Genomic DNA, 57,671 nt, shown 5'->3' with positions numbered 1-57,671 from the left:
TTATTTAATATTTAATCCGAAAGGAAGCATCGCCTGGACTCCTTTTTGTTTTTGAAGTCTTTTTACCTGCTCAATAAGCATATAATTTTCTTCACCAATTTCTTCTTTTATAAAAGCCTCTTTCGATTGTGCAAAAGGCAAACCGGAAAGAATATCGTTGAATGTTTTCTCGTATTCCGGATAATTTTGTGTGCTGTATGTTTTTACTTTAGCCATTTTTGCTGCTTCAGCAATAGCGTCATTCAATCCGCCTATTTTATCAACCAAACCAATTTTCAGAGCTTCAGTTCCTGACCAAACGCGTCCTTGTGCAATTGCATCAACCTGAGCAAAAGTCATTTTTCGGCCTTCGGCCACATGCGTTACAAAAGTGTTGTAAATATGCTCAACTCCTTCTAAAGTAAAAGCTTTAAACTTTTCGTCAACAGGTACAAACGGACTGTAGTTTGCTGAGTTTTCGTGTGTTTTTACTTGTTCTGTATTAATTCCTAGTTTATTGGCTAATGGTGTAAAGTTGGGTAAAATTCCAAAAACACCAATAGAACCGGTAATGGTATTGCTTTCTGCAAAAATTTTGTTGGCATTACAAGCAATATAATAGCCTCCTGAAGCCGCATAATTACCCATAGAAACGATAACAGGTTTTACCTTTTTGGTAATTTCGATTTCTCTCCAGATCAAATCAGAAGTTAAAGCACTTCCTCCCGGACTGTCGATTCTAAGCACAATTGCTTTTACATCTTCATTTTTACGGGCTTCTTGTAGTGAGCGACGCATAGAACCCTCTCCAATTACGGTAACATCTCCTTCGCCGCTTTGTATTTCGCCCTGAGCGTAAATAATAGCAATTTGATCTGTAGCTGAATTGGTCAAAGCTGTTGTAATATTATTTTGGGTATAATCTGAAATTGAAATTTTGTTGTAATCGTCATCTCCGGTTACTTTCAGCGCTTTTTTGATGGCATTGTGATATACATCTTCGTAGGCGACAATATCTACTAAATGCTGTGCCTTTGCCATTTCGGGAGTTCTGGCCAATAAACCGTTTGCGATTTCATTTAATTTATCAAGAGGAATATTTCTGCTTTTTGAAATATCAGTAGAAACAGTCGTCCAGAGAGAATTCAAAAGAGCCGTTACTTGTTCTCTGTTGGCATCACTCATTTTGTTTTCTAAAAATGGTTCAACAGCACTTTTGTATTTTCCGTGACGAATCACTTCCATATGGATACCTGATTTATCCTGAAAATCTTTAAAAAACATTACTTCAGACGAAAGACCTTTAAAATCTAAATCTCCTGCCGGATTGATATAAACCGTATTGGCAACAGAATTTAAATAATATTCTTTTTGAGAATACGTATTAGCATAAGCCCAAACGAATTTCCCTGATTTTTTGAAACTTTCAAGTGCATTTCTCAAATCTTTATATTGAGCCAGTCCCAAAGAAGATTCATCATTTAAAATAGAAATTCCTTTAATATTGTCATCTGTTTTTGCTGCTTCGATCGCATTGATCACATCTGTTAAACCGATACCTTTTTTGTCCGAAAAAACAGTTACCCAGGGATCTTTGTATTTTCCGGCATAATCATTTTGAATTTGTTTTAAATTTAATTCTATAACAGAATCACTTTTGACTGAAACAGTGCTGTCTCCTCCAAAAATAGCTCCAATAAGAATTATTCCAAAAAAGAAGAACATAATAAATACAAAAATACCAACAACTGTGGCAATTACATTTCCTAAAAACTTCATAAGTATATTTTTTTAATAAGTAGCGATAAGCGTTGCTTTGTTACAAATGTACTCTAAAAACAAATTATTTCGGATATACGATTCTGTGAAATATTTGTAGTTTATACATTTTAAAACTTCTAATTTAAAGATAAGTTTTTTTTGTAAGAAGTTGGAGGTTTTTTTTAAGAAGAAAAGAAAATAAAAATGAAGCAGGAGTTAGAAACTTCTGATTCTTGAGTCAAATAATGTAGGTAATTCTAAAATAGTTTTAGTTAATTTGCATTAATTATGAAGTCACAGCATCAAGTCGTTTTATCTATAGGAAGTAATCAGGGAAACAGGTTAGCAAACATCGAAAGTTGTATCGGGTTAATACATCAGGAGGTGGGAACTGTAATCAGGGTTTCAAAACTATACGAAACCCCTGCCTGGGGTTTTGAGAGTGATGCTTTTTATAATTGTGCCTTGGTTTTGCATACGAATTCATCTGCGCAAAAAATTCTGGCTCAGGTTTTAAAAGTTGAAAAACAGTTGGGAAGAATTCGATCTCATCAGGAAGGATATCAGTCCCGAATTATTGATGTCGATTTGATTGTTTTTGATGATGAAATTATTGATTCAGAAAAACTAAAAATTCCACATCCTTTAATGCAAAACAGAAATTTTGTTTTGTTGCCCATGCAGGATTTAAAATTGGACTGGGAACATCCTGTTTTTCACAAATCTATTGCAGAATTACTTGCAATTTCTCCAGACGATGGTATTTGTACAGTAGTTCAGGATCTAAAAAATCCTTTGCGTGAAATTGCCTTAGAGAATTTTAATTATATTGCTTTTGAAGGGAATATAGGAGCAGGTAAAACCACTTTGGTACAAAAAATTGCGGAAGACTTTAATGCGAAAACGGTTTTAGAACGTTTTGCTGATAATCCTTTTTTACCCAAATTTTATAAAGATCAAAATCGATATGCATTTCCGTTAGAAATGTCTTTTCTGGCAGATCGTTATCAGCAATTATCAGATGATTTGGCACAATTTGATTTGTTTAAAGATTTCATAGTAGCGGATTATCATATTTTTAAATCATTGATTTTTGCTAAAATTACCCTGGCCGAAGACGAATATCGTTTGTATCGAAACCTGTTCGATATTATTTATAAAGAAATGCCAAAGCCTGATCTGTATGTCTATTTGTATCAGAATTCAGAGCGTTTACTTCAAAACATCAAAAAGCGAGGAAGAAATTACGAACAGAATATTGAGGCCGAATATCTGGATAAAATCAATAACGGTTATTTAGATTATATAAAATCCCAAACCGATTTGAATGTTCTGATCATAGATGTCTCAGACCGTGATTTTGTAAAAAAACACGAAGATTATCTTTTTATCCTAAACGAAATCCAAAAGAAGATTGGCTAATTCTAATTAGATAATTGTTTTGCGTGTATGCTTAATGATCTAATTTACGCAACGTATTTTTAATTATCTCATTATCTAATTGCCATATTCTCTAATTAAACTATCTCTTCAAAGAAAAATGTCCTCTTAAGATTGGTGTGGTATTATCAATTTTTAATGCGTACCAATAATCGGATGCGGGCAAAGGTGTTTTGTTAAAAGTTCCGTCCCAACTCATTTTAGACGCGGTTAATTGCGCAATTAATTTTCCGTAGCGATCAAAAATAGTGACTTCTGCCTGCGGGTAATTTTCCATTCCGGTTACTTCCCATACATCATTATAAGAATCATTGTTTGGAGTGAAAAATGCTGGAAACACAAGAACTACAAAGTTTTGTGTAGCCTGACCGCAACCGCTTTTTTCTCTGACGTAAGCCGTTTGTAATCCTCCCTGAACATCAAAAAAGGTGTTAGAATTCTGGAAATTTATTCCGTCTACAGAATATTCAAAATAATCAGTTTCTTTTTTAAGGTAGATTACAGCTGTAGTTCCGTTTACGTCGATTCGGTCTATCTGAGGAATTTGATGTTCTTCAACTTTAATTGTTTTCCTGCTAGTGCAATTTTCAGGAGCAGGACTTGTAACATCTACGGTATAAATCCCTCCTGTAGTAGCCTCGATAGTTGGAGTTGTAGCACCAGTATTCCATAGATACTTCATTCCAATAATCCCTGCATCAAGTGTTATTTTTTGAAATTGACATAAAGGAACAGTTTCATTCGTGACAGCAGGAGGTGTGAAAATGACAATATTTACAGGTGTACGATCTGTATTGATGCAAGTTCCGTTTGAAGCTTGGGCATAATAGGTGGTATTAGCTGAAATTGACGGAGTTGGGAAACTTTTCCCCGTATAAACACTTGTTCCGCCCGTAGAAGTAGTAAACCAGTTAATGGTGCCAATGTTAGAATTTGCTTCAATGGTGACATTTCCGGGACCGCAATTATAAACGGTTGAAGAAGTTGCAACCGGTGTTGTGGGTGTTGCATTTATAGTGGCTACAACTGGTTTTCGGTTTGATTCACAACCGGCATCAACATAATAAGTGGTCGTATTGGTTATTGGTGGAGTAGTGTATGAGTTTCCTGTAGCCAGTAGTGTTCCTCCAATAGCAGAATCGTACCAACTAATTGTAGTTCCTGTTGTTGTGGTGGCATTCAATGTAAAGCTTCCGGAATCGCAAACAGGATTTGGATTTGAAGAGGGTATTGCAACCGGAATAGTGATTTTTGTACTTGCAGCTATTTCTAAAGGCAATTCTCCAGGCATTCCACCGTATTCTACCACATAACCTTTGGGTTGGTAACTGCCACTTGAATCTCCGGCATTTGCTAAATCATTCCATGATCCTTTTACTCCAACTCCGGGTTGGGTAATATGTGCGTAATCTTCATCTCCCTGATTATTAGGTTCGCCGGTATTCCAAAAAGCAAAATTGGGTGTTGAGCCGTTTGCAGCTCCATTCCAGAAAACAGTTCCGGCTTCAGGCCCTGTAACCCATTTCCAGACTCCTTCAGTTTCAGCATCGCTTCCGCCAATCCAACCCGTTCCGGAGGCTTGTTCTCCAATTAATTTGGCTTCGTCCGCAGATAAGATAGTAGCCAGATACCCTTTAAGTCCGTAATAAGTACTGGTTTCGGCAGCTGCTTTTGCAGCGGTCCAGGTGATGCCAATACTGGGAATATATAAATAATAGTGTTGAGTAGATGGTAAATAATTTGCCTGACCAATGGTGATTGAAAAAGTCTTAGTTCCTGAAACTGTAGCTGATGAATTTGTAAAAACAATATCTTTAATAGCGGCTTCTAAATCAGAATATGAAAGAATACCTCCGGTTGAGCTTGATAATGTTAATTTCCCGGCAGTAGCGTCCCAGCTACTTGTAATGGAAGGATGCGCAGCGGTATTTGAAAGCGATAATTGGTCTAAACCACTGGAATAACCGGAAGAAATTTGAATATATCCGGCTTGGGTTCCCAGTTCCAATGGATCATGTGTAATTGTAATAGTAGTTACAATATTAATGGTGCTTTGCGGACAGTATAATTGATCTCCGGTAGCTTTTATTACCGGAGGGGAGTTGGCAAAACTAACCTTTGTATTGTTTTTTTTGTTTGATTTAAGAGTGTCGTTTGTTATAGTTACACCTTCATTTAAAGCTTTAATTTTCTCATTTGCATGAGATGGATTAGAGTTTATGACAAAAAATAAAAAGATAATTTTTAAGAAATTGGTATTTTTCATTTTATAAAAGTATCAATTTTATAAGAACAAAAAAATATATTTCAATTTGTAACATTTAAAACCTGAATCTACTGTAAAATAACATTTTATCGCAGTACATTCTTTTTTAAATTGTATTTGGCCAGTTTAGTTTCTGGAATAAATCCCAAACTACGATTCCTGCACTCACTGCGATATTTAGAGAGTGTTTGGTGCCTAATTGAGGGATCTCGATACAGCCATCGCAAATTGCAACAGCCTCTTGCGCTACACCATGCACTTCATTGCCAAAGACAAGAGCATATTTTTGATTTTTTTCTACTTTAAAATCCTGAAGAAAAATGGCGCTTTCAACTTGTTCAATAGCGAGTGTCAGCACTTTTTCCTTTTTAAGATTTTCAATTACCTCCAAAACACTTTCGTGATGTTCCCATGCAACAGTTTCGGTCGCCCCAAGAGCAGTTTTATGAATCTCTTTGTTTGGAGGAGTCGCTGTAATACCACACAGAATTATTTTTTCAATCAAAAAAGCATCAGCGGTTCTAAACACAGATCCAATATTGTGTAAACTGCGAATGTCGTCTAATACTAAAATTAAAGGTGTTTTGTCTGATCTTTTAAAATCTTCAATTGATTTTCGGTCTAGTTCGCTATTTTCTAGTTTTCTCATTTGTGTTGTATTCAGGTCATAAAAAAAGCTTCCAAAGATAAGGAAGCTTTTTCAATTATTTTATTTTGTTTTCAGATTAGCTTTTAACCGGATCTGGTAAAACTGTACCTTTAATAGTAAGTACTTTTGTTGGTTGTCCTTCAGCATTAGAAGTTACCGTAACTGTTTTTGTAAAAGCACCAACTCTGTCAGTAGCATATTTTACACCAATGATACCTTTAGCACCAGGAGCGATTGGCTCTTTTGGAGTTGTTGGTACAGTACAACCACAAGATCCTTGTGTATTGGTAATGATTAATGGTTTAGTTCCGTTGTTTACAAAAACAAATTCACGTTTTCCATCAGCATTGTGTGCGATAGTTCCGTAATCAATAGTTTCTGTTTCGAAAGCCATTCCGGCTCCTTCAACTTTAGCAACTTTAGCTGTTGCTTTTTTAGCTTGAGCGTTAGAAGCAGTAATTCCAACTACAGCTAACATAGCGAATAAAATTATTTTTTTCATCTTTAAGAATCTTTGTTTTAATTATGAACAAATCTATATAAAATTCTTATATCTTGATATAAAAATTTCTTAAAATATTTTAATTTTTGATCCTCTTCGATATTCCTTTAAAATATTATAAATTCGCTGTCTTAATTTTTCATTTAAAACACAATAATTTGGCAGCGAAAGAGAAAGTGGTGAAAGAAACACCCTTAATGAAACAGTACAATGAAATCAAGAGAAAATATCCTGATGCGTGTTTGCTTTTTAGAGTGGGTGATTTTTACGAAACCTTTGGAGAAGACGCTATTAGGGCATCAAAAATACTTGGGATAACATTAACCAAAAGAGGTGCGGGTTCTGAAACGGAAACAGCGTTGGCTGGTTTTCCGCATCATTCTATTAATACGTACTTGCCAAAATTGGTTAAAGCCGGACTTCGTGTAGCGATCTGTGATCAGCTTGAAGATCCAAAAATGACCAAAACTATTGTGAAACGTGGTGTTACTGAATTGGTAACTCCCGGAGTTTCTTTAAATGATGAGGTTTTGCAGTCAAAAACCAATAACTTTTTAGCATCTGTTTATTTTGCGAATAAAAATATTGGAGTTTCTTTTTTAGATGTTTCAACAGGGGAATTTTTAACAGCCCAGGGAAATTCAGAATACATTGATAAATTGTTGCAGAATTTTAATCCGAGTGAAATTCTGGTTCCAAAAAATAATAAAGGAGATTTTAAAGCTGCTTTTGGAGAAGACTTCCATACTTTTTATCTGGAAGACTGGATTTATAAAGAAGATTATGCTTTAGAAACTCTGACGAAACATTTTCAGACGGTTTCTTTAAAAGGTTTTGGTATTGAAGAATTAAAAGAAGGGATTATTGCTTCCGGTGCAATCTTGTATTATTTGTCCGAAACGCAGCATAATCGTGTGCAACATATCACAGCAATTCAGCGCATTGCCGAAGATGCTTATGTCTGGATGGATCGTTTTACTATTAGAAACTTAGAATTATACCATAGCTATAACCCAAATGCAGTAACGCTTTTAGATGTTATCGACAGGACACTTTCGCCAATGGGAGGGCGTTTGTTGAAACGTTGGCTTGCTTTACCATTAAAAGATAGCGTCAGAATAAAAGGACGTCATGATGTGGTTTCGTATTTGAAATCAAATTCTGAGGTTTTATACAATATTCAATATCAAATTAAACAAATTTCAGATTTAGAGCGACTGATTTCTAAAATCGCAGCCGGAAAAGTTTCACCACGCGAAATTGTATATCTGAAAGAATCTCTGGATGCAATTATTCCAATAAAAACTTTGGCATTGGCAAGTCCGCAGGAAGCTGTGAAAGTTATTGGAGATAGTTTACATGCTTGTGATTTATTGAGAGAGAAAATCAAAACTACTTTGAATCAGGATGCGCCCGTTGCGATTGCAAAAGGAAATGCGATTGCAAGAGGTATTAGTGAGGAGTTAGACGATTTGCGTGATATTTCTACATCAGGAAAAGAATATCTGGAAGGAATTGAAAAAAGAGAATCAGAGAGAACCGGGATTTCATCTTTGAAAATATCCTTCAATAATGTTTTTGGATACTATATTGAAGTTAGGAATACGCATAAAGATAAAGTACCTGCAGAATGGATTCGTAAACAAACTCTTGTAAATGCGGAGCGTTATATTACAGAAGAATTAAAAGAATACGAAACGAAAATTCTAGGTGCCGAGGAGAAAATTCATAAAATAGAATCGGAGCTTTTTGAGCAATTGGTAGCTTGGATTTCGACTTATATTAAGCCGGTTCAGATGAATGCAAATTTGGTCGCACAATTGGATTGTTTATGTTCCTTTACGCAATTGGCTGTCGAAAATCAATATGTATGCCCTGAAATTGATGAAACTTTCGAACTTGAAATCAAAAACGGTAGGCATCCTGTTATCGAAAAACAATTACCGGTGGGAACGCCTTATATTGCTAATGATGTTTATTTAGACAGAGATACGCAGCAAATTATAATGATTACCGGTCCTAACATGTCCGGTAAGTCGGCTATTTTAAGACAAACTGCTTTAATTGTATTGTTGGCTCAGATGGGAAGTTTTGTTCCGGCTGATAGCGTAAGAATGGGAATCGTAGATAAAATCTTTACAAGGGTAGGAGCATCGGATAATATTTCGATGGGAGAATCTACTTTTATGGTAGAGATGAATGAAACGGCTTCGATCCTGAATAATATCTCTGATCGTAGTTTGGTTCTTTTAGACGAAATTGGAAGAGGGACGAGTACGTACGACGGAATCTCGATTGCCTGGGCTATTGCCGAGTTTTTACACGAACACCCGGGAAGGCCAAAAACGTTGTTTGCAACGCATTATCATGAGTTAAATGAAATGACGGAATCATTGCCTAGAATTCAAAATTATAATGTTGCGGTTAAAGAATTAAAAGATACTGTTCTTTTTATCAGAAAGCTGGTGAAAGGAGGAAGTGCCCATAGTTTTGGAATTCACGTAGCAAAAATGGCAGGAATGCCTCAAATCGTAATTTTGAAAGCACAGAAGTTGCTGAAGAAACTGGAGAAGAATCATTCAAACGAGGCGTTAAACGGGATTAAAGAAGCTGGTGATGAGATGCAAATGAGTTTCTTTAATTTGGATGATCCCTTGTTAGAAGAAATAAAAGAAGAGATCATGAGTCTTGATATAAATGCAATAACACCAGTTGAGGCATTAATGAAGCTTAACGAGATTAAAAGGATGTTGGTTAAAAAATAATTTCAGATTTAAAGTTTAGGTTATCAGAAAGTTATAAAATAAGCAAAATTTTTTTTCAAAAAACGCTTGTGTAATTGAATAAATGTCCTAAATTTGCACTCGCAATACGAAACAATTCAGGTATTGTAGTTCTTATCAGAATTTGAAATGCGAAAATAGCTCAGTTGGTAGAGCGCGACCTTGCCAAGGTCGAGGTCGCGGGTTCGAGCCCCGTTTTTCGCTCAATGCCATATAATGCTCGGATGGTGAAATTGGTAGACACGCTGGACTTAAAATCCAGTGAACAGCAATGTTCGTGCGGGTTCAAGTCCCGCTCTGAGTACTAAAGCCTCTTCTTTTGAAGAGGCTTTTTTTATGGTGTAAACTCATGCGTGCTTTCAAATAAATTTACATAGTAAATTTATTTGAAGAATCTAAGAATCTAAGAATCTAAGAATCTAAGAATCTAAGAATCTAAGAATCTAAGAATCTAAGAATCTGAAATCAATAATCTAAAATCTAAAATAATAAATGGGTGCTTTTGTAATAAGTAAGCGATTTAATGATGAGTATAAATTCGTGTTTACTTCCAGAAAAGGTAAAGTGATATTTACAAGTTTGAGTTATGAATTAAAATTTGAATGTGAAGAGGAAATTGAGAAGTTTAAGTTGAGTATGGATATTGCCCGGTTTTTGAAGTTTAAAGGTTCTGGGGGGAAGTATTTTTTTAAATTGATGTTAGGGGAGTTGCACTTTGCTACAAGTCGTAAATACACTACGGAGTTGCTTTTGCAGAAAGGGATTAAAGAGATTGTGACTTATGCTTCGAAGTCTGAGATTTTGGACTTCTCATCGAGTGAATCGATTTTTGAAGATGAGTTGGTTGAGGAAGAAGTTGGAGAGGAAATGGAAGAATAGAAAAAAAGCGATCACGGTAGTGATCGCTTTTTTTTGGTTTTGTGCTAAATGATTAAATTAAAATTAATCACAAAAAAAACCATCTCAAGGATGGTTTTAAAATTTTTAGAACTTAGGTTCTAATTATTTTTTTACTTCTTCTACTTTAGCAGCAGCAGAGTCAACTTTAGCAGCAGCAGAATCAACAGTTGCAGCAGCAGAATCAACTACAGCAGCAGCAGAATCAACAGCAACAGCAGTAGAATCTACAGACTCAGTAGCTGCAGCGTCAGCTTTTTTACAAGATACAACAGTTAAAACAGCAACAACAGCTAAACTTAAAAATACTTTTTTCATCTTACTTTATTATAAAAGGTTAATTATTAATTCGTGGCAAAGATATAAATTTTTTAATATGTAAAATATTTTTTTATTTTTTTTTTAAAATATTTTCATTGCTCACGATTATCTTAGTTATCAAATAATATGCCACAATGCTAAAATTATGTTATATTATTGTATTTTTTGAATAAATTATTTTTGATTGAATATTCAATAAGAGAATTGGCTATTTTATTCTCTTCCTTGCGGTTTGTTTTGTTTTTGATTCATTATTTACTAAGATAAGAAAAGCGAAAAAGAGCTCGATTTGGCTCTTTTGTAATTAATAACGCCATTAAATCTCGTATTGTTTGCATTAAATCGTTTAAGAAACAATATTCATAATGGTATTTGTTGCTCCTTTATTGTCCTGAATATACGCTTTACAAATTTGACTTTTTTCTTTTAAGAAAGTTGTATCGGTAAGCAAACGGTCTAGAGTTTGTTTTAATTCATTACTATTAGAAATCACCATACATCCTTCAAGCGCAACGAGTTGAGTGGCTTCTGCGAAATTAGAGTAATTAGGGCCTATTACAATCGGAATTCCAAATGTTGCAGGTTCCAGTATGTTATGTATTCCGGGATTTCCAAAGCCTCCACCTACATAAGCGATTGTTCCGTAGCTGTAAATTTTAGTTAATAAGCCTATTGTGTCTATGATGAAGACATTAAAGCGGGATAGGTCCAGGTCCTTTTTTTCTGAAAATAATACAGTCGATTTTGAGATTTGCGATCTAAGGCTGTTGATTTGGTCTGTTTTGATGTTGTGCGGTGCAATAATGAATTTTACATCCTCGGGCGCCTGATTGATATATTCGGCTAATAGGGCTTCGTCTTTTGGCCATGAGCTTCCTATTACTATAGTCGGGCTGTTGTTTTTGAAGTTTTCAATAAAATCAAGCCTGTTATCTCGTTCCAGAATAGCATTGACGCGATCAAAACGAGTGTCTCCTGAAACAATAACATTATGAAATCCGATGTTTTCAATTTTTTGTTTAGAACTTTCGTTTTGAACAAAGAAATATGTAAATGCTTTTAATGCTTTTCTGTAAAAGCCGCCGTACCATTTAAAAAACATTTGATTGTCTCTGAAAATTCCTGAAATCAGATAAGTAGGAGTTTTGCTTGTTTCCAGTTCTTTTAGATAGTTCAGCCAAAATTCATATTTAATAAAAAAAGCCAATTCAGGATGTGTCAATTTTAAAAATTTCTTTGCATTCTTTTTAGTGTCCAGGGGCAGGTAAATAGTTACGTCTGCAACTGTGTTGTTTTTACGCACTTCGTATCCTGAAGGAGAGAAAAAAGTAACGATAATTTTGTGTGAGGGATACTTTTCCTTGACTTTTTCGATTACCGGTAAGCCTTGTTCGTATTCGCCAAGTGAAGCAGAATGAAACCAGATCGTTTTGTCGGAAGGTTTTATTTTTTCTTCCAGAATAGCGAAAACATTTTTTCGGCCTTCTGTAAAAAGTTTAATTTTCGCATTAAAAAGTGCTATAATTTTCAGAAAAAACCCCGCAATCGAAATAACTAAATTGTATAGAAAAAGCATCTGTTTGTTTTTGTGGCTAAATTACGTTTCTTTCAATTATTTTCATTGGTTTAAAGGGATTAATAACTATTTTTGTTCCTCCTTTTAGAGATTCTGAATTCAAAACAGGTCTTTGATTTTAAAAATATATTGAAAATGAAAAAAATTCAAATGGTTGACTTAAAAAGTCAATACGAGAAAATAAAAACTACCGTTGATGCTTCTATTCAGGAGGTTTTAGATACAAATACTTATATAAACGGACCGTTAGTGCATCAATTCCAAAAAAATCTTGAAGATTATTTAGGAGCAAAACACGTAATTCCGTGTGCAAATGGTACAGATGCTTTGCAAATTGCCATGATGGGATTAGATTTAAAACCAGGTGATGAGGTAATTACGGCTGATTTTACTTTTGCAGCCACTGTTGAGGTTATTGCTTTGTTGCAATTAACGCCGGTTTTGGTGGATGTTGATATTACAAACATGAACATCGATATTGATGCAATCAAAAAAGCAATCACGCCAAAAACAAAAGCAATCGTTCCAGTACATTTATTTGGACGTGCCGCAAATATGGATGCGATTATGGAAATTGCAACAGAACATAATTTGTATGTAATTGAAGATAATGCACAAGCAATTGGAGCAGATTATATTTCAAAATCAGGAACAAAAAGCAAAGTAGGAGTAATTGGTCACGTTGCAGCAACGTCATTTTTTCCATCTAAAAACTTAGGTTGTTATGGAGATGGGGGAGCGATTTTCACCAACGACGATAAATTAGCACACATCATTCGCGGAATCGTAAATCACGGAATGTACGAGCGTTATCATCATGATGTTGTTGGGGTGAATTCACGTTTAGATAGTATTCAGGCTGGAGTTTTAAATGCAAAACTACCTTTGTTAGATGAATACAATAAAGCTCGTCGTCTGGCAGCTTCAAAATACAATGCTGCTTTTGCCGGGAATGCTCACATTGTTACACCGGAATTTGATGCAAACGAAAATGATCACGTTTTTCATCAATATGTATTGAGAATCATAGATGCGGATCGAAATGCTTTAATGCAACATTTGCTGGATAAAGCGATCCCTTGTGCTATTTATTACCCAATTCCGTTGCATTCGCAAAAAGCTTACGTTGATTCTCGTTATAAAGAAGAACAATTTCCGGTTACCAATCAATTGGTGAAAGAGGTTATTGCTTTACCTATGCATACAGAACTGGATGACGAGCAAATTAAATTTATTACAGATTCGGTTTTAGAATTTTTAAATAAATAATTATGAGAAGCCTGCGTGTTTTAATTTTTGTGATTCTTGTCTCGTCTTCCGTGTTTGCTCAAAAATCGCATACTAAAGATGAAACGGCTGTCAATAATCAGGTTGAAATTTTGCGTAAGGCAATGATTGATGCTGACGGAGATAAATTAAAGGCACTAACCTCTGAAAAGTTGACTTATGTCCATTCTAATGGCAATTTTCAAAATCAGGCAGAATTTATAGATGGAATCGTTAGTGGCAAATCTGATTTTGTTACTATAGATTTTCAAAACCAAACCATATCGGTTCAGAATGATGTGGCTATAGTAAGACATGTTTTATCTGCCCATACTAAAGATGATGGAATTGACAGAGATATTAAAATAGGAATAATGCTGGTCTGGCAAAAACAAAAGAACAATTGGGTTCTTATTGCAAGGCAGGCATACAAATTAACTACATAAAAATAACCACAAAATGAAAGTATTAGTAACAGGAGGATTGGGATTTATTGGTTCTCACACCGTAGTCGAATTGCAAAATGAAGGCTTTGAAGTAGTGATAATTGATAATCTTTCGAATTCTACAGAAGATGTTTTAAAACGAATTACGGCCATTACAGGAAAAACGCCTTTGTTCGAAAAATTAGATTTAAGAGAAAAAGCGTCAGTTCAGGATTTCTTTAAAAAACATAATGATGTTACTGGGATTATTCATTTTGCAGCTTCAAAAGCAGTGGGTGAGAGTGTGGAACAGCCTTTGTTGTATTATGAAAACAATATTGCTTCCTTAGTTTATTTGCTTCAGGAACTACAACAAAAACCAGAGGCAAGTTTTATTTTTAGTTCATCTTGTACCGTTTACGGGCAGGCCGAAAAAATGCCAATTACAGAAGATGCTCCGGTACAAACAGCAATGTCGCCTTATGGAAACACGAAGCAAATTGGGGAAGAGATCATTACAGATACAGCTAAAGTGACTAATATTAGTGCTATTTTATTGCGTTATTTCAATCCGGTTGGAGCACATGAAACAACTGAAATAGGGGAATTACCAATTGGAGTTCCTCAGAATTTGGTACCTTTTATTACACAAACCGGAGTAGGATTGCGTAAAGAATTATCTGTTTTTGGGGATGATTATCCAACTCCCGACGGAACTGCAGTTCGGGATTATATTCACGTGGTAGATTTGGCAAAAGCACACGTTATTGCGTTACAGCGTTTATTTAATAAAAAGAATTTAGAAAAAGTAGAAACCTTCAATTTAGGAACCGGAAAAGGAAGTTCAGTCCTGGAAGTAATTCACAGTTTCGAAAAAGTAAGTGATAAAAAATTACCATACAAAATAATGCCGCGTCGTGAAGGTGATATCACCGAAGCATACGCCAATACAGATAAAGCAAATGACGTTTTAGGCTGGAAAGCACAATTAAGCCTGGACGAAGCAATGGCAAGTGCCTGGAAATGGGAACAAAAAGTTCGTTCTTAATTTTAAGTGTTCAGTGATCAGTTTTTAGTGATCAGTTGCTAATAATGCTTAAAGAAATATATTTATAAAGATAAATTGTAGAGACGCACTGCATTGCGTCTAACGTCTGAAAAAATCCCAAATAATCAATTCTGTATTATTTGGGGTTTTTTATTTTGTTCCGATTTATTTTGTAAATTTGTAAGATTAAAAATGTAAGAATAATGGATTCGGAAAAAGAAAATAAAAAAATAATAAGGTTGAAGAACCCAGAGTGGAATACGAAGTTCAGAAGCCTAAATTTAAAGGCATAGATCGTGAGACTTTTGATTTTGACGCTGAGTTTGCGAAGGGTTTAACGCCAGAGGAATTTAAAGCTGAAATGTCTAAAAGAATAAAAGCATATCCTTGGAAAAAGTAATTTTTGGAAACCTAAAAAATCCTCATAAACAAGCTGTTCATGAGGATTTTATTTATATCGTCAATAACTGAAAACTGTCACTGAGACTGATTGCTAAAATTTAAGCATTCGCCGTAACTGCTTCTTTATCGATTTTATTGATCAAACCTGCTAATACTTTACCAGGGCCAACTTCAGTAAATAAAGTAGCACCATCAGCGATCATTTGTTGTACAGATTGAGTCCATTTTACAGGAGCAGTCAATTGTATGATTAAGTTCTTTTTGATTTCGTTTGCATCAGAAACAGCGCTTGCTGTTACATTTTGGTAAACGGGGCAAATAGGAGTAGAGAAAGTAGTTGCTTCGATAGCTGCTGCTAATTCTTCTCTTGCCGGTTCCATCATTGGGGAATGAAAAGCTCCTCCAACAGGTAAAATCAATGCACGTTTTGCTCCGGCAGCTTTCATTGCCTCGCAAGCTTTTTCTACTGCTGTAGTTTCCCCCGAAATTACCAATTGTCCAGGGCAATTGTAGTTGGCTGCAACCACAATTCCGTCGATAGAAGCGCAAACTTCTTCAACAATATTATCGGCTAAACCTAAAACAGCCGCCATGGTAGACGGAGTAATTTCGCAGGCTTTTTGCATCGCAAGAGCACGTTGAGAAACTAATTTAAGACCATCTTCAAAAGATAAAGTTCCATTCGCAACCAATGCTGAAAATTCTCCTAAAGAATGTCCTGCAACCATTTCTGGTTTAAAATCTTCGCCTAAAGTCTTTGCTAAAATAACCGAGTGTAAAAAAACAGCCGGCTGAGTTACTTTAGTTTCTTTTAGTTCTTCGGCAGTACCTTCGAACATAATATCTGTGATTCTAAAACCTAAAATTTCATTGGCTTTTTCGAACAATTCTTTGGCTAAAGCCGATGTTTCATATAAGTCTTTGCCCATTCCTGTAAATTGTGCGCCCTGACCCGGAAATACGTATGCTTTCATTTCTCTAATTTAAAGTTGAATTTTTTTGAATTGAAAATTAGTTTCAATTGAAAGGCAAAAATAGTATTTTTTTAGCTCGTATAATCCTTAAACATATAAATCCATGCTAATCTTGAAAATCGAAGATTGAAAGAAGTGAGTAAGATAATTACAACGGCAATAATCGGAATGATTCTTAAATCGAAATTTTTTTCAAAGAAAAATTGAGCAACACAATAAGTAGCAATACCTTGTGCAACAGTTAATCCGTAGTTGACGTACATAGCGCCAAAGAAATAACCAGGTTCTTTCTGGAACTTGTAATTGCAATGACTGCAGTATTCATTCATTTTTGGCAAACTAAAATTCAGGAAAATATTCTTATCTTTAAATACTTTTCCTTTATGACAAATAGGACATTCGTTGCTTAAAATATGAGTTAATGCACTTGACATGATCTTGTTGTTTTTTATTTATACAAAGGTAATTCAGATGCTAGTAAAAGTCTTTTTTATATCTTCGCCACTTATAGCACAATAAAGACATTTTGATTAAAATTCCAATAAAAAATTCCAAATTCCAAATTCCAAAAATCTAAAGTCTACAATCTATAATCTAAAATTAAGCTGCGTATGAAAAGATATCCTGTTTATAGTGTTCAGAATTTTAGCTGCAACGATATTCATCGTGATTTTTACGTGAATACTTTTACGGAGCATTTAAAAAGTCACAGTTTTGTCGAAGAACCGCATCGTCATGATTCCTATTTAATGGTGTTTTTTACGAATGGTTCCGGACAGCATGAAGTTGATTTTGACCAATTCGGAATCAAAAAAGGAAGTTTATTTGTACTCCAGCCCGGTCAAATGCATCATTGGAGTTTATCTGAAGATGTTGAGGGCTTTGTGATTATTTTTTCGCAGGAATTATATAATTTATATTTCGGGCAGAAAAACATCAACGAATATAATTTTTATCATTCGATTCACAATCGGCCGGAAATGGTTTTTGAAGAAAAAGAAATTCCTAAAATCCTCCCGTATTTTGATTTGCTGATTCAGGAAAACAATCAGGAAAATAAATACCAACTGGATAAAATGCTGAATTTACTGGATTGCATTCATATCGAAATTGCTCGTAAATACAACGAAACCTATTCGCATCAAACGCATTCGTATAATATTAAAATAGATAAGTTCGAAGTGCTTTTGGAAGAATATTTTAGACAGGAAAAGCTGCCTTCTTTTTATGCTGAAAAACTAAATATCACATTAAAGCATTTGAACCGAATCTGCAATGAGATTCTCCAAAAAACAGCAACAGAAGTGATTACAGATCGCGTAATCCTGGAAATAAAAAGAATGTTGATCGATAAGCAATTGGCGGTAAATGAGGTGGCATTTAAAGTGGGTTACGAAGATTATTCGTATTTCTCCCGATTCTTCAAAAAACAAACCGGAATGTCGCCAACTGAATTTAGAAATACTGTGAGATGAGTTTTTTTTGCCACGAATTCACGAATTATTTTTCCAAACTTATGTATAAAAAATTCGTGAACTCATGGCTAAAAAAAAGCCTGCACTTCCTAAAAAGTGCAGGCTTTTCAACCAATCAAATTAAATTCCGTCGAAAAGAATTAAGCTTGTTTTGCAAATTGCAATTCAATGTTCAAACGAACTTCTTCACCTACTAAAACACCTCCGGTTTCAAGTGCTGAATTCCAGTTTAATCCCCAATCTTTGCGATTGATTTTTCCTTCTATGTTTAAACCTACTTTGGTGTTTCCCCAGGGATCAGTCATGATTCCGCTAAATTCAACCGGAAAAGTAACGGTTTTTGATATCCCTTTAATGTTTAAATCTCCGGTTAATTGGTACTCTCCATCATTAATTTTTTTGAAAGAAGATCCTTTGAAAGTTAATTTTGGATGATTCTCTGCATCAAAAAAGTCAGCACTTCTTAAGTGGCCATCTCTGTCAGCATTTGCAGTATCAATAGAAGCGATATCACCTGAAAAATCGATCTGAGCATTTTCAAAGTTATCTCCTTCAGTAATAATTGTTGCATCGTAAGTTCCAAATTTTCCTGAAACATTTGTAAACATCATGTGTTTTACTTTAAAACCAATTTCTGAATGTGTTGGGTCAATTGACCATTTTGTAGTTGCCATAATTTTATTTTTAAATAATTAATTTCATTTTGATAAGGCAAAGTTACGGTGACCGTAGCCCTTGAGCACTTAACCTAGATTAAGAAATAAAAGATGTAATGATTTTAAAAGTTTTTTTTTTTTACTAATGTTCACTAATTAATTCGTGCTAAATCGTGAAATTCATGGCAACCAGACACAGATTGAAAATCTTTTTAATCTGTGGCAAAAAAAGCTATTCTAAAATTCAATTTTTTTCGTTTATATAATAAGTCAAAGCTCCCGAAGGACAAGTTTGAATCGTTTGCATGATTTTTTCAGAAGTCGAAGCTTCAGGTAAAATCCATGGTTTTTCTTTAGGATGAAATACAGCAGGATTATTTTTCACACAATTGGCAGAATGAATGCATTTTCCGGATTGCCATACAATCGTTACCTCTCCGTTTGTGTATTCTTTGGTTAGGTTATTTGGATTCATGATTGAAAAAATTAAATGGTTAGTTTTGAGGAAGTAAGACCAATTTTCATCGAATAAAAATACGCTTTCTTTTTAGTTTTTATTGAAATTGGGCAAAAAAAGAAACGATAACAAGTTGACTGTCAACTTATATATCGTTTCTTGAAAAATATTAATTGTAATCTTTGAATTAATAGTTCATCGGAATATCCATCAATAAAAATTCAGCATCTGTATTTGCTTTTATATTTAAAATGTCAGTTCCTGAGATTCCAACAGCATCACGAGTGTTTAATTCCTGACCGTTGATGGTAACGTTTCCTTTTAAGACAAAAGCGTAAACTCCGTTTCCTTCTTTTTTAATTTTATATTCTGTAGCAATTCCGGCATCAAAGTTACCCATGTTAAACCATGCGTCCTGATGAATCCAGACTCCTTCATCGTCAGCATTTGGAGATAAAATTTGTGCTAATTTATTGTGTCTGTCTGCAACATCCAGAGTAATTTGTTGGTAACGAGGAGCTACATTTCTTTTGTTTGGAAACAACCAGATTTGTAACAATTTAGTTTGCTGATCTGCATTTGGGTTAAACTCACTATGTTGAACTCCGGTTCCGGCGCTCATCACCTGAATATCACCATTTTTGATGATTTCAGTATTTCCCATACTGTCTTTGTGAGCTAAATCTCCTTCCAGCGGAATCGTAATGATTTCCATATTATCGTGAGGATGCGTTCCAAAACCCATTCCGCCTGCAATCGTGTCATCGTTTAATACGCGAAGTGCCCCAAACTGAATTCTTTCAGGGTTGTACCAGCTTGCAAAGCTAAAACTATGATAAGCGTTAAGCCATCCGTGATTTGCATTTCCTCTTGTTTCTGCTTTATGTAATACTATATTTTCCATGATGCTGTATGTTTTGTTATTTTTATAGTACAAAGATACCACCAAGGTCAATAAAATGCACTTAACCTAGATTAAGTTCTTTAAGGTGCTGAGATTTTAGATGCAAAGGTTCAAAGTTACAGAGGCAAAGTAACCACAATTTTGTCATCTCGACGAAGGAGAGATCTCCGCAAGTGGCTCGGCAAAGATTGAAGATTATAGAATCGGAATTTCTAGTGTGATCTCTCCTTCGTTGAGATGACAAGATTCAAGATTATGGATTAGTATAACTTTGGATTAAAATTGATGCTAATCTTATTAAGTATTACTTGATTCTAGAATAGTAATAATCGTATTGAAGTTTTTCTTTTTAGCAATAGAGAGTGCAGTTTCTCCTTTTTTTGAAACTGCATCTTTATTTGCACCGCTTATTAATAAATATTGCAGAGTTTCTTCGTTACCATAATAAGCAGCGTACATAAGTTCAGTGAAACCATCTTTAGCTGCTGAATTAATTTCTGCTCCAGCTTCAATAAGTATTTGAACACATTCTGTAATCCCTTTTATAGTTGCTGACATTAAAGTTGTAACTCCTTTATGATTTTTAGTATTTACACTAGCTCCAAACTCCAAAAGAGTTTTTACTGCTTCAATCTTTCCCTGCTGAGCAGCCCATTGTAGAGGAGTCATTTTATATTTGTCTTGTATGTCTGGATTTGCTCCACGCTCCAAAAGTATTTTAAGTACAGGTATTCTGGATGCTTCTGCTGGTGTAAAAATAGCAGTTTGCTTGTACGCGCCTTCACTTTTCAGATTGATATCGACATTTGTGTCAAGAATTATATTTAGTATTTCTAAATTGTTTTGTCTTGTAGCATAATGCAATACACTTTCGCCAACATTATCAACAATTGAAGTGTCGGCACCTAGAGCTAATAATTCTTTAACTGTTTTTATATCACTCGTCCTTACTGCCCAAATTAGTGAAGTCTTTCCGTTGATGTCTTGTGCATTTAAACCGTTTTTTAATGAATTAGTAATAATGTTATCCATGATTTTATTTTAAATATTAAAAAAAGTAGTCTTATTCTTTCTTTTTTAATTGCAAATATGCAAAAAATAATGGAGTCAAAAATAAAATTAACTATATTAATAAAAGCTTTACAATTTCAAGACGCAAAGATTGACTGTGAATGTTTGTTCAAATCTTGTAAAATTATTTAATCCTAATCAATTTCCCTTTTCCAACCACTTCGTCTAGGTAATTCACAGCTGAACTTTGTTTATCATGCAGGTAAAATAAAATAGTGTCTTTTTTGATTTGATCTTTTGAAATACTTATAATTAAATCTGTATTGATGAAATTGTCCAATAGTATAATTTTGCCATATGAGATTTTTCCTTTTGGCAAAAACTTGTTATCAAACACAAAAACACTATCCTTAAAAGTGATTTTATCTTTTTGGATATAGGAATTGTTGTCCTCTATAAAATAATTATAGCGGCCAGTAAGTTTGTTGGTTTGCTGGTTTGGAGTAATAAAAAGCAGCGTTATGATTAAAGTCAAATATTTCATACTATTTTAGCTATATTGATTTATAAACTGCTGTACAACTACATCAGTATTCTCATGGCGTCTTTTGTTTTCTAATGCAACTGGCGGTGCGGCTCTTTCAAAACAATCTTTTACGTCGCAGGTTTCGCAGGTAACACCAACAATTCTTTTTACTAAAGGCTTTCCTTCAATAAATTTGAATTTCTTTTTCATTGCGGGCGTAATCAAAATTCCAACCGAAATGCTTCTGATACAATTTTCTACAAAAGGATCTTTTGTAGCCGATGAAAAAACTAAATATTCATTACCGCTATGCGCATAACTTGAAATTTGAGCATCAAAAAAATGGGATTTATTTTGATTGATTGCTTCATCTATGGTTTTAACTGAAACCCATCTTCTGCAATAATGCTCGTTAGTTTCGTTGGCGTGTGGTTCTTGCTGATTGGTAATGTGTAGTTCTTTTTTTATCAGATATTTATCGGAACCAATTTTATGGGACATTCTTAAAAAGAATAAATTCTTCAAGTGAAAATCTTTGGGCAGTAAATTGGTTAGCCTCTGATAAAATGATTCCGGGGAAACTTCAAAACTCTCGATTAGCGCTACAAATTCTTCCGGATTTGGCTTTTCGTTATTTAAGAAATCATTGATTTTATTTACAATCAATTGTCTTGGTAACAATAAGGCCCCTGCAAAATAGGATGCGTAAAAATTGTGTAAAACCTGATCGAAATTGTCAAATTTAATCCAGCTGAAAGTCAGTAAACGATCTGAGATTTTCAAATAGTTATAGGCGATTTCTTTGGCTAGAATAAAAGCTTTCTGTGGGGCATCAAGTTCTGTAGAAAGTAATAACGTTTTGCTTTTTGGGACATAGATAGAACGTAAATCGCCCAAAGCTTCCTGTTCTGAAAAAGCTATTTCTTTTATTTTATAATCATACTCTTCTTTTAATATAGCCTCTAATTCTTCAATGCTTACTTTAGCCTCTAAATTGATCTGAAAGGATTTCGAAAAAGAAATGACTTTATCTTCCAGATCTTCAAAATAATTATTGTGGGCTTCCTGATAAGATCTTAATGCTGCCAGGAAAAAGCTTTCTCTGCTTAGGTTATAATGCTGGGCAATTTCGATAATTGTACTGATAAAGGCATTGACTTTGGCTGGAGCATTGGCAATAATATCAATTAAATCAGCTTCCTGGATACCAAAAAGTTCTAACGGAATTTCTTTTAAAATACCTGATTTCAGGATTTCTCCAATCGGAGCGAGGTTATTATCAAGTTTTAAGGACACCATTTGGTCATAACTAACGTCCAAATGTTCGCATAGCAGTAAAATTTTATCTGTTTTTGGATATTTTTTTCCCTTTTCAATCTCGTTTAAATACGATTTTGAAAGATTTGTCAATTTGGCTAAGCCAAAAAGAGAAAGATTTTTTTGCGTTCTGACTTGCTTGAGTTTTAGCCCAAATATCAGCTTTATATAGTCTTTTTCGATATCCATGTATCAAATATAGTCAATTGAAAAATAATCGCCAAAAAATTATTTTTAATATTTAGCGAACGTTCGCTTGTTTTGTAAAAAACTTTTTTCTAATATTGTGGTATAGAAATTATTAGATATCAGGTCGTTATAATTAAAGTCTTTAAAAAAGAGATATATGATTCAATTGTTACTAATGAAAATAAAATCCACAGCTATGAAAAACCAATTAGAAATTACCGAAACGGCAATGGAATTTTTAGCCGAAAAGAAGCTTTCTTATCCAAAGATCTGGAGTGAAGAAGCGATTGCTTTTGTAACCGAATTGCATCGAAAATTCGAATCGCAACGAAAATTGTTATTGTTACAGCGCGAACAAAAACAAACTGCTTTTGATCAGGGTGTTATGCCAGTTTTTACTCCGGAAACCAAAAGTGTCAGAGAGAGTAATTGGACAGCTGGTGAGATTCCGAAAGATTTATTGGATAGAAGAGTAGAGATTACCGGACCAGTTGACCGTAAAATGATTATCAATGCGTTGAATTCAGGTGCCAAAACTTTTATGGCTGATTTTGAGGATAGTACTTCTCCAACCTGGCAAAATTTAATGGATGGCCAAGTGAATTTAATAGATGCTGTAAATAAAACAATTACATACACCGATTTGGCGAAACATAAATCGTATCATTTAAATGAAAAGATTGCAACCTTAATCGTGCGTCCGCGCGGTTTGCACTTGCCGGAAAAACATCTTTTGATTGAAGGGAAAGAAGTTTCAGGTTCTCTGGTAGATTTTGGATTGTATGTTTTTCATAATCACAAAAGACTTTTAGAAAACAATTCAGGACCGTATTTCTATATTCCAAAATTAGAGCATTATCTGGAAGCACGTTGGTGGAACAATGTAATTGATTTTACCGAGGATTATTTGAAACTCGAAAGAGGAACCATAAAAGTGACGGTTTTAATTGAAACCATTACGGCGAGTTTTCAATTGGATGAAATCATATATGAATTGAAAGAACATATCGTAGGACTGAATTGTGGACGTTGGGATTATATTTTCTCTTACATCAAAAAATTCCGCAAGAATCCAAAGTTTATTGTTCCGGATCGTGATCAGGTAGGTATGACTTCGCCTTTTATGAATGCGTATTCAAATCTGGTAATTCAAAGATGCCATAAACGCGGAATTCATGCGATTGGCGGAATGGCGGCTCAAATTCCGATTAAGAATAATGAAGAAGCGAATGCTGCTGCTTTCGCAAAAGTAAAAACAGATAAAGAACGTGAAGTTCGAAATGGTCACGACGGAACGTGGGTGGCGCATCCGGATTTGGTTTCAATTGCAAAAGAAATATTTGATGAAGGAATGCCGACTCCCAATCAGATTCATATAAAAAGAGAACATCGAAAAATTACAGAAGCGGATTTGATTGAACCACCAATCGGGATTATTACAGAAAACGGTGTTCGAAAAAACATTAACGTAGGTGTTTTGTATTTGGCTTCGTGGCTGAACGGACAAGGTGCAGCAGCTTTACATAATTTAATGGAAGATGCAGCAACGGCCGAAATTTCGAGATCGCAATTGTGGCAATGGCTTCAGAATAAAGTGGTTTTGGATAATGGCAAAAAATTAGATCTGGCGTATTATCACGAATTGGCTTTAGATGAATTCCAAAAAATTAAAAACAAATTAGGCGAGGAACTTCATGAAAAACGACAATTTCCTTTAGCTGAAAAAGTCTTGGAAAGATTGGTTGTAAATCCCGATTTCGTAGACTTTTTGACCATTCCGTGTTACAAATACCTTTAGATAATTAAAAATTTGGAATTAAAAATTAAAAATCTGCCTGATCTGCTAAATCTGCGGGCGAATAATTTTTTCACGCAGATTTAGCAGATCAGGCAGATAAAATTTGAGTAGAAAATTTAAGCAGATTTTTTAATAATACAAATGAAAGACTTTACCACAAAAGAAAATTAAGTCCAGTTAAAGCTGAACACTTATAACTGTGAACTGAACACTATTGCTTACTAACCACTTTAACTCAAACTATTTATGAAAACAACAGAAGACAGAATTCAGGAATTGATTAACGATTGGATCACGAACCCAAGATGGAAAGGTGTTGAACGTCCTTATACCGCTACAGAGGTAGTTACACTTCAGGGATCGTATCAAATTGAGCATTCTATTGCAAAAATGGGAGCGCAAAAATTATGGAGAAAGTTAAAAAATCAGGATTATGTTGCTGGTTTAGGCGCATTAACAGGAAATCAGGCGATTCAGGAAGTGGACGCTGGTTTAGAAGCGATTTATTTGAGCGGCTGGCAAGTGGCTGCCGATGCAAATTTGGCAGGAGAAATGTATCCTGACCAATCGCTTTATCCGGTAAATAGCGTGCCAATTGTAGTAAAAAAAATAAACAATGCTTTATTGCGTGCTGATCAGATTCAGACCGTAAATAGAGTTGAAGATAAAAAAGATTATTTAGTTCCGATTGTGGCTGATGCCGAAGCGGGTTTTGGGGGAAATCTAAATGCTTTTGAACTAATGAAATCGATGATTGAGGCAGGAGCTTCCGGAGTACATTTTGAGGATCAATTGAGTTCAGCCAAAAAATGCGGGCATTTGGGAGGTAAAGTCTTGGTACCAACTCAGGAAGCGATTAATAAATTGATTGCCGCTCGTTTGGCTTCAGATGTTATGGGAGTTTCTACTTTAATTGTTGCAAGAACAGATGCTGATGCAGCAAATTTATTAACAAGTGATGCAGATCCCAGAGATGCTAAATTTATTACGGGCGAAAAAACTGCTGAAGGTTTCTTCTATGTAAAAAACGGAATCGACCAGGGAATTGCCAGAGGATTGAGTTATGCGCCTTATGCCGATTTGATTTGGATGGAAACCAGTAATCCGGATTTGGTTTATGCTAAAAAGTTTGCCGATGCGATGAAAAAAGAATTTCCGGATAAAATGTTGGCGTACAATTGTTCGCCTTCATTTAACTGGGCTGCAAAATTATCAGTTGCAGAAATGGAAACGTTCAGAGAAGATCTGGCTGCAATGGGATATAAATTTCAGTTCATAACTTTAGCAGGATTCCATGCTTTGAATACGAGTATGTTCGAATTGTCTAAAGCCTATAAAGAGCGCGGAATGGCCGGATATTCTGAATTGCAGGAACGCGAATTTGCTTTACAGAAAAACGGTTTCCGAGCAGTAAAACATCAGGCTTTTGTGGGGACTTCTTATTTTGATGCCGTTCAAAACACGGTAATGATAGGAAAATCAACCATAACAGCAATGAAACATTCTACTGAGGTTGAGCAATTTTAATTCAATAAAATAAACACGGTCTTTGGCCGTGTTTATGTTTTTTTAGCCACAGATTACACAGATTAAAATGATTTTTTTCGCCACAAATTTCACAAATTTTCACAAATTAAATAGATTTAAAATTCGTGTGAATTCGTGAAATTCGTGGCTACATTTTTTTAAAATCATTTTAATCTGTGGCTAAAACTATTTTTTTAAAAGTCTTGCTTTCATTTTGCTGAAAAATTCAGGCGTTACTCCAATGAAAGAAGCGATTTGTTTTTGGGGAACTTTGTGAACTAAGGTTCCGTATTTTGTGCAAAATTTCTCGAAACGTTCTTCGGCGGGTAAACTTAAATTGTCCATTAATCGCTGTTGATTGGCTACCAATGAATTTTCGATTAAAATCCTGAAAAAACGTTCTAATTTTGGAATATCATGATACAATTGTTCCTGGTTTTCCTTGGATAATGAAACAACTTCTGCATCTTCTAAAACTTCTATAAAAAGCTGTCCCGGCTTTTGCGAAAAAAAACTGTACATATCACTTATCCACCAGCCTTGACAGGAAAATGACAAAACATGTTCGACAATATTATCATTGATATTAAAGCTTCTTAAAATACCTGAGTTTACAAAATAGGAATGTTTACATACTTCACCGGCATTTAACAAAATGGTTTTGGCTTTGTAGGTCTTCGTTTCTATTTTTGACAAAAAGTGTGCTTGTTCTTCCGGTGTTAATGAAACGTGTTTGGCAATATTTTCAAGAATTAACGCCATTATTTTTCTTTAAGTAAAGTGAATGAAGTGGCTTTAAAACGGCCGTTTTCTACTTTTCCGGTTACAGAAGCTTTGCGGATTTTATTACAAAAACCATCTTCTGCGTGTGCGTCGCCATGTTCGTCAATAGTTGTTCCGTCAACGAAATACGCTTTTCCGTCAATGCGAACTGCTAAATCACAACTTTTGCCTTTCATCCCAAATTGACATTCGCCACAAGCGGTTTCGACAATTTGAGGTTTTTCGGTTGTTTTTTTATTCTGGGCTTGAGTTGCGATTCCAACAAATAGGAATACTATAAATATTGCTTTTTTCATTTTTAAGAGTTTACAGTTATTAATTTAGAAGTTGCTTTGGCGCGTTCGGTGATTTCTTCAATTGGAGTTGCTAAAGTATCATAACTCAAAACTACTCCCATTCGGCGATACGGTCTTGAAGTTGGTTTTCCGAAGATTCTGAAATCGGTTTTTGGTAAAGCGGCTACTTGTTTGATTCCGGTAAAAGTTGGGTTTGTAGAATCTTCCGAGGCTAAAATTACGGCACTTGCACCGGCTTTTTCCAGCGTGATTTCGAAAATTGGTAAGCTTAAAATCGCACGCAAATGCAATTCGAATTCATTGAAATTTTGAGTTCCGGCCAAAGTTACCATTCCGGTATCGTGTGGGCGAGGAGAGAGTTCAGAGAAATAAACTCCATCATTAGTCAGGAAAAATTCGACACCAAAAAGTCCTGCTCCGCCAAGAGCTTCTGTGATTTTTTCGGCCATATCCTGCGCTTCGTACAAATCGGCTTCAGAGACTTTTGCGGGCTGCCAGCTTTCCTGATAATCGCCACGTTCTTGTCTGTGACCAATTGGTGCACAAAATAAAGTTGGATTATTATTTTGGGTAATCGTTAAAAGAGTAATTTCTGAATGGAAATCAACAAAAGCTTCGACAATAACTTCGATTACATCTCCGCGTGAACCTGCAACGGCATATTGCCATGCTTTTTCGATATCACTTTCGGTTTTTATGGTTGATTGTCCTTTTCCTGACGAAGACATTAAAGGTTTTACGACACACGGAATCCCAACTTCCTGAACTGCTTTTCGCAGCTCTTCGGCAGAAGTTGCATATTCATATTTGGCTGTTTTAAGTCCAAGTTCTTTTGATGCCAGATCACGGATGGCTTTACGATTCATGGTAAAGTTGGCTGCTTTCGCAGAAGGAACAACGGTAATGCCTTGTTTCTCGTAATCGTAAAAACGTTCAGTACGAATGGCTTCTATTTCGGGAACGATAAAATCAGGTTGGTGTTTGGCTACAATTCTGTCCAGGGCTTCGCCGTCAAGCATATTGATAACTTCAAATCCGTGAGCGACCTGCATGGCCGGAGCATTTTCGTAACTGTCAACGGCAATTATGGTTTGTCCGATTCGTTGTGCGGCAATGACAAATTCTTTGCCTAATTCGCCTGAACCGAGGAGTAGTATTTTCATAGGGGAATATTTGAAATATTGAAATATTGGAATATAAATGCAGTAGTAAAAGTAAATAAAAATGTTTTTTGTTGGGTTAATTTAACCGCAAAGTTCGCTAAGGATTACGCTAAGGATGCAAAATCTTCCCTTATGATTAAAATACAAAAGGTTCGCAAAGATTGTTTAAATCTTTGCGAACCTTGCGTGTCCCGATAGCTATCGGCATTGCGAACTTTGCGGTTAGCTATTAATGAAAATGATCTTCCTCAATTTCAAATTCTGCATCTTTTTCCCAAATTTCCATTTCGCAGGGCTTACAGTTGAATTTTAGTTTGTATTCGAGCTCACCTTGTTTTAAAACCAACGGTTCTTTTACTTTAACACCCATGATATCTTTTTGGTGTATTGGGCATTTTTTTAATTCGTATTTGATGCAATATTTGGTGGTCATCACGCGTGATTTTCCCGGATCCCATTGCAATTCGAATGCTTTTTCGATTTCCGTTACGCCATGACGCTCGTAGAATTTACGAGCTGTTTTGTTCGAAACGTTGTACATGAAATCCAGTTTGGTTTCAGGATACGGATGCGAAGTTTTAACCAATTGGTGTTCTTCGCGTACGTAATTTGCCAAACGAATCTCAGTCAATTGATCGTAAACTGTTCTTCGCATTTCGTTGATTTTTGAAATAGGAAGGAACCAGTTTTGAGAGAACATGATAGTAATTTCATCAGCAGTATAAGGTGTAAAACCTGTTTTGGCCAATTGAGTTTTGATATTTTCTTCGATTGATTCGCCGGTTTTAGTCTGTTCTTTTGAATGCTCTAAAGTAACGGTACTTACGTTTCCGTCTTCATCGGTTGCAATTAATTCAAAACCAGTTTCGTTTTCCGTAAGTAATAAAGTAGTGCTTAGTTTTCGAACGGCACTATCTTCTCTTTCTACAATTTTAATGAAAGCGGCATCGTTATTTCTATAAATAAAAGTTCCGTCTTTTACTTCTTTTAAAACGTTTGGATATATTTTACCGTTTTCGGCTTTGTTGACGTAGATTCCGTCGGCTTCGTTATTTTCGTTGATGAAGCAAAGTCCATCACCATTGTTTAATAATTCTCCGTTTTCGATTTCGTAAGCGTTTCCAACAGTTCGGATTAGTTTACCAATATATTGTCCTTTTGATTTTGGACTTTCCCAGGAACCAATACTGTGATTTCTGTCGTTTACAAAATAATCGGTATACCCACGGTTGAAAGTTCGGCTTAAAGAAGAATCGAAAGTATAAGTACATTTTCCGGAAGAAGCTTTCATGTATTTATCGCTTCCTGCTCCTTCTAAATAGCTGTCCAGTTTTTGACGTAAAAAAGAAACATTGTTTTTTACGTAAACTACATCTTTTAACCGTCCTTCGATTTTAAAAGATACGATTCCTGCTTCAATCAGATTTGGAATCTGATCTGAAATATCTAAATCTTTAATGGAAAGTAAGTGACTGTTTTTGATCAGGGTTTCTCCGTTTCCGTCGATTAAATTATACGGTAAACGGCAGTTTTGAGCGCAGGAACCACGGTTGGCGCTGCGTTCTCCGTTGGCCACACTCATATAACAGTTTCCACTGAAAGAAACACACAAAGCTCCGGTTACGAAAAATTCTAACTCGACATCAGCTTCGTCGTAAATCGTTTTAATTTGGTGCAGGTTCAATTCGCGTGCTAAAACCACACGTTTGATTCCGGCATCTTTAAGGAATTTAATTTTATCCGCATCACGATTATTGGCTTGTGTGCTGGCGTGAAGTACGATAGGAGGAAGCTCCATTTCCATGATTGCCATATCCTGAATGATCAGGGCATCGACACCAATGTCGTATAATTCATAGATCATTTTGCGACACGTTTCCAGTTCGTTGTCGTATAAAATGGTATTCATTACTACAAAAACCTGAGCATTAAATAAATGCGCATATTGTACCAATGCGGCTACATCTTCGATTGAATTGTTGGCATTAGAACGGGCGCCAAATTGCGGAGCACCAATATAAACAGCATCGGCACCACTATTTATCGCGGCCATTCCTCCAATTAAATCTCTTGCTGGAGCTAATATTTCAATCTTCTTCTTCATTTCTAAAACTTTAGGCTTTTGTGGTATTCATGGAAAAAAGTTTGCAAAGTTCTTATAAATAATTCGAGATTACTAATGCTGAAGTGACTTTTTTTGAAATAGTTAACTAATATGGAATCATGATAAATGAAGTTTTATTTATTTAATAGGTTCGTAAATAAGTTGTACGACTCCTGATTTGAAAATATTGGTTGCAAGTAATTTTAATTCTATCCGGTTCTTTAGGTCTTCAAATAAAGGTTTACCACTTCCTAAAGCTATTGGATGAACTGATATTCGGTATATATCAATAAGATTTAATTGAATAAATGTTTTAATAAGACTTGCCCCGCCATATAACCAAATATCGCCTCCGGAGTGGTTTTTAATTTCATTTACTTTAGCCGCAATATCAGAATTTACGAAAGTAGCATTATTATCTTTTTTGTTTTGGCTGGAAAAAACATATTTCTTTTTTGAATGAACTCCTTTCCAAAGCTTTTGTTCTGCAGAACTAGCATCTGCATCCGGTTGAAAATTTCCCCATGAATCATAGCTTACCCGACCGTAAAAAATAGTGTCAATACCGGATAAAAAACCATCAAAATCCATATCGTCATCCATGATGCACCAATCAATTTCTCCATTAGGGCCTTCAATAAAACCGTCTAAGGTTACAGCTAAATCTAAAATTACTTTTTTCATTTTTTGATAAGTTTTCGTTTTTATTTTATTTGATAAAAATATAATATTTAAGGTTTAATAAAAACAAAAAAACTACCCGGTTTGATAACCAGATAGTTTTTCTTCTCAAAAAAAGGTGTCATTTATTATGACAATTTTTTCGCTTTAATTTTAGCCAGTGTATTTTCGATACTGTTTAATTGTTTTGAAACAATTGCAATTTGGCTTCCATCAAGGTGGTTGTGTTCTAATGCCATTTTATATTTTTCGATAGCAGCTTCTTCTCCGGAAATACAAGCATTGATGATGGCTTCAGTATCGCCACTTGTAAACGAAGATTTGATGTCGATCCACGCGCGGTGTATCGCTCCTAATGGACCTCCGCCTGCTGTATCAGTTGATTTTCCTAATTTGTTGATTTCGTCTTGTATTTCTACAATGAATAATGCACGTTCGCGGGCGTAGTCTAAGAAATCTGTTTTGATGGCCGGACTGCTTACATGCTCTGCTGCATTAGTATATCCTAATTTTCCGTCTTCCAGAATTGAAATTAATCCGTTTAATGTACTAACTGCTTTTTCTGTGGTTTCATCTGTATGTATCATGATAATAATTTTTAATTAATTTTATAATACAAAGATGGCAACTAATAGGTTGTTTTGTCTTACAGGATTATGCTTGTGATTTATAATATTGTAGAATGGGAATTTTGAAAGATGTTTTTTTTGGTCGCCACGAATTTCTCGAATTATAGGAGTGAGAATTTTTAAAGTGAGTTTTTAAACCACAAATTATACGAATTGAAATTGTAAGCTTTTAAATTTTGTTTTTTTGAAATGATAAAGATCTCGTTTGCTATTTTGCGTGAGGGATTGAGGCGGTATCCTTTTATGAAGCTTTAGCAGAATAAAAGATATAGCCGAAAGCCCGACCCGGAGGGGCACGCCCAAAATAATTGCATAAAAAAAAACAGCTTAAAGTATAAAGTGATGAAACTTTGAACCTTAAGCCGTTTTAGTAAAATTAGTTATATTATTATGCAGCCAAAGCTTCTTTGATTCTGCGTAATGCCTCTTTTAGAATATCATCGCTTGTTGCGTAAGAGAAACGGATACAATTAGGGTTTCCGAAAGCATCTCCTGTTACGGTTGCTACATTTGCTTCTCCTAAAAGATACATAGACAGGTCGTTTGCATCTTTAATTTCAGTTCCTTTTAATGTTTTTCCGAAGAAAGAAGAAACGTCAGGGAAAACGTAAAAAGCTCCTTCAGGAACGTTGATTTTTACACCTGGAATTTCTTTTAACAATCCAACAACTAAGTCTCTACGACTGTGGAAAGCCTGAACCATATGGTTTAATACGCTTGGGTCAGCTTCTACAGCAGTAATCGTAGCACGTTGCGCTACAGAATTTGCTCCTGAAGTTACTTGTCCCTGAATTTTTGTACACGCTTTTGCGATAAATTCCGGAGCTCCGATGTAACCAATTCTGTATCCTGTCATGGCGAATGCTTTTGCCACTCCATTTACCGTAATTGTTTTTTCTAACATTCCCGGGATTGAACCGATGCTGCAGAAAGTTCCTGAGAAATTGATGTGCTCATAGATTTCGTCAGCAACTACATATATGTTGGGGTGTTTTTCTAAAACTTTTGCAAGAGCTGTTAACTCTTCTCTGCTGTAAACAGATCCGGATGGGTTACAAGGAGAACTGAACCACATCATTTTTGTTTTTGGTGTTATAGCTGCTTCTAATTGTTCCGGTGTAATTTTGAAATCAGTATCTACAGATGTTGGAACTTCAACCGGAACTCCACCTGAAAGCTTAACGATTTCGAAATAAGAAACCCAGTAAGGTGCTGGTAAAATAACCTCGTCACCATCGTTTAGCATTACTTGTGCAATGTTATACAACGATTGTTTTGCTCCTGTAGAAACTACAATTTGAGAAGGTTTGTATTCTAAATTATTGTCTCTTTTGAATTTTTTGCATATTGCTTCTCTCAATTCTAAGTAACCCTCTACCGGAGAATAAGTACTGTAATTTTCGTCAACTGCTTTTTTTACTGCTTCTTTAATGAAGTCAGGAGTATTAAAATCCGGTTCTCCTAAACTTAAACTGATAATGTCTTTTCCTTGTGCTTTTAGTTCGCGTGCTAAAGCAGCCATTGCTAAAGTTTGTGATGTCGCTAAGTTGTTGATTCTGTCTGAAAGAATATGATTCATTATAAAATTTTTGAATGTCCTTAATTTCAACTTTAATTAAGGAAGGTTAATTATTAATAGATTTTTTTAGTTTTATGCCAGCTCCGGTTTCATTCCAAGATCTTTCAAATGCTTGTAATGTGCAATAACGGCTCCTCTCATAGTTCTGAATTCATGATAAGGCAAGTTACATTCGATTGCAGTTTGTTTTACAATTTCGGCAATTTTTCCATAATGAATATGACTGATATTGGGAAAAATATGGTGCTCGATCTGGTGGTTTAATCCTCCGGTAAACCAGTTGACTACTTTGTTTTTTGGAGCAAAATTAGCTGTTGTATATAGTTGGTGAATGGCCCAGGTATTTTCCATTTCCCCTTCTTCATTCGGGATTGGATTTGAAGTTTCCTCAACCACGTGTGCCAATTGAAAAACGATACTTAAAATTAATCCTGCTGTGTAATGCATAACGAAAAAGCCAATTACTACTTTCCACCATATTACGCCTAAAATCATTGGCAAAGCCATCCAGATTAAAACGTAAATTATTTTTGTGATGACCAAAACTGTCCATAATTTAGTAGGGCTTTGTGGTGCTCCGTAAGATAATTTTCTTCTTAGGTAATTTTTCATTTGCTTAAAATCGGTTGTTAAAGCCCAATTGAAAGTCAATAATCCGTATAAGAAAAAAGAATAATAATGTTGAAATTTATGAAAACGGTGCCATTCGGCATTTTGTGTAAAACGAATAATTCTTCCGGCATCAAGATCTTCATCATGCCCATGAATATTAGTATAGGTATGATGCAGTACATTGTGTTGTACTTGCCAGTTGTGTACGTTTCCGGCCAGAACATAAATACTTCCGCCCATAATTTTATTAATCCATGATTTAGAAGAGTATGATCCGTGATTTCCGTCGTGCATCACGTTCATTCCGATTCCGGCCATTCCAACTCCCATAAGAATGTTGAGTAACAATTGAGCCCAAAATGGCATATCAAGAGTTAGTATCAAAAAGTAAGGCGTTAGAAAAACGGCGAAAAGAATAACGGCTTTTAAGTGCAGCTTCCAGTTTCCGGTTTTCTGAATGTTATTCTCCTTGAAGTAATTGTTTACTCGTGAGTTAAGAGTTCTGAAGAACTTCAGATTGTCTTGCTTAGCAAAAGTAGGCGCAGTGTTATTCATAATTAATTTAAATAGTTTTCAAAGGTAATTATTATAAATTTTCAATTTGCAAAATTGAGTTAAATATTTCAACTCTAAAGTAGTACTTTTGTTAAAAAATTAGAGCAATGGATGAGATATTGAAATATTTTCCTGATTTGACTGATATTCAAATCGAACAATTTCAAAAATTAGACTTTTTATACCACGATTGGAATGAAAAAATCAATGTTATTTCGCGTAAAGATATTGATGCCTTATATACAAAACACGTTTTGCATTCTTTAGGAATTGCAAAAATCATGAAGTTTGAGCCCGGAGCAACTGTTCTGGATGTTGGGACCGGTGGAGGATTTCCCGGGATTCCTTTAGCTATTCTTTTTCCGGAAACGCGTTTTTATCTGATTGATGTTATTGCAAAAAAAATAAAAGTGGTGCAGGGCGTGGTTGATGCATTAGAATTAAAGAACGTAAAAGCAGAACAATTACGTGCCGAGAATGTAAAAGGTGATTTTGATTTTATTGTAAGTCGTGCCGTTACAAACATGCCTGATTTTGTTTCCTGGATTAGAAATAAAGTTAAAAAGCAACACAAGCATACTTTAAAAAACGGAATTCTGTACCTAAAAGGTGGTGATTTGACCGAAGAATTAAAAGATTTCCCCAAAGCAACTTTATATGATTTGTCTACTATTTTTGAAGACGAATTTTTCGAAACTAAAAAAGTAGTGCATTTGCCTCTGAAGTTTGTGGTTTAACTTATCATAAAATAGTAAATAACCCGACAGTAATTACATTGTAAATTACTGTCGGGTTATTTTTGAAATAAAAAGAGGAATTAGGTTACGATACTTTTTGGGACAAGCATAAAAACTGATTTGTTTTACAATCTAAATGATCTATTAGTTCATGTATCGCTTTTTCTGATGCTTCCTGAGTACACTCAAATTCAGGATCAAAGAAAAAGTTGCGGCAGATTACAGGTTCGCTGGATGAGTCATAGATAATTTCATCGGTTTGATCCGGACTATCATTATTGTATTGACAGGGATATTCATGTTCTAATTTTACTATTGTTCTGTTGAACCATTTATCAAAAACTTTTTTTCGGGGGGTGACGTGGCGTGCTAACAATATCAATCCGATCAGTTCGGTTTGTAGCAGGCAGGATCCTTTTCTGTACATAACATCGATCATTCGGGTATTCATAAGAGCGATCCATAGTGGTCCGTTTACAGAGCCTGAGGCAGATATATCAAAATCGACATCAAAAAACAAAGGTTTTGTATTTTCTATATTATCTATAGAACACCAAAGTGCCTCAATTCGTTTTTGAAGATCATTATTCGTTTTTGTATATCCGATGTAACGCCAGTAAACCCATTCTAATAAGGCGGCTGTTAAGCCAATTGAAGCTTTGTGATTAATTTTAAGTAAAGCATTCTCAAGTTCTTCATTTCCTTCCAGTGGATCTAAAAAATAATCTATCTTTTTTTTATTCCATTTAAAATCAATTGGGTGTCCAATACTTTTGGCTTGTACAATTATTTGAGGGGTGTTTTGTAAATTTTTCATAAGTCTTTTTTGTTTGTTTTGAATAATTTGATTCTTAATTACCTTAGAAGCAGACGAGATTTAGCTTTAATGTTTATTTTGTATTGTTCCTAAGACAACTAATGTGATGCAAAATTATATAGGCACCTGCTTTATTATTATTGGAATAAGTTTTTAAAATGATAAAATAGGGTTTTTAAACAACGCAATAGTCTTGACAATCAGTATAATAGGAAAAGTATTACAAAAAAAAATAATCTTTTTTAATTGTTATTACTGAAATATTAAATCCCAGCTTGAATTCTTAAGTTGTTTTTTAAATAGCTATAATTGAGTGGGTTATTTTAATGATTTTCTTTTCATTAAAATTTTAAATAGGTTAATCACGTTTCGACAAATTGTTCTTTATTAATTCTGGTTGCCTTAAAAATGTGTTTTTTAGAATAAAGTGTAACAAAGAGCTCAATTTTAGAAGAAATACTAGATAGGGGTGAAATGAAAATTATCGAAGATATTATGATCTTCATTTAGTTGAAGTACCTTTCTTTGGTAGGCAATAAAAAGTAAAAAGCCAAATCTTAATTAAAAGATTCGGCTTTTTATATAAATAAAGTTTCTAAAACCTGAAACTTTAAACAAAAATTTATTATCCTAAGAAAGGATATTTGTAATCTTCCGGAGTAACAAAAGTTTCTTTGATTGTTCTGGGAGAAGCCCAACGCAATAAGTTCAATGCAGAACCTGCTTTGTCGTTCGTTCCTGAAGCTCTTGCTCCACCAAAAGGCTGCATACCTACAACAGCTCCTGTTGGTTTATCATTGATATAGAAGTTACCGGCAGCGTTTTGCAATTTAGTAGTCGCTACTTCAATAGCATAACGATCCTGGCTAAATACAGCTCCTGTCAAAGCATACTCAGAAGTAGTATCAACTAATTCTAAAGTCTCTTCCCATTTTGCATCTTCGTATACGTAAATAGTAATTACTGGTCCGAACAATTCGGTTTCCATTGTAGTATATTTAGGATTAGTAGTGACAATAATTGTTGGCTCAATAAAGTAACCTACAGATTTATCGTAGTTTCCGCCAACGATGATTTCGGCATCAGCATCTTTTTTAGCCTGATCAATAAAACCTGCTAATTTATCAAAAGAACCTTCGTGAATTACTGCAGTAATAAAGTTACCGAAATCTTCAGGAGAACCCATTTTCATAGATTTAGCGTCGGCAATTAATTGCTCTTTTACAGCTGGCCATAAACTTTGCGGGATATAAGCTCTCGAAGCTGCAGAACATTTTTGTCCTTGAAATTCAAATGCACCACGGGTAATTCCTGTAGACACTTGTTTTGCGTTAGCGCTTGGGTGAGCAATGATAAAATCTTTACCTCCAGTTTCTCCAACGATTCTTGGGTATGTTTTATAGTTATGGATGTTTGCTCCAATTTTAGCCCAGATATCTTTAAATACGTGAGTTGATCCTGTAAAGTGAACTCCTGCAAAATCACGACTTGCTAAAACTGTGTCAGTAATCATTAAAGCATCTCCAAAAACAACGTTAATAACGCCATCAGGAACACCGGCTTCTTTGAAAACATCGATAATAATTTTTGCAGAGAAAACCTGACTATCACTTGGTTTCCAGATCACAACATTTCCCATCATTGCAGCACTTGCAGGAAGATTTGCAGCAATAGCAGTAAAGTTGAAAGGAGTAATGGCATAAACAAAACCTTCAAGAGGTCTGTATTCTAAGCGATTCCAGGTTGTAGAATCTGATTTTGGCTGATCTCCGTAAATTTGAGTCATAAATTCTACGTTGTAACGTAAAAAGTCGATCAATTCGCAAGAAGCATCAATTTCTGCCTGATGAATATTTTTAGATTGACCAATCATTGTAGCTGCATTAATACGGGCTCTGTATGGACCTGCAATAAGTTCAGCAGCTTTTAAGAAAATAGCAGCACGTTGTTCCCATGCCATGTTTGCCCATGCTTTTCTGGATTCAAGTGCATTAGCAATCGCTTTTTCGATATGTTGTTTTTCAGCTAAGTGATAAGTTCCTACAATGTGTTTGTGATCGTGAGGAGCTGATATTGTTCTTGTATTTCCAGTTCTGATTTCTTCGCTTCCGATGTATAACGGAACGTCAATTTGAGAATTCCACAATGTGGTATAAGCGGCCTGAACAGCTGCTTTTTCTGGTGAGTTAGGTGCGTAGCTTTTTACAGGCTCGTTTACCGCTTTTGGTACATGAAAGAATCCTTTTAGCATTTTATTTAAAATTAGATAATTAGACAATTTAAGGGTTAGATGATTTGATTTATTACGAATAATCTAACGTTGCACAAAAGTACAAAGGATAAATTAATAATTTGACAAAATTGTGATTAAGATAACGATAAAAAAAATACAGTTTTTAAACCCGTATTTAGTTTAAGGCGAAAGGAGCACACATTCTAAAAGTAGGAACAATAACTTTGAATGTTTTTGTAGTGGTAAAATTAATCATATTAAAATACCCTTTCATTGCACCATAAGGAGATGACAATAAACAACCTGAGCTGTAAGTGTGATTTTCTCCGGGTTTAAGGACCGGTTTTTTTCCAATAACGCCTTCTCCGTCTACGACTTCAAGATCGTTTAAAGAATCGAATATCTCCCAGTGGCGAGAGGTTAACTGAACGGAATCTTTGCTGTGATTTTCGATTGTAACTACATAACTAAAAGCAAAGTGGATCTTGTAGTTCTTGAAGTAAGTACCTTCAAAACTAGTCAAAACAGATATTTTTATGCCTCGTGTTATCTGAGAAACCATACTAAAGTAGTATATATGTGTGGGTTATAGTTGCAAAGCTACAAAAAAAAATCTTTTGATTGAAATCCTTAACAATGTTTTAATTAATGATGTTTATCGAGTTCGCATTTCCTTTTCCTATAACTCTTTGATAACGATCTGTACTTTCTTTGTAATAAACGAGTATGGTGTATTCATTTTCAGTTTGATAAAAGTTTCCGTCAATGGCATTTTGATAGTCAATCACTCCTTTTTTATCGGCAACTGTATATTGAAAATTAGTAAAACCTTGTTTGATCATTACCGCTTTTTCGTAAACACCTTTCTCTGTATTATAATCCATTTTGTATTCTGGCGATAAGCTGTAGTTGTTAAACATGCCCGTAATATAAATATCTTTAGTTGATGATCTGAAAGTAGGGGCAGAGAGGCTAAAATAAACCCAGGCGTAATCAGCCTCAATTTCGTTATTGGAAGCGTTTATGTTTTTAACAACGAAATTTCCGTTTACATCCTGGTATACCGTATAGATCTGATTGGCTCTTGCCTGATTGGTATACAAATAAGCATTATAAATATCATTATTGGCACCAACCCTTCCTACGTTGTTACTTGCAGCACGAATGTCTTTATTTTCGAAATATAAAAATTCATTTCCTCCCCAGAACTGTGTTTCCTTATCGTACTTATAGACCAATTGATTTCCAATGGTATATTGTGGAGGAACGTTTTTGATAGCAGTATTAAAATTACCATTTTGCAGCAATACAATTTTTACATTTTGTATTGGAGTCTGGAAAACAATATCGTTTGATACTATCGAAAAATCCAAATTTTGTTTGTAATCTATATTGGTAACATCCCGGCTTCGTTTGACCTGAGCTGCAACTGTAGCATGGTTTTCATATAGAATGAATTTTCTGGAAAATAAAACCTCTTTGTCTTCATTCAGGATTCTAAGCATATAATTTCCCGAAATTCGCAATTGCGTCGTAAACTGATTAGGGAAAGAAAGTCGGTAATGAGAATACACCTGAAGAGTGTTGAATGAATTTACATAATCAGTAATTCTTTGATTGTCAAAGCCGCTAATGTAATCTGTTTTCGGAATATCAGTTGGTTTCCAATTATAGTCGCAATGTATCACTTCAAAATAATAATTGGCTTCATTACCAAATAAATCATCAAACAGAAAGGTAAACGTATCGCCTAATTCAAATATAGGGACAACATTACTGCCGTTTTGAACAAACGATACAGTCTTTATATTATATGGAGGATCAATCTCGGTTTGTACTTCCTGGGCTGTCGCCGAAGCAAAAAAGAAAATCAGCAGAAGATTCTGAAACAAAAATTTTGGCATCATATTACGGTTGTAAGATTGTAAATATAAGAATTTTATATAAAGTAAAAGGATGCCATTTTTATTGGTCCTGAATTTTATTAAGAACCCAGGATGTATTCTAAATTAACTTCAATTTCATCATTAATATAACTTTCTTCTAAAAGAGAATCTGATAATAGTTTTTTGTTTTCCTGAAGTTTGATTATTTTTTCTTCTACTGTATTTTTCGAAATAAACCGGATAACATTTACTTTATTTAATTGTCCAATTCGATGTGCCCGGCCAACTCCTTGTTTTTCAGCAAAAGGATTCCACCACGGATCTAAGAATAAAACATAGGAAGCTTTGGTGATATTCAAACCAACACCACCTGCTTTGAGCGAAATAAAAAACAACAAAGGATTTTCCTTTTCCTGAAATCTCTTTACCTGCTGTTCTCTTTTATTGGCAGGAGTTTCGCCTGTAATTTCGCAAAAATCTATTTTGTTTTCCTTGCACCAATCAGAGTAAAAATTGAGATTAGTAACAAATGAGCTAAAAATGATGGTTTTCTGTTTTTCTTTTACTAAAGTTTCCAGATAATTCGTGACTGCATTGTATTTTCCGGAATCAATTTCGGAGTTCTGATCTACCATTTTTGGATGATTACTCAGTTGTCTTAATTTCATCAATGTGTTGATAATGCTGATTTTGTCAGGGCTGGACCCATCTGTTTTCAGTAAAAAATTCCTGGCTTTAGATTTTTCTTTTTCGTACAGTTTTTCCTGTTCAGGATCCATGTCGCAATAATAAATCTGCTCTGTTAATTCTGGCAAATCCTTCAAAACCTGTTCTTTGGTTCTTCTTAGAATATAAGGCTGAATAAGATTTTTCAATTCAGATAAACTATTTTCGTCTTGTTTTTTCTCAATAGGAATTTTAAAATTCTGAGCAAAAAAATCATAACTACCCAGAATATCCGGATTTATAAATTGCATTTGCGACCATAAATCGTCCAGCGAGTTTTCGATAGGCGTGCCACTCAGTGCCATTTTATGAGCTGTATTTATTTTATTAATGGCTTTGAAAATTTTAGAATTTTTATTTTTAATGTATTGACTTTCATCTAAAATCAAATAGCGGAAATTATACTTTTCTAAAATTGAAATATCCCGATGCACAATGCTGTAACTCGTAAAAATCAAATCTGTCGACTCTAATCTATGCTGTAATGATTTTCTGTCGTTGCCAACATATTGCATCTTCGAAAAATGCGGAGTGAATTTTACAGCTTCATTATACCAGTTAAAAACCAGAGAAGAAGGGAGAACAATTAAGGCATTTAGAGGTTTTCTTTCAATAGTCGTTTCGTTTTGAAACAAATCAAAATTCGTAGTTTTAGTGGTAAATCCTAATTGTTCCTGCACGGCCACCAGAACGGCTAAGGTTTGTAATGTCTTACCAAGTCCCATGTCATCAGCAAGACAAGCGCCTAAATTGGAGTTAAAATGACCTAAAAGCCATTTTACACCATCTACTTGGTAAGGTCTTAGAGTTGCTTTGAGCAAATCAGAAGCAGTATATTCAGCTTGGTGAATTATATCAGTTTTGATTTCCGGAATTGCATCTAAAGCAGCAAAGTTACTTTTGCGTAAAAGCAGATTGCCATTTTCTGTTTTGGCTAATTTGGCTAAAGAGCTGTATTTGCTAAGCCATTCTAAAGGAATCAGAAAATAATTTCCGTCAGGCAGTAAAAAGAGTCTTTCCTTACTTTTTATATTAGGAATAATTTCACTGAAATTGATCGTATAAACCCCAATCGAAATGATTATTTTGATATCGAACCAATCTTCTTTTGTTTCTTCTTTTGAAGCTGAAATCGTATGGTTTGCTGTAATGATTTCTTTGCTTTCCAGTTTTAAATTTTGGATAGTAAAACCCAGGTTTTCGAGCTCTTCTTTATGATCAATAACGAATTGGATATTGGTATAAGGATCATGGATTTCAGCATCTGAATTTTGTCCAAATAATTCATTTTTGATTTTTGTCAAGCCAATTTTGAGTAATTTATCTGTATATGAAATTTCATCAGTACTTCGCTTAAACTGAATTATTTTAGGTTCGTTAGCAATGCTAAAATCAACAAATGAATGTGTTTTTTTTATTTTACTGGCATCAAACGAATAACCGTTATAATCAAAATAAAGGTTGAGGTAATAGCAGTTTTTAAAGAAATCAAAAACGGGCTGAATCGTGCTAAAAATAACTTTGTCACGAACCTCAATTTCAAAACCTGTTGCTTCAATATTAATTTTTTTGGCTATTTCAGGAATGAAATTTTTAAAATAGCTATCCACTAATTTCGAAGGGATTTCAATTGATTCTTTTGTTATAAAAGGAGAAAGTTTTTTAGAGTTCAGGTCTTTTAACTTTCCTAATTTTTTATCGATAATTAACCAGCCCGGCTCATCCAAAAGAATAGCAATATTACTATTCATAGGTAGAAATATAGTTTCGTTTTCTTTTAAAGACAGCGTATAGGTAATTCCTTCGGAATGTTTGTTGAATTTAATTTGCGGTTCAAAATCGAGAGGAGTTATACTAACCCTGGAACGATAAAAATCCTTTTCAATTCCCATGTTAAGTGATAATGGAAATTGTTCTTGTACAATAAGCGTGTAAAAGGAACTTAAATTGAGTTGCAAGTGCTGTCGAATGGCAAAATCAATTTTAGAGTCTTTTTGTAAATCAGCAATTGTTTTTGCCGATTTGACTTTTGCACTAAATTTTTTAAAAATAAAATCAGGCTTTAAAGATTCGCAAACCGTCAGTATTTTTTTTGTACCGGAATCTAACTTTTCTGAAATAATTCCAAAACTTTCCAGTACATCCGGAGTTGCCTTTTTGTTTAAATATTTAATTTCATCGGTATTCTCAACGATATAAGCTGTTGGGAGATAATGGTTCGTGTTTTTTTCTAAACTGATGTCAAAACAGAACTGAAATGGTTTTGAAGGTTTCAAGATGGGGAGTTTGGTTGGATTGTAATTTGGGAATGGGCTTAAATTTAAAAAGTTTTCAAAATAGTACTATTTTGAAAACTTTTTTAAATGAACTTATATCACTTATATGGTGAAAAAATCTAATAATTTAGTTTTCCGGTTTAAAGCAAAGTGGAATAATTTCTCCTTTTGCCAAACAATATTTTTCTACCAATTCAGGTGCTATTTTATGCGTATAGTCTTCTTCGATTACGATAAAACCAATGCTTCTCAGTTTATCAAAATAATCACGGCCATAGATACGAACGTGATCGTATTGTCCGAATATTTTAGCACGTTCTTTTTGATCTGTAATAGTATCATCAGCAAAAGTTACCGCTCTGGATAAATCCTGTGGAATTTGAAGAATTGCCATTCCGCCTGGTTTTAATACACGAAATAATTCGTGCATCGCTTTTGTATCGTCCGGAATATGTTCTAATACGTGATTACATAAAATCACATCGTATTCATTATCCTTAAATGGCAAATTACAAATGTCTGCTTTTACATCTGCCAAAGGCGAAAATAAATCTGTTGTCGTGTAATCAAGATTCTTTTGCTTGCGGAATCTTTTGTAAAAAGCTTGTTCCGGAGCAAAGTGAAGTACTTTTTTAGGAGCTGTAAAAAAATCAGTCTGATCGTTTAAATACAACCAAAGTAAACGATGTCTTTCTAACGAAAGTGTACTTGGCGAAAGCACATTATTACGTTGTTTTCCATATCCATAAGGCAAAAATGATTTAAAACTTCTTCCATCAATCGGATCAGTATATTTAGTTCCTTTTAATGAAAGTGCTAAAACTGGTCGGGCCACATAACTCAGGCGAATTAATAATGGACGAGGTATTGTATTAAGTACTAATTTGAATAATTTTTTCACAGGGTTTTACTCGGGATTTTTTGTTTTATTATAAAACTAACGGCACTTTTCTGAATTCATCTTCTTCATTGCTTTCGATTCCTAAAGCTTTGTAGATGTATTGAAAAGTCGATAAGATTTCTGGTTTTCCATCTATTAAGGCAACATCATGTTCAAAATGTGCACTTGCTTTTCCGTCTGCAGTTGTAATGGTCCAGCCATCTTTATGTTGTTTTATATTTCGTGTTCCAAGATTGATCATGGGTTCAATAGCAACGACCATTCCTTCAATGAACAATTTTCCACGACCACGTTTTCCGTAATTTGGCATTTCCGGTTCTTCGTGCATTTTTTGTCCTAAACCATGGCCTACCAATTCACGAACAACACCATAACCATGAGATTCGGTATATTTTTGAATCGCATTTCCAACATCTTCTACGCGATTTCCGGCTTTAAATTCTCTGATTCCAACGTAAAGGGATTCCTTAGTTACCTGCAATAGTTTTTTTACTTCAGGAGCAACTTCTCCAATTTCAAAACTGTAGGCATGATCACCGTGATATCCATTTTTGAAAGCACCACAATCTACAGAGATAACGTCACCACTTTTTAGAGGTGTGTTATTCGGTATTCCGTGTACCACTTGCGAATTTGGACTCATACAAAGTGAATTCGGGAAATCATACAATCCTAAAAAGCTTGGAACTGCACCGTGATCACGGATGAATTCCTCAGCTAGTTTGTCTAAATATAATGTGGTAACTCCTTCTTTAATTTCAGAAGCAATCATTCCTAATGTTTTAGATACGATCAATGCACTTTCGCGCATTAATTCGATTTCTTCACGTGATTTTACAATAATCATAATTTCGGATTTTCAGTTCGCAAAAGTACGATTTTAATATTATTTTTTTTGGGTTGAAGAGTTTAAAATTTTCGCCACGAATTTCACGCATTAACACGCATTAATTTTTATAATCAGCTTAAAATTAATTCGATTATTAAAATTCAATTTTAAAGCAATTGCAATTTGTACTAATTAGTGAAATTCGAGGCAAAACGACAATGAATAACGTTTCGAATTGACAGAAAAGCCGTAAATTAGTAATAGTTAAAACTATTAAAATTATGGAAACATCTATAGATCAGGAAAATATATCGAAGAAAAAAGCTTTAAATAAGATGAAGAATAATGCCCTGGCGCTTTTAGGCTTTGCAGTGCTTCTTTTTATAATAGCTATTTATTTTAAAATCCCCATGTTACAGGCTTTTAGCGAAGCGGCAATGGTGGGCGGAATTGCCGATTGGTTTGCAGTTGTTGCCTTGTTTCGTCATCCGTTAGGAATTCCTATCTGGCATACAGCAATTATCCCTACCAAGAAAAACGAGATTGGAGAAAATCTAGGAAATTTTGTTTCAGAAGAATTTCTGAATCGTGAAAAATTAGAAATTAAGTTAGAAGAATTCAATTTTGCGACAAAAGCTTCAGATTGGTTGTCGCAAGAAGAAAATGCCAATAAAATTGCTAACCTGGTAGCGGTAAATATTATTCCGGGGATTTTAAAAACGATAAAAGACGAGGATATAAAACGATTTATTCAGGTTCAGTTCAAAGAAAAACTCGAAGGAATCAATTTTGGAGATTGGGTAGCATTAGCTTTAGAACCTTTACAAAAAGGACAATTTAAAGATCAGTTGCTAACCAATTTGCTGGAAGTTATGGCTAAGGAATTGAGTAATAACAAAGACCTGATTCGTAAAAAAGTAAAAGAATCAACGCCGTTTTTGAGTTTTGGCCTGGCTGATAAAAGTATTTCAGAAGGTGTGTTTAACGGGTTGTATGATTTTTTGAATGAAGCTAAAAATCCTGAAAGTACAATCCGTCTTAAAATAGACGAATACATCAATGATTTTCTTGATAAGATAAAAAACTCTGAAGAGATGAGAGTTAAAATCAATACGGTGATTTTGGGTTTTGTTGGCAAAAAAGAAGTGCAGGACTACATTAACGGAATTTGGGACGAAATAAAATTGTCTATTTCTAACGATTTGCATAAAGGTGATGAGTCGTCTATCAAAAAAAGTATTTCCGGTTTGATTCAAAGCTTCGGGCAAGGAATCCGGGAAGATGTTGTAATGATTGATAAAATTAATAATTTCATCAAAAACGATTTGCTTTCTATTCTTTTAAACAATAAAAAAGTGATTGGAGATTTAATTTCCTCAACCGTAAAAAGCTGGGATGGGAAGGAAGTTTCAGAAAAATTAGAATTAGAAATAGGGAAAGATCTTCAATATATTAGAATCAACGGAACTCTGGTAGGAGGACTTATCGGACTTGTAATCTACGCCGTGGAATGGACGTATCATTATTTTGTGATTTAAGTTTTTAAACCATATAAGTGATATAAGTTCATTTAAACTTCAATGTAGTTTTTATGTATGACATAAAAATAGAAGCACTGCTGTGCGTCTCTGCGAAAATGAACTTATATCTCTTATATGTTGAAACCTAATCAGGATTTGCCATGATTTTGAATAGTTCTGAGTTGGAGATGTAAAATCTGTTTTCCAGCGCAATAGAAGCTAGTTTTGCACTTACTAAATTATTCTCACGCGTGTTGATCAGGAATAAAGAGCTTTCTCCAAAAGTAAACAAACGTTCTTCGGAATTTAGCATTGTCAGATTGTTTTCTACTAGATCCTTGGCTAACTTTTTTTGTTTTATAAGCGAATTGATTTCTATTTTCTGTGCGCTTATTTTATTGCTCAACTGTGTTTTTTCCAGGGCCAGGGCAAACTGGTTTTCCTGAAGTTTATATTTTGCCAGTTTCAGGCTCCCGCGTTCTTTTCTTAGAAATAAAGGAAAATAAAATTCCAATCCAATTTTATAATCGTCAAAACGATAATTATCAATATAACTGGGTTCTGATAAATAGGAGTAACCGATATTTATTTTTGGCAATAGCATGTTTTGCTTGAGGTCTTTCTCTACAGTCAGGATTTCTATTTTATTTTGTAGTGCATTCAGTTTGGGATGTGTTTCTAAATTAAGGTCTCCTTGTAATAAATCGTTTGTTTTTAAAGTTTCCTGCAGCGTATTTTCAAGCGCTGTTTCCGGTATGAGCTCATCTGAAAGTTCTAGCGGAATGTTATTGTCAATCCACATAAAATTAGATAATTCAAGTTTTGCTTTGGCCAGTTTTAGTTTGGAATCCTCGAGACTTAATGCCCTGTTTTTTACAATAATTCCGGCTTCGATACTGTCTATGGCGGGTTTGTCACCTTGATTGATTAAAGATTTAATGCCTTCTAAACGTATTTCAGCATTACTGTTGTACATTTCATAAAGTTTCATTTCTTCAAAATTCTTCTTCCAGTTAAAATAAGCAACCGAAGCATCATACAAAACACTAATGGCTTCAAGTTTTCTTTCGGATTGGCTGAGTTTTATTTGAATTTTAGCCATTCTTACATCGGCCATTCTTTGGTTAATAAATAATCCCTGACCAATAGGAACACTGATCCCAAAAGAAGTTAATCCTTGATTTGGAGTTGTGTTTTCAGGATTAAGATAAACGCCTTCGTTATTATCAAATCCCGCTTTCAGTTCGATTCCGTACCAGGTTGGTATTTTGAAACTGCTGTTCAAAATAGAATAGTATTCTTTGTCCTTAAATTGTTTTTTGCTGAAATCAACTTCAATTTTTGGGTCAAAACCACCTCTCGCCATCATCAAATTGGCTTGTGCTTTACTGACTTCTAAGTTTGCATTTTTAACCAGAGGATGGTATTTTTTTACATATCCAAGAAACTCATTATAAGTGAGCTCTTTAGAGATTGGTTGTTGGCCAAAAACGGTACAACCCAAAAAAAGAAAAGCTATAAGTATTCGTTTCATTATTTTTTCTCTTTAGTTTCTGTTTGTCCACTTTTATAGTAATTAGGAGGAAATCCGTTTAAAGTTCTCCAAATCTCAAACCAAATTGGTACGGTATCAAGTAAAGCAATTGTTTGAGCGCCGGAACCAATACTCAATTGTTTAGGCCATTTTGCCTCGTTTGGGTCAGGAGCAATCAGAATTCTGTATTTCCCATTAGGGCTAATAAAGTTTTCGATCGCCACCACTTTTCCTCCAAAAGTTCCATATGACATATCAGGCCAGCCTGCAAATACAATAGTAGGCCAGCCATCGAACCAAATACGTACTTTTGCTCCTTTATGAATTAGGGGTAAATCGATCGGGTTTATAAACGTTTCAACTGCAATGTCGTATTGAGAAGGCATTATGGTTACAATTGGAGTTCCTTCTTTTATCGTTTCGCCCAAACCTGCCTGCACAGCTCTGTTAATATATCCGCTTTGCACCGCTTTAATGTAATACATACCATTTCGTAAGCTGTAATTGGTATATTGATTTTCCAGTTTGCTTACCTGGGCTTCAGTATCAAATTTATTGCTCAGAGTGGTGAATTGGTCGCTTTTTGCTTTAGCTGCTTTTTCAGCATATTCGGCTGCAATTCGGTTAATTTCAACCTTTGCATTTAGGTATTCGTTTTTGCTCGTCAGGTATTTATTTTCCTGAGTGATGATTTTAGCATCAACATCTTGCAGTTTTAAACGTTTCTCTTCGACATCAGTAAGTGGTTTTAGGCCTTCTTTGTTTAATTGAACCGAACGGTTGTATTGCGTATTGGCAATTTTTAATTGTGTTCTTGCAGCAACAAGATCAATACTGTCACTTTTTATTTTTAAAAATGATTGTTTGACTTTGTTTCTTGCCTGTTCCAGCTTTAGTTTTTTTTCATTCTCTATAGATTGAATCTGGCTCGAGAGTGTTTGTACTTTTTCATCATACGATTCTAAAGAGTTCTTTTTGGCCTCTACCTGACTTTTGGTGTTTGCTACCAAATTGGGATCCATGTAATCTTCTTTTATTTCAGAAATAAACATAATCGTGTCTCCTTTTTTTACAAAGTCACCTTCCTGCACATACCATTTTTCGATTCGGCCGGAAATAACGCTCTGAATCGATTGAGGTCTTTGATTGGGTTTTAGCGTTGTTACAGATCCTGATCCGGAAATATTCTGTGTCCAGGGCAGGAAAAGAATGATGATTCCTAAGATAGAGGTACCTATTATAATCTTGTTTAGAATTTTATAATGAGGTCTGTTGCTTAGGTTTTTTACAGTCTCGTAGCGATCAAGCAGCTGTAATCTTGTTTTGTTGTCAGATATGTTTAGCATGACTTATTGTTTTTTTTGATCCAGTATAATAAGGCCGTTTTGCATCGTTATTGTTCGTGTAGATTTTGTTTTCCAATACGGATTTTTGGATGAAACAATAATGGTCCACTTGTTTTTATCCGAAGTGATAAAATCGATAATTTCATTTGCAACATTTTCATCCATCGTGTCTGTCGGATCTTCGTAAAACAGCACTTTTGGTCTATGAATTATACTTCTGGCTAATAGGATTTTTTGAGCATTAGAAGAGGATAGCTGTCTTCCTTCCGGATAAATATGGGTATTTAAGCCTTTTGGTAATAATTTTATCAAGGGACTAAGCTGAACTCCATCTATTGCCCATTTTAAATCTTCACTACTTATAGAAGGATCGTTAAAAGTGATGTTTTCTAAAATAGTTCCTTCAAATGGTGTTTCGTTATGAATTATACTTCCTATTTGCGAGCGATATTGTTTGAGGTTTATTTTTCTAAAAGTATCATCGTTAATATAGAAAGCACCGGAACTTTGTTTTAATAAACCGGATAAAACCCGAATAAGGGTTGTTTTTCCGGAACCATTCTGACCGTCGATTACAATTTTTTCTCCCTGATCAATTTTAAGAGTGATAGAATCTAAAGCATTAGTTTGTGCATCCGGGAATTTGAATTTTAAATTTTCAGTTTCTAAAGTGATATTGTTGTAGCAATGTTCGCTTTGTGAATCTGAATTTTCTTCTAATTCTAAATCCGTTACCTGACCTATTTTTTCGACAGAAGTTAAAACGTCATAAAAACTTTCCAGACCAATAATAATTTTTTCAACAGAATTAATTACTAATAAAATAATAATCTCTGCAGCAACAAATTGTCCAATATTCATTTCCTGACTTAGCACTAAATATCCTCCAATAGATAATAAGCTTGCTGTGATGATAATTTTGAAAATGATTAATTGTATGAATTGTCTTTTGATAACGCTAAAGTGTTTCTCGCGATAATTAAGATAACCCGTTACGATTGCATTGTTTTTTTGAAGGGCAAAATCATAGTTTAATTCATTTCTGAAACTAAAATTATTACGAGCCATTTCTTGCAGCCAGCTTGCTACTTTGTATTTGAATTTTGATTCTTTGAGACTGGTTTCTAAACCTGATTTATACGAAAATCTAAAGATAAAGTATAAAAGCAGGAACAATAAAAGTCCAAAGACAATAAAAAAGGGATGATACAAAGACAGCAGAATAATTCCAAAGGTAATTTGAAGTAAAGCAGCAGAAAAATCCGTTAATAACTTTGAAGTTCCTTTTTGAATGGTCATGGTATCAAAAAAGCGATTTGTCAATTCTGGCGGATAAGTGCCGTATAGTTCCTCTGACTTTATTTTTGGCAAACGAGCTGCAAATTCAAAAGAAGCACGAACAAATATTTTTTGCTGTAAGTTTTCAGTAATTCGCAATTGCATCAAAGCTAAAATTCCAACAAGCGCAACTCCTGCAACCACTAATATGATAAGTACGATCCAGGATGCACTGACTCTTCCGGATTGTATAAAAGTTATGATGGCCTGTATACCCAGCGGAAGCGATAAACTGATCAATCCGGCAAAAATAGCATAGAAAAAGATCTGATAGATGTCTTTTTTGTCTAGTTCGAGTAAATTGTAAAATCGTTTTAATGGAGTCATATTGATTTTTTTATAATTAGCGTAAAACGTTTTCTGCAAGATTGAGGTAAAATTGAGTTGTCGTCACAGTTTCATTGCAATCGGTAATGGTTTTCAAATGATCTGTTAGAAAGTGTTGGTGCAGGCTTCCTTCGACAATGGTAGAAACTAATGATTTAGCAAAAGGATATTCAGGATTTACTTCCTTTACGATAGCCACAATTCTATTAATGACTCTTTTGTAGATCAGAAAAAAACCTTCTTTGTTTTCCTGGTCCACTTCTTTGGTGTGAAATGTCTTTGTGAATTCAGCAATAATTATTTTATTTAGAATTGCTTCGTTGATATGTTCGGTAGCAATATCGTCCCTTATCTTTTCGGTAACTATTGTAATCGCTTTGTTGAGTTTCTCTTTTTTATTTGTTATATTAGTAGTACTAAAAACAAGCTTATATTCCATCCAGCTCCAATACCACGAAGAGAGATACACTAAAAGTTTGTGCTTGTTTTCGAAATAACGATAAATCGAACTTTCGTTTGATCCTATTTTCTCTCCTAATTTTTTAAATGTAAAGTTGTCAAAACCAATAGCGTCAATAAGGAGGATGCTTTGCTCAATTATTTTTTTTCCCAATACAGAGGTTTCGGGGTCTTTTACATAGATCTTTTCGTTTACCTGGATTTTTAAATTTGATAGTATAAGTTCCATAAAAGTTATTTAAAACGCAAAGATAATAGTATTACTATCAATAATAATATTTTAAGCTTTGTTTTTTGTAAAAAAAAAGCTGCTCTAATCATTAGAGCAGCTTTTAAGTCGTTTGAAAAGAATATTTTTACAACAACGAATGACAAGTCATTGCGTTGGGTTGCTGTATTCCCATTAGTTCTAAAATAGTAGGAGCAATGTCGCCTAAAACACCATTTTCGATATTTTTTAATTCTTTGTCAACCAAAATAATCGGCACTGGATTCGTGGTATGCGCTGTATTTGGACTTCCGTCAGGATTAATCATGGTTTCACAATTTCCATGATCTGCAATTACGATCGTAGTATAGTCGTTAGCAAGAGCGGCTTCGATAACTTGTTTTACGCAAGCGTCAACGGCTTCGCAGGCAAGAATTGCAGCACTCATGATTCCGGTATGACCTACCATGTCTCCATTGGCAAAATTCAAACAAACAAAATCAACTTCACCTTTATTCAATTCGGGAACAAGGGCAGCTGTAAGTTCAAAAGCACTCATTTCCGGTTGTAAGTCATAAGTAGCTACTTTTGGAGAATTTCTTAAAATTCTTGATTCACCTTCAAAAGGAGTTTCCCTGCCACCTGAAAAGAAAAACGTTACGTGCGGATATTTCTCTGTTTCTGCAATACGAATTTGTTTTTTACCCGCTTTTTCTAAAACCTCACCAAGTGTTTCGGTGATATTATCTTTATTGTAAACTACTTTTACGTTTTGGTATGTTTCGTCGTAGTTGGTAAGCGTTACATAATACAAGTTTAATTTGTGCATGTTTTGCTCGTGAAAGTCTTGTTGCGAAAGCGCTTCTGTAAGTTCACGACCTCTGTCAGTTCTAAAATTAAAGAAGATCACCACATCACCTTCGGTAATTGTTGCTAATGGTTTTTCTTCTTCATCAACCATGACAATTGGAGCAATAAATTCATCCGTAATATCATGAGCATAGCTGTCAAGGACACTTGCAACTGCATTTTTTGATGGAGTTCCAATTGCATTTACAAGTAAATCATATGCCAATTTTACACGCTCCCAACGTTTATCACGGTCCATAGCATAATAACGGCCGATGATTGAAGCGATTTTTACCGGAGTATCTTTAATGTGCTCTTCTAAGTCATGAATATATTTTGCTCCCGATTTTGGGTCAACATCACGACCGTCAGTAAAAGCATGAACAAAAACATTTTGTAAGCCATATTCTTGAGAAGCATCAATTAATCCGCGTAAGTGAGACGTGTGAGAGTGAACTCCGCCATCAGAAACTAATCCTAAAAAATGAACTTTCTTGTTGTTTTCTTTGGCATAAGTAAAAGCATCAACCAATACTTGTTCTTTGGCAAGTGTCTGGTGCGCTACTGCTAAATTTATTTTGGCTAAATCCTGATATACAATCCTTCCGGCACCAAGATTCATGTGGCCAACTTCACTGTTTCCCATTTGGCCTTCAGGTAAACCAACATTTAATCCGTCGGTTCTTAGTTGAGCGCTTGGGTAGTTTTGATAAAGACTGTTTATAAAAGGAACATTTGCATTATCTATTGCAGAAACTTTAGGGTCAGGAGATTTTCCCCAACCGTCTAAAATCATAAGTATTACTTTCTTGTTCATTATTTTTAGTTTTTTACAAAGATAAGCCATTTCTAAAATGTGAACGAAAGCATTTTTACAATTATGGTTATTAAAATGAAGTGTATTAAAAAATAATAAATTAATTAAAGAAGTCTTTATTTTTTAAAATTAATTCATGCAATGCTCTTTTTCTAATCTTATTTTTAACAGTGTGTGGTCAATAAAGTATTATTTGCTTACAGAAAAAGAGTGTTTTAGGAGTCGTTGTTGAGTAACTGGTCTTTTCGTCTTTAAGTTTGGTTTTTTATAAAGTATAAAAGGAAGAATGAAAAGAGATTTTGAATGAATCTGCTACAAGATACAATAAAACAGATCATTTTTGGTTCTATTTATAACAGAATTTGTTTCAGAATTACCATTAATTTTAATTTTTATTAAGAAAATTGGTATAAATATTAGGTTTTTGTGCAGAAGAAAAAATCTTACAGAAATAATGTTTTTATGTTAATTATGTTAAATTTTCAACAAAAATAGCCTGATTTTCAGGCTTGTATTTTGAGAGCCTAAAAATATTTATACTTTTGCCTTACCCAGATTTTTTATTAACCTAAAGAAATTCAATGATTTACAAAATTTATCCTTTGCTAGTGTTTTTGCTGTTATCTTTTGGTAAAGATTCAAATAACACTCCCGAAATTAAAGAGGTTCCGACAAAAAGTATTGCTAAAGTAGAGAAATTTACTGTCGAAGCGAAAATTGAAAGTATTTATCATACCTTAAATTCTAACAATTTTAATTTGCCTGAACTTAAAACTTTTTCTGAAGCCTTAAAAGGTTTTTATTTATTGAAAGAAAAAGGGATTATACAAAAAGATATTTTAACTGTAATTGATTTTAGTTTGTCATCTAATACAAAGCGCCTTTGGGTAATTGATTTGGCAACAAATACAATTCTGTTTAATTCTTTAGTCGCTCACGGAAGAAATACCGGAGAAGAATTTGCATCTAACTTTTCAAATTCAAATTCATCTTTTAAAAGCAGTTTAGGCTTTTATGCAACAGGAGAAATTTACCAGGGCAAACACGGTGCTTCTCTGCGTTTGGATGGTTTAGAAAACGGAATTAACAGTAATGCCCGTCAAAGAGGGGTTGTAATGCATGGAGCTGATTATGTTTCTGAATCTTTTATCAGAGATCATAAAAGACTAGGTAGAAGCCAGGGTTGTCCTGCTCTTCCAATTGAATTAACAGATGAAATAATTGAACTAATAAAAGATAAGTCGTGTTTGTATATCTACCATCCGTCAAGAAGTTTTGCGATGGAAGAAAAATTAATCTCTTAATTTAGCATACAAATCCGAATCTAAATTATAAATATCAGCTCTGAAAATGAGCTGATTTTTTTTGCTCCAGGCGGTCCAGTACCATTGGTATAAAGCGTATTTTTTTTTGATTTTAATGCTGGTTGTTTTCTTTGAAGCAATTATAGTGTCGATTCTGTCCTTTGACCATTGTTCTGAATCGTCTAAAATATGCTCTGCTAATTCTAAAGGATTTTCAACGCGAACACATCCGGAACTGAGTGAACGATTGTTTCTTCCAAAATAATTACGATGATTCGTATCGTGTAGATAAACACTGTGATTGTTTGGGAATAAAATTTTCATTACCCCCAATGAATTATTATAGCCGGGACTTTGTACATAGCGATAATTACCGGGTTTGTTTTCGTTCCATGCATTTGGGTCAACTACTTTTCCCGCACTGTCATATATAGTAATGTTTTTATTGGCTAAATAATTTCGATTTCGTTTCATAGCCGGGACTACGTCTTCTTTTAAGATGGTAGGAGGAACGGTCCAGGTAGGATTAAGAACAACCGTTCTCAGGTTTGAGGTTATTATAGGGGTTTTTCTTTTGTTGGTCCCTACGACAATATTTCGAACAAAAGTGGTATCTTGATTCTCAACAACATTTAGGCAGTAATCAGGAATGTTTATGATGAAATAATTTTCGGCTAAATCATTGTTGTACCATCTCCATCGTTCTAAATTGGCAATAATCTGTTGTTTTCTTTTTTCTTTAGAAAAATTTAATGCGCTTATAGTTCCTGCTCCAATAACGCCATCTGAAGCTAAGCCATGTCTTTCCTGGAATCTTTTTATAGATTCGAATGTCTTTTGATCGTAAACCTTATTTAAGCTGTCTTTTCCGGACATGTCCTTCCAGAATAGAAGTCTTTTTTTTATATTAATCAAAGCTGCATTCGTATCGTGTAAAGTTATTTTATCTACAAATTCGATGTTTTTAATGTTGTCATCCGGGAAAGTATTGATGATTTCGAGTGCTTTTAATAATTGTCTGTAAGTCTCTGTTTTGGATTGAATGTTATCGACAACGCTGTCCAGTTTGTTTTTATTGAAAGCCTTTATAAGAACATTGTTTACGTCAAATGTTTTTTCGTCCAGATCCCAATCTGTGTATATTTTTTTCGGATTTAGTTTTCCTTTATAAAGGTGATTTAGATATCTTTCGAAATAATAAGTTAATAATATGTCGTAAGTTACAAGATCAGTATCGCTTAAAATATTGATTCTTTCTTCAAATTTTTTTAGTTTTGAAGCTTTGTAGTCTTCTGGGTTTAAGCCTAATTCTTCTGCTTTTGATAATTGGTTTAAAACGTAGGTCCTTTTCTTTAGATTTCCCCAAACAGTTTTATTCTCAGATGAATTGTAGAATTGTTTTAGGGTTTCACTTTTAAAAGTGCTTAGAAGAGCAGTATCAATTTCTACTTTTCTTTCATCAGTAAGTATAATTGCAGGTGTCGTTTTTTTTACCACAACAGGAACAATTTTAGGGGTGTCTTTTTTACAACCAATAAAAACGGATAGTATTAATAAAAAGTAAAGTTTATTCATTCTGTATTTTTTTTTAACTTAAATAATGTTTTCCGGTTTTCTTTGATCGCAATAGTTTTCCCGAAGTTGGTATTTTATCTAAACCAATAGCGGCAGCAACAGTTTTGATTTAAATAACCCTGTTGGGTCAATTTTAGTTGCTTTGTAATAGGTTTTGCAAGGGTTGACTAAGTTTTTTTTAAATCCTTTTTTGATCTGTAATTTTCAATACAGCTATTTTGTGGATTTGAACTTGATTTTTTCGGCAAAGATAGGATTGATTTTTACCAATAACGAAATAATTCCTGTTAAATATTTGTCTCGAAATAAATCCAAATGAAATTTCGTTTTTAAATTATCTCAGTCAAGGTAGCGCTTTCAGAAGGTTTTTGTTTTTTGAAAGACGTTTAGTCAGCAGTGTAAGTTTGTTTTGATGGTATTTCTTAATAATATTGATCATTTGTGAAAAATAATTGCCTCTTTAACTTTTTAGTTTTAAATAAGTTATAAATAATTGTTGTTTTTAATTGATTTTTTTTGCGAAAAAGCTTGTTTTGAACTTAACTTATTTTTTATATTTGCACCACAGTAATGCGAAAGTAGCTCAGTTGGTAGAGCTCCAGCCTTCCAAGCTGGTTGTCGCGAGTTCGAGCCTCGTCTTTCGCTCTAAAAAAACCAAGACTTAATTGTTTTGGTTTTTTTATCAAAGTTAAATAATTTATTGATTTTTATTTTTTTAAACCATTTAATTATTTATATTTGCACCCTGTTAATGCGAAAGTAGCTCAGTTGGTAGAGCTCCAGCCTTCCAAGCTGGTTGTCGCGAGTTCGAGCCTCGTCTTTCGCTCTTCAAGATCCTCAAACAATTTGTTTGGGGATTTTTTGTTTTAAATCAAATAAGTAATTATAAGTTTTCTCTAAATTGGAATTTGGAATTTCTGATTTTAGAATTTCCAATTTTTTTAAATAAACTTATAATTACTTATATAGTAAAAAATTATTTTAAATTACTCAAATCACTTTCAGTTTCTAATTCTGTTGGAGTTTCGTTTTGTTTGAATAAGCGAGCCGATAGGTTTCCTTTTAAGGTCACTTTGTTTCCCGTTACTTCAAGCCAGCTTCCTTCTCTTAAACCTAACACAGGAATAGCATTAAAAGCGTGAAACTCTTTAATTCTTGTTTCTCTTGTTTCTCCCATATGTTTAGATTGTGTATCAGGATCCAGATAATGCGGATTTAAGTTGAAAGGAATTAATCCTAAAGTCTGAAAACTTGGAGGATAAATTATAGGCATATCATTAGTGGTTTGCATAGACAGGCCGCAAATGTTGCTTCCGGCACTAGTTCCTAAATAGGGGGTTCCGTTTTTTACAGTCTCAGCAAGAATCTGCATGATGTTATGTTGGTACAATTGAGTAACCAACAAAAAAGTATTTCCTCCGCCAGTAAATATTCCTTC

49 protein-coding genes and 4 tRNA genes (1 of these 53 cut by a window edge) are annotated in these 57,671 nt (G+C 34.4%); 17 read left to right on the top strand and 36 right to left on the bottom strand.

Annotation, left to right across the window (positions count from 1 at the left end):
- Positions 1-1,758, bottom strand: coding sequence for a signal peptide peptidase SppA (gene sppA / locus ACQY44_RS09140; protein WP_428230065.1), 1,758 nt, complete (start codon positions 1,756-1,758; stop codon positions 1-3).
- A gap of 270 nt (positions 1,759-2,028) precedes the next feature.
- Here sppA and folK point away from each other — a divergent pair, with 270 nt between their 5' ends.
- Entirely contained in the window at positions 2,029-3,162 is a 1,134-nt protein-coding gene (gene folK, locus ACQY44_RS09135) for a 2-amino-4-hydroxy-6-hydroxymethyldihydropteridine diphosphokinase (RefSeq protein WP_428230064.1), read from the top strand.
- 100 nt (positions 3,163-3,262) lie between these two features.
- Here folK and ACQY44_RS09130 read toward each other — a convergent pair whose 3' ends face one another.
- From ACQY44_RS09130 to ACQY44_RS09120, 3 genes are all read right to left on the bottom strand, one after another.
- A complete protein-coding gene (locus ACQY44_RS09130) occupies positions 3,263-5,446 on the bottom strand; it encodes a T9SS type B sorting domain-containing protein (RefSeq protein ID WP_428230063.1) in 2,184 nt (727 codons plus the stop codon).
- A gap of 106 nt (positions 5,447-5,552) precedes the next feature.
- On the bottom strand, positions 5,553-6,095 hold the full coding sequence (locus tag ACQY44_RS09125; RefSeq protein ID WP_428230062.1) for an RNA methyltransferase: 543 nt from the start codon (positions 6,093-6,095) through the stop codon (positions 5,553-5,555).
- A gap of 76 nt (positions 6,096-6,171) precedes the next feature.
- Complete coding sequence (locus ACQY44_RS09120) at positions 6,172-6,597, bottom strand: DUF1573 domain-containing protein (RefSeq protein WP_199002571.1); 426 nt, start codon at positions 6,595-6,597, stop codon at positions 6,172-6,174.
- Between the two features lie 158 nt (positions 6,598-6,755).
- On the opposite strand from ACQY44_RS09120, the gene mutS reads away from it, so the two are divergent.
- The 4 genes from mutS to ACQY44_RS09100 all read left to right on the top strand — a co-directional run bounded on the left by mutS (position 6,756) and on the right by ACQY44_RS09100 (position 10,259).
- On the top strand, positions 6,756-9,362 hold the full coding sequence (gene mutS / locus ACQY44_RS09115; RefSeq protein ID WP_428230061.1) for a DNA mismatch repair protein MutS: 2,607 nt from the start codon (positions 6,756-6,758) through the stop codon (positions 9,360-9,362).
- A gap of 149 nt (positions 9,363-9,511) precedes the next feature.
- Positions 9,512-9,584, top strand: a tRNA-Gly gene (locus tag ACQY44_RS09110).
- Positions 9,585-9,598: 14 nt separating this feature from the next.
- Positions 9,599-9,684, top strand: a tRNA-Leu gene (locus tag ACQY44_RS09105).
- A 188-nt stretch (positions 9,685-9,872) separates the two neighbouring features.
- A complete protein-coding gene (locus tag ACQY44_RS09100; RefSeq protein ID WP_428230060.1) occupies positions 9,873-10,259 on the top strand; it encodes a DUF1508 domain-containing protein in 387 nt (128 codons plus the stop codon).
- Between the two features lie 123 nt (positions 10,260-10,382).
- On the opposite strand, the gene ACQY44_RS09095 is transcribed toward ACQY44_RS09100, so the two are convergent.
- Both ACQY44_RS09095 and ACQY44_RS09090 read right to left on the bottom strand, forming a co-directional pair.
- Positions 10,383-10,595 (bottom strand): PG1828 family lipoprotein, encoded by a 213-nt coding sequence (locus tag ACQY44_RS09095; protein ID WP_055095081.1) that lies wholly within the window; start codon positions 10,593-10,595, stop codon positions 10,383-10,385.
- Between the two features lie 349 nt (positions 10,596-10,944).
- Positions 10,945-12,174: a 3-deoxy-D-manno-octulosonic acid transferase gene (locus ACQY44_RS09090; protein WP_428230059.1), complete on the bottom strand. Its 1,230-nt coding sequence runs from the start codon at positions 12,172-12,174 to the stop codon at positions 10,945-10,947.
- A 135-nt stretch (positions 12,175-12,309) separates the two neighbouring features.
- On the opposite strand from ACQY44_RS09090, the gene ACQY44_RS09085 reads away from it, so the two are divergent.
- From ACQY44_RS09085 to ACQY44_RS09070, 4 genes are all read left to right on the top strand, one after another.
- Complete coding sequence (locus ACQY44_RS09085; RefSeq protein ID WP_428230058.1) at positions 12,310-13,443, top strand: DegT/DnrJ/EryC1/StrS family aminotransferase; 1,134 nt, start codon at positions 12,310-12,312, stop codon at positions 13,441-13,443.
- A gap of 2 nt (positions 13,444-13,445) precedes the next feature.
- The gene (locus ACQY44_RS09080) at positions 13,446-13,886 is read left to right on the top strand and encodes a nuclear transport factor 2 family protein (protein WP_428230057.1); all 441 of its coding nucleotides are present in this window, start codon (positions 13,446-13,448) and stop codon (positions 13,884-13,886) included.
- A gap of 13 nt (positions 13,887-13,899) precedes the next feature.
- On the top strand, positions 13,900-14,913 hold the full coding sequence (gene galE, locus ACQY44_RS09075) for a UDP-glucose 4-epimerase GalE (protein WP_428230056.1): 1,014 nt from the start codon (positions 13,900-13,902) through the stop codon (positions 14,911-14,913).
- A gap of 253 nt (positions 14,914-15,166) precedes the next feature.
- Positions 15,167-15,313: a hypothetical protein gene (locus tag ACQY44_RS09070; protein WP_428230055.1), complete on the top strand. Its 147-nt coding sequence runs from the start codon at positions 15,167-15,169 to the stop codon at positions 15,311-15,313.
- A 100-nt stretch (positions 15,314-15,413) separates the two neighbouring features.
- On the opposite strand, the gene fabD is transcribed toward ACQY44_RS09070, so the two are convergent.
- Positions 15,414-16,289, bottom strand: coding sequence for an ACP S-malonyltransferase (gene fabD / locus ACQY44_RS09065; RefSeq protein WP_428230054.1), 876 nt, complete (start codon positions 16,287-16,289; stop codon positions 15,414-15,416).
- Positions 16,290-16,360: 71 nt separating this feature from the next.
- Positions 16,361-16,723 carry a DUF983 domain-containing protein gene (locus ACQY44_RS09060; protein ID WP_065452103.1) on the bottom strand — a complete coding sequence of 121 codons (363 nt, stop codon included), beginning with the start codon at positions 16,721-16,723 and terminating at the stop codon, positions 16,361-16,363.
- A 177-nt stretch (positions 16,724-16,900) separates the two neighbouring features.
- Here ACQY44_RS09060 and ACQY44_RS09055 point away from each other — a divergent pair, with 177 nt between their 5' ends.
- Positions 16,901-17,764, top strand: coding sequence for a helix-turn-helix domain-containing protein (locus ACQY44_RS09055; RefSeq protein ID WP_428230053.1), 864 nt, complete (start codon positions 16,901-16,903; stop codon positions 17,762-17,764).
- A 140-nt stretch (positions 17,765-17,904) separates the two neighbouring features.
- Here the strand turns inward: ACQY44_RS09055 and ACQY44_RS09050 are convergent, their stop codons facing one another.
- The 6 genes from ACQY44_RS09050 to ACQY44_RS09025 form a co-directional block, all read right to left on the bottom strand.
- Positions 17,905-18,438 (bottom strand): YceI family protein, encoded by a 534-nt coding sequence (locus tag ACQY44_RS09050; RefSeq protein ID WP_428230052.1) that lies wholly within the window; start codon positions 18,436-18,438, stop codon positions 17,905-17,907.
- 226 nt (positions 18,439-18,664) lie between these two features.
- Positions 18,665-18,895 (bottom strand): (4Fe-4S)-binding protein, encoded by a 231-nt coding sequence (locus ACQY44_RS09045; RefSeq protein ID WP_428230051.1) that lies wholly within the window; start codon positions 18,893-18,895, stop codon positions 18,665-18,667.
- Between the two features lie 169 nt (positions 18,896-19,064).
- Positions 19,065-19,781, bottom strand: coding sequence for a pirin family protein (locus tag ACQY44_RS09040; protein WP_428230050.1), 717 nt, complete (start codon positions 19,779-19,781; stop codon positions 19,065-19,067).
- A 297-nt stretch (positions 19,782-20,078) separates the two neighbouring features.
- Positions 20,079-20,813, bottom strand: a complete 735-nt coding sequence (locus ACQY44_RS09035; RefSeq protein WP_428230049.1) for an ankyrin repeat domain-containing protein — start codon at positions 20,811-20,813, stop codon at positions 20,079-20,081.
- 163 nt (positions 20,814-20,976) lie between these two features.
- Positions 20,977-21,336, bottom strand: coding sequence for a hypothetical protein (locus ACQY44_RS09030; RefSeq protein WP_428230048.1), 360 nt, complete (start codon positions 21,334-21,336; stop codon positions 20,977-20,979).
- Between the two features lie 6 nt (positions 21,337-21,342).
- Positions 21,343-22,824: a helix-turn-helix domain-containing protein gene (locus ACQY44_RS09025; protein WP_428230047.1), complete on the bottom strand. Its 1,482-nt coding sequence runs from the start codon at positions 22,822-22,824 to the stop codon at positions 21,343-21,345.
- A 196-nt stretch (positions 22,825-23,020) separates the two neighbouring features.
- On the opposite strand from ACQY44_RS09025, the gene aceB reads away from it, so the two are divergent.
- Both aceB and aceA read left to right on the top strand, forming a co-directional pair.
- A complete protein-coding gene (aceB, locus tag ACQY44_RS09020; RefSeq protein WP_428230046.1) occupies positions 23,021-24,622 on the top strand; it encodes a malate synthase A in 1,602 nt (533 codons plus the stop codon).
- Positions 24,623-24,868: 246 nt separating this feature from the next.
- Entirely contained in the window at positions 24,869-26,149 is a 1,281-nt protein-coding gene (gene aceA, locus ACQY44_RS09015) for an isocitrate lyase (protein ID WP_428230045.1), read from the top strand.
- A gap of 186 nt (positions 26,150-26,335) precedes the next feature.
- On the opposite strand, the gene ACQY44_RS09010 is transcribed toward aceA, so the two are convergent.
- The 8 genes from ACQY44_RS09010 to ACQY44_RS08975 all read right to left on the bottom strand — a co-directional run bounded on the left by ACQY44_RS09010 (position 26,336) and on the right by ACQY44_RS08975 (position 34,551).
- Entirely contained in the window at positions 26,336-26,911 is a 576-nt protein-coding gene (locus ACQY44_RS09010; protein WP_428230044.1) for a Crp/Fnr family transcriptional regulator, read from the bottom strand.
- Positions 26,911-27,228, bottom strand: a complete 318-nt coding sequence (locus ACQY44_RS09005; protein ID WP_428230043.1) for a DUF6370 family protein — start codon at positions 27,226-27,228, stop codon at positions 26,911-26,913. Before ACQY44_RS09005 ends, ACQY44_RS09010 begins: the two co-directional genes overlap by 1 nt.
- Before the next feature lie 2 nt (positions 27,229-27,230).
- Positions 27,231-28,391 carry a formate-dependent phosphoribosylglycinamide formyltransferase gene (gene purT, locus ACQY44_RS09000; protein WP_428230042.1) on the bottom strand — a complete coding sequence of 387 codons (1,161 nt, stop codon included), beginning with the start codon at positions 28,389-28,391 and terminating at the stop codon, positions 27,231-27,233.
- A gap of 229 nt (positions 28,392-28,620) precedes the next feature.
- Positions 28,621-30,495, bottom strand: coding sequence for a peptidase U32 family protein (locus ACQY44_RS08995; RefSeq protein ID WP_428230041.1), 1,875 nt, complete (start codon positions 30,493-30,495; stop codon positions 28,621-28,623).
- Positions 30,496-30,633: 138 nt separating this feature from the next.
- Positions 30,634-31,179, bottom strand: coding sequence for a dihydrofolate reductase family protein (locus ACQY44_RS08990; protein ID WP_428230040.1), 546 nt, complete (start codon positions 31,177-31,179; stop codon positions 30,634-30,636).
- Positions 31,180-31,304: 125 nt separating this feature from the next.
- Positions 31,305-31,763: a ferritin-like domain-containing protein gene (locus ACQY44_RS08985; RefSeq protein WP_428230039.1), complete on the bottom strand. Its 459-nt coding sequence runs from the start codon at positions 31,761-31,763 to the stop codon at positions 31,305-31,307.
- A gap of 430 nt (positions 31,764-32,193) precedes the next feature.
- Complete coding sequence (locus ACQY44_RS08980) at positions 32,194-33,384, bottom strand: pyridoxal phosphate-dependent aminotransferase (protein WP_428230038.1); 1,191 nt, start codon at positions 33,382-33,384, stop codon at positions 32,194-32,196.
- Between the two features lie 72 nt (positions 33,385-33,456).
- Positions 33,457-34,551 carry a fatty acid desaturase family protein gene (locus ACQY44_RS08975; RefSeq protein ID WP_428230037.1) on the bottom strand — a complete coding sequence of 365 codons (1,095 nt, stop codon included), beginning with the start codon at positions 34,549-34,551 and terminating at the stop codon, positions 33,457-33,459.
- A 107-nt stretch (positions 34,552-34,658) separates the two neighbouring features.
- On the opposite strand from ACQY44_RS08975, the gene rsmG reads away from it, so the two are divergent.
- Complete coding sequence (gene rsmG / locus ACQY44_RS08970) at positions 34,659-35,288, top strand: 16S rRNA (guanine(527)-N(7))-methyltransferase RsmG (RefSeq protein WP_428230036.1); 630 nt, start codon at positions 34,659-34,661, stop codon at positions 35,286-35,288.
- Positions 35,289-35,373: 85 nt separating this feature from the next.
- On the opposite strand, the gene ACQY44_RS08965 is transcribed toward rsmG, so the two are convergent.
- The 7 genes from ACQY44_RS08965 to map all read right to left on the bottom strand — a co-directional run bounded on the left by ACQY44_RS08965 (position 35,374) and on the right by map (position 44,974).
- Complete coding sequence (locus ACQY44_RS08965; protein WP_428230035.1) at positions 35,374-36,105, bottom strand: hypothetical protein; 732 nt, start codon at positions 36,103-36,105, stop codon at positions 35,374-35,376.
- Between the two features lie 625 nt (positions 36,106-36,730).
- On the bottom strand, positions 36,731-38,356 hold the full coding sequence (pruA, locus tag ACQY44_RS08960) for an L-glutamate gamma-semialdehyde dehydrogenase (RefSeq protein WP_428230034.1): 1,626 nt from the start codon (positions 38,354-38,356) through the stop codon (positions 36,731-36,733).
- A gap of 157 nt (positions 38,357-38,513) precedes the next feature.
- Positions 38,514-38,900, bottom strand: a complete 387-nt coding sequence (gene apaG / locus ACQY44_RS08955) for a Co2+/Mg2+ efflux protein ApaG (protein WP_017497796.1) — start codon at positions 38,898-38,900, stop codon at positions 38,514-38,516.
- Positions 38,901-38,979: 79 nt separating this feature from the next.
- Positions 38,980-40,242 (bottom strand): DUF5103 domain-containing protein, encoded by a 1,263-nt coding sequence (locus ACQY44_RS08950; RefSeq protein ID WP_428231188.1) that lies wholly within the window; start codon positions 40,240-40,242, stop codon positions 38,980-38,982.
- An 80-nt stretch (positions 40,243-40,322) separates the two neighbouring features.
- Positions 40,323-43,226 carry an SNF2-related protein gene (locus ACQY44_RS08945; RefSeq protein WP_428230033.1) on the bottom strand — a complete coding sequence of 968 codons (2,904 nt, stop codon included), beginning with the start codon at positions 43,224-43,226 and terminating at the stop codon, positions 40,323-40,325.
- A 127-nt stretch (positions 43,227-43,353) separates the two neighbouring features.
- Positions 43,354-44,127 (bottom strand): class I SAM-dependent methyltransferase, encoded by a 774-nt coding sequence (locus ACQY44_RS08940; protein WP_428230032.1) that lies wholly within the window; start codon positions 44,125-44,127, stop codon positions 43,354-43,356.
- A gap of 28 nt (positions 44,128-44,155) precedes the next feature.
- Complete coding sequence (gene map, locus ACQY44_RS08935) at positions 44,156-44,974, bottom strand: type I methionyl aminopeptidase (RefSeq protein WP_072961129.1); 819 nt, start codon at positions 44,972-44,974, stop codon at positions 44,156-44,158.
- Positions 44,975-45,237: 263 nt separating this feature from the next.
- Here map and ACQY44_RS08930 point away from each other — a divergent pair, with 263 nt between their 5' ends.
- Complete coding sequence (locus tag ACQY44_RS08930) at positions 45,238-46,494, top strand: DUF445 domain-containing protein (RefSeq protein WP_428230031.1); 1,257 nt, start codon at positions 45,238-45,240, stop codon at positions 46,492-46,494.
- 127 nt (positions 46,495-46,621) lie between these two features.
- Here ACQY44_RS08930 and ACQY44_RS08925 read toward each other — a convergent pair whose 3' ends face one another.
- The 5 genes from ACQY44_RS08925 to gpmI all read right to left on the bottom strand — a co-directional run bounded on the left by ACQY44_RS08925 (position 46,622) and on the right by gpmI (position 53,354).
- On the bottom strand, positions 46,622-48,010 hold the full coding sequence (locus tag ACQY44_RS08925) for a TolC family protein (protein ID WP_428230030.1): 1,389 nt from the start codon (positions 48,008-48,010) through the stop codon (positions 46,622-46,624).
- Positions 48,010-49,356 carry an HlyD family secretion protein gene (locus ACQY44_RS08920; RefSeq protein ID WP_428230029.1) on the bottom strand — a complete coding sequence of 449 codons (1,347 nt, stop codon included), beginning with the start codon at positions 49,354-49,356 and terminating at the stop codon, positions 48,010-48,012. Before ACQY44_RS08920 ends, ACQY44_RS08925 begins: the two co-directional genes overlap by 1 nt.
- Before the next feature lie 3 nt (positions 49,357-49,359).
- Entirely contained in the window at positions 49,360-51,021 is a 1,662-nt protein-coding gene (locus ACQY44_RS08915; RefSeq protein WP_428230028.1) for a peptidase domain-containing ABC transporter, read from the bottom strand.
- 16 nt (positions 51,022-51,037) lie between these two features.
- A complete protein-coding gene (locus ACQY44_RS08910; RefSeq protein ID WP_428230027.1) occupies positions 51,038-51,709 on the bottom strand; it encodes a TetR/AcrR family transcriptional regulator in 672 nt (223 codons plus the stop codon).
- A 127-nt stretch (positions 51,710-51,836) separates the two neighbouring features.
- Entirely contained in the window at positions 51,837-53,354 is a 1,518-nt protein-coding gene (gene gpmI / locus ACQY44_RS08905) for a 2,3-bisphosphoglycerate-independent phosphoglycerate mutase (protein WP_428230026.1), read from the bottom strand.
- 581 nt (positions 53,355-53,935) lie between these two features.
- On the opposite strand from gpmI, the gene ACQY44_RS08900 reads away from it, so the two are divergent.
- On the top strand, positions 53,936-54,658 hold the full coding sequence (locus ACQY44_RS08900; protein WP_428230025.1) for a murein L,D-transpeptidase catalytic domain family protein: 723 nt from the start codon (positions 53,936-53,938) through the stop codon (positions 54,656-54,658).
- On the opposite strand, the gene ACQY44_RS08895 is transcribed toward ACQY44_RS08900, so the two are convergent.
- Positions 54,647-56,233 carry a L,D-transpeptidase family protein gene (locus ACQY44_RS08895; RefSeq protein ID WP_428230024.1) on the bottom strand — a complete coding sequence of 529 codons (1,587 nt, stop codon included), beginning with the start codon at positions 56,231-56,233 and terminating at the stop codon, positions 54,647-54,649. The two genes, ACQY44_RS08900 and ACQY44_RS08895, sit on opposite strands and share 12 nt — an antisense overlap.
- 572 nt (positions 56,234-56,805) lie before the next feature.
- Here ACQY44_RS08895 and ACQY44_RS08890 point away from each other — a divergent pair.
- Both ACQY44_RS08890 and ACQY44_RS08885 read left to right on the top strand, forming a co-directional pair.
- A tRNA-Gly gene (locus tag ACQY44_RS08890) sits at positions 56,806-56,878 on the top strand.
- Between the two features lie 108 nt (positions 56,879-56,986).
- Positions 56,987-57,059 (top strand) — tRNA-Gly (locus ACQY44_RS08885).
- Between the two features lie 150 nt (positions 57,060-57,209).
- Here ACQY44_RS08885 and pepE read toward each other — a convergent pair.
- On the bottom strand, positions 57,210-57,671 hold the 3' portion of the coding sequence (pepE, locus tag ACQY44_RS08880; RefSeq protein WP_428230023.1) for a dipeptidase PepE. Its footprint extends 246 nt past the window's final position; the window shows 462 of its 708 coding nt (coding positions 247-708); its start codon lies off the right edge, out of view — the gene reads right to left on this strand; the stop codon is at positions 57,210-57,212.

This window comes from Flavobacterium sp., assembly GCF_965277525.1.
Taxonomy (GTDB): domain Bacteria; phylum Bacteroidota; class Bacteroidia; order Flavobacteriales; family Flavobacteriaceae; genus Flavobacterium.
This window is presented reverse-complemented; position numbering and strand designations above follow the sequence as displayed.

Bases quoted from the DNA above. Each gene is read 5' to 3' on its own strand.
- map (WP_072961129.1), bottom strand. From the start codon at position 44,974: ATGATTATTGTAAAATCACGTGAAGAAATCGAATTAATGCGCGAAAGT.
- aceB (WP_428230046.1), top strand. From the start codon at position 23,021: ATGAAAAACCAATTAGAAATTACCGAAACGGCAATGGAATTTTTAGCC.
- ACQY44_RS09085 (WP_428230058.1), top strand. From the start codon at position 12,310: ATGAAAAAAATTCAAATGGTTGACTTAAAAAGTCAATACGAGAAAATA.
- ACQY44_RS09100 (WP_428230060.1), top strand. From the start codon at position 9,873: ATGGGTGCTTTTGTAATAAGTAAGCGATTTAATGATGAGTATAAATTC.
- ACQY44_RS08895 (WP_428230024.1), bottom strand. From the start codon at position 56,233: ATGAATAAACTTTACTTTTTATTAATACTATCCGTTTTTATTGGTTGT.
- apaG (WP_017497796.1), bottom strand. From the start codon at position 38,900: ATGGTTTCTCAGATAACACGAGGCATAAAAATATCTGTTTTGACTAGT.
- aceA (WP_428230045.1), top strand. From the start codon at position 24,869: ATGAAAACAACAGAAGACAGAATTCAGGAATTGATTAACGATTGGATC.
- ACQY44_RS08985 (WP_428230039.1), bottom strand. From the start codon at position 31,763: ATGATACATACAGATGAAACCACAGAAAAAGCAGTTAGTACATTAAAC.
- rsmG (WP_428230036.1), top strand. From the start codon at position 34,659: ATGGATGAGATATTGAAATATTTTCCTGATTTGACTGATATTCAAATC.
- ACQY44_RS08965 (WP_428230035.1), bottom strand. From the start codon at position 36,105: ATGAAAAATTTACAAAACACCCCTCAAATAATTGTACAAGCCAAAAGT.
- ACQY44_RS08930 (WP_428230031.1), top strand. From the start codon at position 45,238: ATGGAAACATCTATAGATCAGGAAAATATATCGAAGAAAAAAGCTTTA.
- ACQY44_RS09055 (WP_428230053.1), top strand. From the start codon at position 16,901: ATGAAAAGATATCCTGTTTATAGTGTTCAGAATTTTAGCTGCAACGAT.
- purT (WP_428230042.1), bottom strand. From the start codon at position 28,391: ATGAAAATACTACTCCTCGGTTCAGGCGAATTAGGCAAAGAATTTGTC.
- ACQY44_RS08920 (WP_428230029.1), bottom strand. From the start codon at position 49,356: ATGCTAAACATATCTGACAACAAAACAAGATTACAGCTGCTTGATCGC.
- ACQY44_RS08990 (WP_428230040.1), bottom strand. From the start codon at position 31,179: ATGAAAAAAGTAATTTTAGATTTAGCTGTAACCTTAGACGGTTTTATT.
- ACQY44_RS09025 (WP_428230047.1), bottom strand. From the start codon at position 22,824: ATGGATATCGAAAAAGACTATATAAAGCTGATATTTGGGCTAAAACTC.
- ACQY44_RS09080 (WP_428230057.1), top strand. From the start codon at position 13,446: ATGAGAAGCCTGCGTGTTTTAATTTTTGTGATTCTTGTCTCGTCTTCC.
- ACQY44_RS08900 (WP_428230025.1), top strand. From the start codon at position 53,936: ATGATTTACAAAATTTATCCTTTGCTAGTGTTTTTGCTGTTATCTTTT.
- ACQY44_RS09060 (WP_065452103.1), bottom strand. From the start codon at position 16,723: ATGTCAAGTGCATTAACTCATATTTTAAGCAACGAATGTCCTATTTGT.
- ACQY44_RS09035 (WP_428230049.1), bottom strand. From the start codon at position 20,813: ATGGATAACATTATTACTAATTCATTAAAAAACGGTTTAAATGCACAA.
- ACQY44_RS08950 (WP_428231188.1), bottom strand. From the start codon at position 40,242: ATGCCAAAATTTTTGTTTCAGAATCTTCTGCTGATTTTCTTTTTTGCT.
- sppA (WP_428230065.1), bottom strand. From the start codon at position 1,758: ATGAAGTTTTTAGGAAATGTAATTGCCACAGTTGTTGGTATTTTTGTA.
- ACQY44_RS09010 (WP_428230044.1), bottom strand. From the start codon at position 26,911: ATGGCGTTAATTCTTGAAAATATTGCCAAACACGTTTCATTAACACCG.
- folK (WP_428230064.1), top strand. From the start codon at position 2,029: ATGAAGTCACAGCATCAAGTCGTTTTATCTATAGGAAGTAATCAGGGA.
- ACQY44_RS08925 (WP_428230030.1), bottom strand. From the start codon at position 48,010: ATGAAACGAATACTTATAGCTTTTCTTTTTTTGGGTTGTACCGTTTTT.
- ACQY44_RS09050 (WP_428230052.1), bottom strand. From the start codon at position 18,438: ATGGCAACTACAAAATGGTCAATTGACCCAACACATTCAGAAATTGGT.
- pruA (WP_428230034.1), bottom strand. From the start codon at position 38,356: ATGCTAAAAGGATTCTTTCATGTACCAAAAGCGGTAAACGAGCCTGTA.
- ACQY44_RS09030 (WP_428230048.1), bottom strand. From the start codon at position 21,336: ATGAAATATTTGACTTTAATCATAACGCTGCTTTTTATTACTCCAAAC.
- ACQY44_RS09090 (WP_428230059.1), bottom strand. From the start codon at position 12,174: ATGCTTTTTCTATACAATTTAGTTATTTCGATTGCGGGGTTTTTTCTG.
- ACQY44_RS08975 (WP_428230037.1), bottom strand. From the start codon at position 34,551: ATGAATAACACTGCGCCTACTTTTGCTAAGCAAGACAATCTGAAGTTC.
- gpmI (WP_428230026.1), bottom strand. From the start codon at position 53,354: ATGAACAAGAAAGTAATACTTATGATTTTAGACGGTTGGGGAAAATCT.
- galE (WP_428230056.1), top strand. From the start codon at position 13,900: ATGAAAGTATTAGTAACAGGAGGATTGGGATTTATTGGTTCTCACACC.
- ACQY44_RS09130 (WP_428230063.1), bottom strand. From the start codon at position 5,446: ATGAAAAATACCAATTTCTTAAAAATTATCTTTTTATTTTTTGTCATA.
- ACQY44_RS09125 (WP_428230062.1), bottom strand. From the start codon at position 6,095: ATGAGAAAACTAGAAAATAGCGAACTAGACCGAAAATCAATTGAAGAT.
- ACQY44_RS09040 (WP_428230050.1), bottom strand. From the start codon at position 19,781: ATGGAAAATATAGTATTACATAAAGCAGAAACAAGAGGAAATGCAAAT.
- ACQY44_RS09045 (WP_428230051.1), bottom strand. From the start codon at position 18,895: ATGAATCCAAATAACCTAACCAAAGAATACACAAACGGAGAGGTAACG.
- ACQY44_RS08910 (WP_428230027.1), bottom strand. From the start codon at position 51,709: ATGGAACTTATACTATCAAATTTAAAAATCCAGGTAAACGAAAAGATC.
- ACQY44_RS09005 (WP_428230043.1), bottom strand. From the start codon at position 27,228: ATGAAAAAAGCAATATTTATAGTATTCCTATTTGTTGGAATCGCAACT.
- ACQY44_RS09095 (WP_055095081.1), bottom strand. From the start codon at position 10,595: ATGAAAAAAGTATTTTTAAGTTTAGCTGTTGTTGCTGTTTTAACTGTT.
- fabD (WP_428230054.1), bottom strand. From the start codon at position 16,289: ATGAAAGCATACGTATTTCCGGGTCAGGGCGCACAATTTACAGGAATG.
- ACQY44_RS08995 (WP_428230041.1), bottom strand. From the start codon at position 30,495: ATGAAGAAGAAGATTGAAATATTAGCTCCAGCAAGAGATTTAATTGGA.
- ACQY44_RS09120 (WP_199002571.1), bottom strand. From the start codon at position 6,597: ATGAAAAAAATAATTTTATTCGCTATGTTAGCTGTAGTTGGAATTACT.
- ACQY44_RS08915 (WP_428230028.1), bottom strand. From the start codon at position 51,021: ATGACTCCATTAAAACGATTTTACAATTTACTCGAACTAGACAAAAAA.
- ACQY44_RS08980 (WP_428230038.1), bottom strand. From the start codon at position 33,384: ATGAATCATATTCTTTCAGACAGAATCAACAACTTAGCGACATCACAA.